General features: G+C 72.1%; 56 protein-coding genes (1 of these 56 only partly in view). 21 read left to right on the forward strand and 35 right to left on the reverse strand.

Annotated features, from left to right (window positions below):
• Positions 1-611 precede the first annotated feature (611 nt).
• The 4 genes from AB0G79_RS28220 to AB0G79_RS28235 form a co-directional block, all read right to left on the reverse strand.
• Entirely contained in the window at positions 612-1,736 is a 1,125-nt protein-coding gene (locus AB0G79_RS28220) for an LLM class flavin-dependent oxidoreductase (protein WP_360811261.1), read from the reverse strand.
• A gap of 123 nt (positions 1,737-1,859) precedes the next feature.
• Positions 1,860-2,621, reverse strand: a complete 762-nt coding sequence (locus AB0G79_RS28225; RefSeq protein ID WP_360811263.1) for a glucose 1-dehydrogenase — start codon at positions 2,619-2,621, stop codon at positions 1,860-1,862.
• A gap of 19 nt (positions 2,622-2,640) precedes the next feature.
• Positions 2,641-3,561, reverse strand: a complete 921-nt coding sequence (locus AB0G79_RS28230) for a TIGR03619 family F420-dependent LLM class oxidoreductase (protein ID WP_360811265.1) — start codon at positions 3,559-3,561, stop codon at positions 2,641-2,643.
• 106 nt (positions 3,562-3,667) lie between these two features.
• A complete protein-coding gene (locus tag AB0G79_RS28235) occupies positions 3,668-4,885 on the reverse strand; it encodes an amidohydrolase family protein (protein WP_360811437.1) in 1,218 nt (405 codons plus the stop codon).
• Positions 4,886-5,073: 188 nt separating this feature from the next.
• Between AB0G79_RS28235 and AB0G79_RS28240 the strand changes: the two genes are divergently transcribed.
• Together AB0G79_RS28240 and AB0G79_RS28245 are read left to right on the forward strand one after the other, a co-directional pair.
• Complete coding sequence (locus AB0G79_RS28240) at positions 5,074-8,106, forward strand: BTAD domain-containing putative transcriptional regulator (protein WP_360811267.1); 3,033 nt, start codon at positions 5,074-5,076, stop codon at positions 8,104-8,106.
• 282 nt (positions 8,107-8,388) lie between these two features.
• Complete coding sequence (locus AB0G79_RS28245) at positions 8,389-8,634, forward strand: hypothetical protein (protein WP_360811269.1); 246 nt, start codon at positions 8,389-8,391, stop codon at positions 8,632-8,634.
• A 234-nt stretch (positions 8,635-8,868) separates the two neighbouring features.
• Here AB0G79_RS28245 and AB0G79_RS28250 read toward each other — a convergent pair whose 3' ends face one another.
• The 4 genes from AB0G79_RS28250 to AB0G79_RS28265 all read right to left on the reverse strand — a co-directional run bounded on the left by AB0G79_RS28250 (position 8,869) and on the right by AB0G79_RS28265 (position 10,991).
• The gene (locus AB0G79_RS28250) at positions 8,869-9,282 is read right to left on the reverse strand and encodes a VOC family protein (protein ID WP_360811271.1); all 414 of its coding nucleotides are present in this window, start codon (positions 9,280-9,282) and stop codon (positions 8,869-8,871) included.
• A gap of 113 nt (positions 9,283-9,395) precedes the next feature.
• Entirely contained in the window at positions 9,396-9,944 is a 549-nt protein-coding gene (locus AB0G79_RS28255; protein ID WP_360811273.1) for a hypothetical protein, read from the reverse strand.
• A 5-nt stretch (positions 9,945-9,949) separates the two neighbouring features.
• Entirely contained in the window at positions 9,950-10,486 is a 537-nt protein-coding gene (locus AB0G79_RS28260) for a matrixin family metalloprotease (RefSeq protein ID WP_360811275.1), read from the reverse strand.
• Positions 10,487-10,568: 82 nt separating this feature from the next.
• On the reverse strand, positions 10,569-10,991 hold the full coding sequence (locus AB0G79_RS28265; RefSeq protein ID WP_360811277.1) for an ATP-binding protein: 423 nt from the start codon (positions 10,989-10,991) through the stop codon (positions 10,569-10,571).
• Here AB0G79_RS28265 and AB0G79_RS28270 point away from each other — a divergent pair.
• Positions 10,980-11,318: a DUF2079 domain-containing protein gene (locus tag AB0G79_RS28270; protein WP_360811279.1), complete on the forward strand. Its 339-nt coding sequence runs from the start codon at positions 10,980-10,982 to the stop codon at positions 11,316-11,318. The genes AB0G79_RS28265 and AB0G79_RS28270 overlap by 12 nt on opposite strands.
• On the opposite strand, the gene AB0G79_RS28275 is transcribed toward AB0G79_RS28270, so the two are convergent.
• The 3 genes from AB0G79_RS28275 to AB0G79_RS28285 are packed head-to-tail and all read right to left on the reverse strand — an operon-like array spanning position 11,306 to position 13,611.
• A complete protein-coding gene (locus AB0G79_RS28275; protein WP_360811281.1) occupies positions 11,306-11,701 on the reverse strand; it encodes a hypothetical protein in 396 nt (131 codons plus the stop codon). The two genes, AB0G79_RS28270 and AB0G79_RS28275, sit on opposite strands and share 13 nt — an antisense overlap.
• Positions 11,698-12,021: a hypothetical protein gene (locus AB0G79_RS28280; protein WP_360811283.1), complete on the reverse strand. Its 324-nt coding sequence runs from the start codon at positions 12,019-12,021 to the stop codon at positions 11,698-11,700. Before AB0G79_RS28280 ends, AB0G79_RS28275 begins: the two co-directional genes overlap by 4 nt.
• 42 nt (positions 12,022-12,063) lie before the next feature.
• The gene (locus AB0G79_RS28285) at positions 12,064-13,611 is read right to left on the reverse strand and encodes a FadD3 family acyl-CoA ligase (RefSeq protein ID WP_360811285.1); all 1,548 of its coding nucleotides are present in this window, start codon (positions 13,609-13,611) and stop codon (positions 12,064-12,066) included.
• An 81-nt stretch (positions 13,612-13,692) separates the two neighbouring features.
• On the opposite strand from AB0G79_RS28285, the gene AB0G79_RS28290 reads away from it, so the two are divergent.
• From AB0G79_RS28290 to AB0G79_RS28300, 3 genes are read left to right on the forward strand one after another with little or no spacing between them, the layout of a single operon-like run.
• The gene (locus tag AB0G79_RS28290) at positions 13,693-14,862 is read left to right on the forward strand and encodes a lipid-transfer protein (protein ID WP_360811287.1); all 1,170 of its coding nucleotides are present in this window, start codon (positions 13,693-13,695) and stop codon (positions 14,860-14,862) included.
• A 6-nt stretch (positions 14,863-14,868) separates the two neighbouring features.
• On the forward strand, positions 14,869-15,300 hold the full coding sequence (locus AB0G79_RS28295; protein ID WP_360811289.1) for an OB-fold domain-containing protein: 432 nt from the start codon (positions 14,869-14,871) through the stop codon (positions 15,298-15,300).
• The gene (locus tag AB0G79_RS28300) at positions 15,297-16,082 is read left to right on the forward strand and encodes an enoyl-CoA hydratase/isomerase family protein (protein ID WP_360811291.1); all 786 of its coding nucleotides are present in this window, start codon (positions 15,297-15,299) and stop codon (positions 16,080-16,082) included. Before AB0G79_RS28295 ends, AB0G79_RS28300 begins: the two co-directional genes overlap by 4 nt.
• Here AB0G79_RS28300 and AB0G79_RS28305 read toward each other — a convergent pair.
• Positions 16,048-16,638: a hypothetical protein gene (locus AB0G79_RS28305; protein WP_360811293.1), complete on the reverse strand. Its 591-nt coding sequence runs from the start codon at positions 16,636-16,638 to the stop codon at positions 16,048-16,050. The genes AB0G79_RS28300 and AB0G79_RS28305 overlap by 35 nt on opposite strands.
• 122 nt (positions 16,639-16,760) lie before the next feature.
• Between AB0G79_RS28305 and AB0G79_RS28310 the strand changes: the two genes are divergently transcribed.
• Entirely contained in the window at positions 16,761-17,315 is a 555-nt protein-coding gene (locus tag AB0G79_RS28310) for a hypothetical protein (protein ID WP_360811294.1), read from the forward strand.
• Here AB0G79_RS28310 and AB0G79_RS28315 read toward each other — a convergent pair.
• Both AB0G79_RS28315 and AB0G79_RS28320 read right to left on the reverse strand, forming a co-directional pair.
• Complete coding sequence (locus AB0G79_RS28315; protein WP_360811296.1) at positions 17,312-19,717, reverse strand: PQQ-binding-like beta-propeller repeat protein; 2,406 nt, start codon at positions 19,715-19,717, stop codon at positions 17,312-17,314. The genes AB0G79_RS28310 and AB0G79_RS28315 overlap by 4 nt on opposite strands.
• 138 nt (positions 19,718-19,855) lie before the next feature.
• Positions 19,856-20,653, reverse strand: coding sequence for a VOC family protein (locus AB0G79_RS28320; protein WP_360811298.1), 798 nt, complete (start codon positions 20,651-20,653; stop codon positions 19,856-19,858).
• Between the two features lie 308 nt (positions 20,654-20,961).
• On the opposite strand from AB0G79_RS28320, the gene AB0G79_RS28325 reads away from it, so the two are divergent.
• Positions 20,962-21,609, forward strand: a complete 648-nt coding sequence (locus tag AB0G79_RS28325) for a TetR family transcriptional regulator (protein WP_360811300.1) — start codon at positions 20,962-20,964, stop codon at positions 21,607-21,609.
• A 106-nt stretch (positions 21,610-21,715) separates the two neighbouring features.
• Here the strand turns inward: AB0G79_RS28325 and AB0G79_RS28330 are convergent, their stop codons facing one another.
• Positions 21,716-22,189 carry a nitroreductase/quinone reductase family protein gene (locus AB0G79_RS28330; protein WP_360811302.1) on the reverse strand — a complete coding sequence of 158 codons (474 nt, stop codon included), beginning with the start codon at positions 22,187-22,189 and terminating at the stop codon, positions 21,716-21,718.
• A complete protein-coding gene (locus AB0G79_RS28335; RefSeq protein ID WP_360811304.1) occupies positions 22,190-23,464 on the reverse strand; it encodes an acyl-CoA dehydrogenase family protein in 1,275 nt (424 codons plus the stop codon).
• A 106-nt stretch (positions 23,465-23,570) separates the two neighbouring features.
• Between AB0G79_RS28335 and AB0G79_RS28340 the strand changes: the two genes are divergently transcribed.
• The 4 genes from AB0G79_RS28340 (at position 23,571) to AB0G79_RS28355 (ending at position 27,060) form a co-directional block, all read left to right on the forward strand.
• Positions 23,571-24,743 (forward strand): acetyl-CoA acetyltransferase, encoded by a 1,173-nt coding sequence (locus AB0G79_RS28340; protein ID WP_360811306.1) that lies wholly within the window; start codon positions 23,571-23,573, stop codon positions 24,741-24,743.
• A 114-nt stretch (positions 24,744-24,857) separates the two neighbouring features.
• Positions 24,858-26,123: an FAD-dependent monooxygenase gene (locus tag AB0G79_RS28345; RefSeq protein WP_360811308.1), complete on the forward strand. Its 1,266-nt coding sequence runs from the start codon at positions 24,858-24,860 to the stop codon at positions 26,121-26,123.
• Positions 26,120-26,776 carry a pyridoxal 5'-phosphate synthase gene (locus AB0G79_RS28350; protein WP_360811311.1) on the forward strand — a complete coding sequence of 219 codons (657 nt, stop codon included), beginning with the start codon at positions 26,120-26,122 and terminating at the stop codon, positions 26,774-26,776. The genes AB0G79_RS28345 and AB0G79_RS28350 overlap by 4 nt, the downstream gene beginning before the upstream one ends.
• Positions 26,777-26,811: 35 nt before the next feature.
• The gene (locus AB0G79_RS28355; protein WP_360811313.1) at positions 26,812-27,060 is read left to right on the forward strand and encodes an SCO4226 family nickel-binding protein; all 249 of its coding nucleotides are present in this window, start codon (positions 26,812-26,814) and stop codon (positions 27,058-27,060) included.
• Positions 27,061-27,135: 75 nt separating this feature from the next.
• Here the strand turns inward: AB0G79_RS28355 and AB0G79_RS28360 are convergent, their stop codons facing one another.
• From AB0G79_RS28360 to AB0G79_RS28375, 4 genes are all read right to left on the reverse strand, one after another.
• On the reverse strand, positions 27,136-29,022 hold the full coding sequence (locus AB0G79_RS28360; RefSeq protein ID WP_360811315.1) for a long-chain fatty acid--CoA ligase: 1,887 nt from the start codon (positions 29,020-29,022) through the stop codon (positions 27,136-27,138).
• A gap of 149 nt (positions 29,023-29,171) precedes the next feature.
• Complete coding sequence (locus AB0G79_RS28365) at positions 29,172-30,521, reverse strand: dicarboxylate/amino acid:cation symporter (RefSeq protein ID WP_360811317.1); 1,350 nt, start codon at positions 30,519-30,521, stop codon at positions 29,172-29,174.
• Between the two features lie 377 nt (positions 30,522-30,898).
• Positions 30,899-31,165, reverse strand: a complete 267-nt coding sequence (locus AB0G79_RS28370; RefSeq protein WP_360811319.1) for a DUF4229 domain-containing protein — start codon at positions 31,163-31,165, stop codon at positions 30,899-30,901.
• 132 nt (positions 31,166-31,297) lie between these two features.
• Entirely contained in the window at positions 31,298-31,600 is a 303-nt protein-coding gene (locus AB0G79_RS28375; RefSeq protein WP_360811321.1) for a hypothetical protein, read from the reverse strand.
• Positions 31,601-32,036: 436 nt separating this feature from the next.
• Between AB0G79_RS28375 and AB0G79_RS28380 the strand changes: the two genes are divergently transcribed.
• Positions 32,037-32,570, forward strand: coding sequence for a GNAT family N-acetyltransferase (locus AB0G79_RS28380; RefSeq protein WP_360811322.1), 534 nt, complete (start codon positions 32,037-32,039; stop codon positions 32,568-32,570).
• 50 nt (positions 32,571-32,620) lie between these two features.
• On the opposite strand, the gene mqnE is transcribed toward AB0G79_RS28380, so the two are convergent.
• Together mqnE and AB0G79_RS28390 are read right to left on the reverse strand one after the other, a co-directional pair.
• The gene (mqnE, locus tag AB0G79_RS28385) at positions 32,621-33,784 is read right to left on the reverse strand and encodes an aminofutalosine synthase MqnE (protein WP_360811324.1); all 1,164 of its coding nucleotides are present in this window, start codon (positions 33,782-33,784) and stop codon (positions 32,621-32,623) included.
• Between the two features lie 63 nt (positions 33,785-33,847).
• Entirely contained in the window at positions 33,848-34,303 is a 456-nt protein-coding gene (locus AB0G79_RS28390) for an Lrp/AsnC family transcriptional regulator (protein WP_128976305.1), read from the reverse strand.
• A gap of 131 nt (positions 34,304-34,434) precedes the next feature.
• On the opposite strand from AB0G79_RS28390, the gene AB0G79_RS28395 reads away from it, so the two are divergent.
• Positions 34,435-34,572 (forward strand): hypothetical protein, encoded by a 138-nt coding sequence (locus AB0G79_RS28395; RefSeq protein WP_360811327.1) that lies wholly within the window; start codon positions 34,435-34,437, stop codon positions 34,570-34,572.
• Here AB0G79_RS28395 and AB0G79_RS28400 read toward each other — a convergent pair.
• The 3 genes from AB0G79_RS28400 to AB0G79_RS28410 are packed head-to-tail and all read right to left on the reverse strand — an operon-like array spanning position 34,569 to position 37,685.
• A complete protein-coding gene (locus AB0G79_RS28400; protein ID WP_360811329.1) occupies positions 34,569-35,282 on the reverse strand; it encodes a UbiX family flavin prenyltransferase in 714 nt (237 codons plus the stop codon). The genes AB0G79_RS28395 and AB0G79_RS28400 overlap by 4 nt on opposite strands.
• Before the next feature lie 34 nt (positions 35,283-35,316).
• Entirely contained in the window at positions 35,317-36,234 is a 918-nt protein-coding gene (gene mqnP, locus AB0G79_RS28405; RefSeq protein WP_360811331.1) for a menaquinone biosynthesis prenyltransferase MqnP, read from the reverse strand.
• Positions 36,234-37,685 (reverse strand): menaquinone biosynthesis decarboxylase, encoded by a 1,452-nt coding sequence (locus tag AB0G79_RS28410; protein WP_360811333.1) that lies wholly within the window; start codon positions 37,683-37,685, stop codon positions 36,234-36,236. The genes mqnP and AB0G79_RS28410 overlap by 1 nt, the downstream gene beginning before the upstream one ends.
• 90 nt (positions 37,686-37,775) lie before the next feature.
• Between AB0G79_RS28410 and AB0G79_RS28415 the strand changes: the two genes are divergently transcribed.
• Positions 37,776-38,162 carry a PLD nuclease N-terminal domain-containing protein gene (locus AB0G79_RS28415; protein WP_360811335.1) on the forward strand — a complete coding sequence of 129 codons (387 nt, stop codon included), beginning with the start codon at positions 37,776-37,778 and terminating at the stop codon, positions 38,160-38,162.
• A complete protein-coding gene (locus AB0G79_RS28420; RefSeq protein ID WP_360811337.1) occupies positions 38,162-39,052 on the forward strand; it encodes a LysR family transcriptional regulator in 891 nt (296 codons plus the stop codon). Before AB0G79_RS28415 ends, AB0G79_RS28420 begins: the two co-directional genes overlap by 1 nt.
• Here the strand turns inward: AB0G79_RS28420 and AB0G79_RS28425 are convergent.
• On the reverse strand, positions 38,949-39,875 hold the full coding sequence (locus AB0G79_RS28425) for a DMT family transporter (protein WP_360811339.1): 927 nt from the start codon (positions 39,873-39,875) through the stop codon (positions 38,949-38,951). The genes AB0G79_RS28420 and AB0G79_RS28425 overlap by 104 nt on opposite strands.
• Before the next feature lie 118 nt (positions 39,876-39,993).
• Here AB0G79_RS28425 and AB0G79_RS28430 point away from each other — a divergent pair, with 118 nt between their 5' ends.
• The 3 genes from AB0G79_RS28430 (at position 39,994) to AB0G79_RS28440 (ending at position 44,192) form a co-directional block, all read left to right on the forward strand.
• Entirely contained in the window at positions 39,994-40,476 is a 483-nt protein-coding gene (locus AB0G79_RS28430; RefSeq protein WP_360811341.1) for a nucleoside deaminase, read from the forward strand.
• A gap of 94 nt (positions 40,477-40,570) precedes the next feature.
• Positions 40,571-42,634, forward strand: coding sequence for a hypothetical protein (locus AB0G79_RS28435; protein ID WP_360811343.1), 2,064 nt, complete (start codon positions 40,571-40,573; stop codon positions 42,632-42,634).
• A 4-nt stretch (positions 42,635-42,638) separates the two neighbouring features.
• On the forward strand, positions 42,639-44,192 hold the full coding sequence (locus AB0G79_RS28440) for a hypothetical protein (RefSeq protein WP_360811345.1): 1,554 nt from the start codon (positions 42,639-42,641) through the stop codon (positions 44,190-44,192).
• Positions 44,193-44,195: 3 nt separating this feature from the next.
• On the opposite strand, the gene AB0G79_RS28445 is transcribed toward AB0G79_RS28440, so the two are convergent.
• From AB0G79_RS28445 to hemL, 8 genes are all read right to left on the reverse strand, one after another.
• Positions 44,196-44,732 carry an SRPBCC domain-containing protein gene (locus AB0G79_RS28445; protein WP_360811347.1) on the reverse strand — a complete coding sequence of 179 codons (537 nt, stop codon included), beginning with the start codon at positions 44,730-44,732 and terminating at the stop codon, positions 44,196-44,198.
• Positions 44,733-44,776: 44 nt separating this feature from the next.
• Positions 44,777-45,862: a c-type cytochrome biogenesis protein CcsB gene (gene ccsB / locus AB0G79_RS28450; RefSeq protein WP_360811349.1), complete on the reverse strand. Its 1,086-nt coding sequence runs from the start codon at positions 45,860-45,862 to the stop codon at positions 44,777-44,779.
• On the reverse strand, positions 45,859-47,580 hold the full coding sequence (locus AB0G79_RS28455) for a cytochrome c biogenesis protein ResB (protein WP_360811352.1): 1,722 nt from the start codon (positions 47,578-47,580) through the stop codon (positions 45,859-45,861). Before AB0G79_RS28455 ends, ccsB begins: the two co-directional genes overlap by 4 nt.
• Positions 47,581-47,585: 5 nt before the next feature.
• On the reverse strand, positions 47,586-48,323 hold the full coding sequence (locus AB0G79_RS28460; RefSeq protein WP_360811354.1) for a cytochrome c biogenesis protein CcdA: 738 nt from the start codon (positions 48,321-48,323) through the stop codon (positions 47,586-47,588).
• 4 nt (positions 48,324-48,327) lie between these two features.
• Positions 48,328-48,951, reverse strand: a complete 624-nt coding sequence (locus AB0G79_RS28465) for a TlpA disulfide reductase family protein (protein ID WP_360811356.1) — start codon at positions 48,949-48,951, stop codon at positions 48,328-48,330.
• A gap of 99 nt (positions 48,952-49,050) precedes the next feature.
• A complete protein-coding gene (locus AB0G79_RS28470) occupies positions 49,051-50,328 on the reverse strand; it encodes a hypothetical protein (protein ID WP_360811439.1) in 1,278 nt (425 codons plus the stop codon).
• A 189-nt stretch (positions 50,329-50,517) separates the two neighbouring features.
• Complete coding sequence (locus AB0G79_RS28475) at positions 50,518-51,213, reverse strand: histidine phosphatase family protein (protein ID WP_360811358.1); 696 nt, start codon at positions 51,211-51,213, stop codon at positions 50,518-50,520.
• A complete protein-coding gene (gene hemL, locus AB0G79_RS28480; RefSeq protein WP_360811360.1) occupies positions 51,210-52,517 on the reverse strand; it encodes a glutamate-1-semialdehyde 2,1-aminomutase in 1,308 nt (435 codons plus the stop codon). The genes AB0G79_RS28475 and hemL overlap by 4 nt, the downstream gene beginning before the upstream one ends.
• A gap of 257 nt (positions 52,518-52,774) precedes the next feature.
• On the opposite strand from hemL, the gene AB0G79_RS28485 reads away from it, so the two are divergent.
• Positions 52,775-53,383, forward strand: coding sequence for a hypothetical protein (locus tag AB0G79_RS28485; RefSeq protein ID WP_360811362.1), 609 nt, complete (start codon positions 52,775-52,777; stop codon positions 53,381-53,383).
• A gap of 168 nt (positions 53,384-53,551) precedes the next feature.
• Positions 53,552-53,947: a MerR family transcriptional regulator gene (locus AB0G79_RS28490; protein WP_360811364.1), complete on the forward strand. Its 396-nt coding sequence runs from the start codon at positions 53,552-53,554 to the stop codon at positions 53,945-53,947.
• Positions 53,948-53,955: 8 nt separating this feature from the next.
• Here AB0G79_RS28490 and AB0G79_RS28495 read toward each other — a convergent pair whose 3' ends face one another.
• Positions 53,956-54,093 carry the 3' end of an ABC transporter substrate-binding protein gene (locus AB0G79_RS28495; protein ID WP_360811366.1) on the reverse strand. 711 nt of this gene lie beyond the right edge of the window, so 138 of the gene's 849 nt are visible here — the last part of the coding sequence; its start codon lies beyond the right edge, outside the window; the stop codon is at positions 53,956-53,958.

Genomic DNA, 54,093 nt, shown 5'->3' on the forward strand with positions numbered 1-54,093 from the left:
GGGGCGGGGGGGGGGGCGGGGCCCCCCCCCGGGGGGGGGGGGCGGGCCGCTGCGCGGGGCCTTCACCCCACCCCGCCCCTTCCCGAAACCGGGGCTCCGCCCCGGGCCCCGGTCCCCGCGCGCCGGGCGCGGCCCCCGACCCCGCGCCTCAAGCGCCGGCCAGGCTGGGGCGCCGGGGCTTCGCCCAGCCCCCCGGTCCGCAGACGCCCGACGGGCTGACGCGTTCGGAGCCGCCGGCGGGGCTGGGGGTCCGTGGCTTCGCCCAGGCCCCCGGTCCGCAGACGCCCGACGGGCTGATGCATTCCGGGGCTCCGCCCCCGACCCCGCGCCCCAAGCGCCGACCCGGCTGGAGTGCCGGGGCTTCGCCCAGCCCCCCGGTCCGCAGACGCCCGACAGGCTGACGCGTTCGGGGCCGCCGGCGGGGCTGGATTTTCCGCCCGCAGGGCGGGAAATCCGAGCCCGCCCGGCGCTTGAGGGCGCGGCCGCAGGCCGTACGGGGGTCCGGGGGTGTGCCCCCGGTTTCGGGAAGGGGCGGGGTGGGGTGAAGGCCCGCCGCAGGCGTCCCCTGCCCGCGCGGCCCGGACCGCCCCGCCCCGGAACCCCCGTCCGGCTCAGGACCCCGCGCCCTGCCGGAACCGCGTCGTCCGGTGGACCGGGTCCGTGTCGATCTTCGGGATCACGTGCTCGCCGATCAGCTTGATCGAGTTCATCGTGTCCTCGTACGAGATCCCGATCGGGATGCCGAAGGAGAGCTGGTCCGCGCCCGCCTGCTCCCAGCGCTTGCACTGCGCGAGGACCTCCGACGGGTCGCCGCAGATCATCAGTTCCTCCTGGATGAGGAGTTCGATGATCTCGGCCGAGTACTCGGGGAGCAGCTCGGGCCACTCCGGGATGCCCTCGGGCCGCGGGAAGGTGTCGTGGTAGCGGAAGAGGAGGGACTGGAGGTAGTTCAGTCCGCCGCCGACCGCGATCTCGACGGCCTTCTCGTGCGTCTCCGCGCAGATCGCCGTCGACGTCACCATGACGTTGTCGTTGACGAAGTCGCCGACCGCCTTGGCCTCCTTGATCGCCGACTTGTAGGACTCCAGGACCCACTCCATGTCGGAGACCTTCTGCACGCTGAAGCCGAGGACGCCGAGTCCCTTCTTGCCGGCCATGGCGTACGAGGACGGGGACCCGGCCGCGTACCACATGGCGGGGTGGGACTTCCCGTACGGCTTGGGGAGGATCTTGCGCGGCGGCAGGGACCAGTGCTTGCCCTGGAAGCCGACGTACTCCTCCTGGAGCCACATCTTGGGGAACTCGGCGATCGTCTCCTCCCAGATCTCCTTCGTGTGGTTCATGTCGGTGATGCCCGGCATGAACCCGAGGATCTCGTGGGAGCCGGCGCCGCGTCCGGAGCCGAACTCGAAGCGTCCGCCGGAGAGGTGGTCGAGCATGGCGACCTTCTCGGCCACCTTCACCGGGTGGTTGACGGGGGCGAGGGGGTTGAAGATGCCGGAGCCGAGGTGGATGCGCTCGGTGGCGTGGGCGAGGTAGCCGAGGTACACGTCGTTGGCCGAGATGTGCGAGTACTCGTCCAGGAAGTGGTGCTCGGAGGCCCAGGCGTACTTGAACCCGGACTTGTCCGCCTGGATGACGTACTCGGTCTCCTCCATGAGGGCCTTGTGCTCGGCTTCGGGATCGGTCTCGGCGCGCTTGCCGACGTATCCCTGTACGAAGATCCCGAATTCCAAGGGGGTTCACCGTCCTCGTCGTATCTGACGTTCCGTCAGATTTCTGGTGGCTCGACTGTTGCACCGCGAAGCGATCGCGGTCAATACCCGGTGGTCCACTACCTGACGCACCGTCAGGGATGCTCAGAGGAGTTTGACGCCCGCCATCCAGCCGCCGTCGATGACGAACGGCTGGCCCGTGATGTACGCCGAGTCCTCCCCCGTCAGGAACAGCGCGAGCGCGGCCACCTCCTCCGGCCGCCCGATCCTCCCCAGCGGCACGAGCCCGCGGTACAGCTCCGCCGTGGCCGCCGGGTCGACGCCCTCCGGGTTGCTCATGGGGGTGTCGATCGCGCCGGGGCAGACCGCGTTCACCCGGATCCCCTTCGCCGCCAGTTCCAGCGCCGCCACCCGGGTCAGCCCGAGCACCGCGTGCTTGCTGGCCGCGTACGCGCCGACCCCGGCCATGCCGGTGACGCCCGTGTACGAGGCGGTGTTGACGATCGTCCCGCCGCCGGCCGCCGCGATCTCGGGCGCCACCGTGCGGATGCCGAGGAAGCAGCCGGTCTGGTTGACCGAGACGATCGCCTGGAACTCCTCCAGGGGCGTGGAGAGCAGCTCGTTGAAGCGGAGGATGCCCGCGTTGTTGACGAGCCCGTCGATCTTCCCGAACCGTTCCTTCGCCGCGGCCACCGCCGCCGCCCACTCCCCCTCGCTGGTCACGTCGAGGTGGACGTAGGCCGCCCGCCCCTCCCCCAGCTCCTTCGCGAGCGCCTCGCCCGCGTCGTCGAGGACGTCCGCGAGGACGACCTTCGCCCCCTCGGCGGCGAAGAGCCGCGCTTCCTGCTCGCCCTGCCCGCGCGCCGCACCGGTGACGAGGACGACCCGTCCGTCGAGCTTGCCCATGTCCGTACCCCTGTTCCCGTCACGAGAGGTGAGGGGCGACCTCCGTGCCGAAGGCCGCCATCTGGTCGATGAGTTCGGCACGGCTCCGGGAGCGGAACCGCACCTGGATCTGGTGGACGCCCATCTCCCCGTACGCGCGCAGCGAGGCGGCGAGCTCCTCGGGGGCGCCGTGCAGCGTGCGGCGGCCGACCTCCCAGCCGGGGGCGCCGACGTACAGGGCCTCGGTGATGGCGCCGACGGTGATCGGCGCGGCGATCCCGGCCTCGGCGCGGAGCCGCAGCAGCTTCTGGATCTGCGCGGCGAGCCTGTCGCGCGGGTCGCCCTGCGGGAGCCAGCCGTCGCCCTTGAGCGCGGCCCGGCGCACGGCGGCCGGCGAGGAGCCGCCGACCCAGAGCGGCACCCGCTCCTGCGCGGGCCGGGGCAGCTGGCCCAGGTCCTTGAAGGCGAACCGCTCGCCCAGGTGCTCGGGGTACTCCTCCGGCCCGAGCGCCGCCCGGAGGGCGTCCATGGTCTCGTCGAGGACGGCGCCCCTGCGGGCGAAGTCCACGCCGAGCGTCTCGAACTCCTCCTGGACGTGCCCGGCGCCGACACCGAGGACCAGGCGGCCCCCGGAGAGGTGGTCGAGGGTCGCGTAGGCCTTGGCGGTGACGAGCGGGTGCCGGAGTCCGACGACGGCGACGTGGGAGAGGAGCCGGACGCGCTCGGTGGCGGCGGCGAGGAAGGAGAGGGTGGCGACCGGGTCGTACCAGACGGTGCTCATGCCGGCGGCGAGCCGGCGCGGGATGGCGACGTGGTCGCAGCCGGCGATGTAGTCGAACCCGTGCTCCTCGGCGGCCCGCGCGACGGCGAGCAGGTCGGCGGGCCCGGCGTCCGCCTCCCAGGGTTCGGCGTAGAGGACGGACTGCGACTGGACCGGCAGCTGCATTCCGTAGACCACCATGAGGAACCCCCTTGAGCTGACGAGTCGTCAGGTATGAGCGGACGGGGCCATGCTCGTACCTGACGGCTCATCAGACAAGGGTCGGGCGCCCACCGGCGCCGGGGAGTTACGGCACCCAGAGGCCCTCCGGGCTCAGCCCCAGAAGGTCGATCGCGTTGCCCCGCACGATCCGGTCGACGACGTCCGGCGCCAGGTGGCCCATCTGCGCCTCGCCGACCTCGCGCGACTTGGGCCAGGTGGAGTCGGAGTGCGGGTAGTCCGTCTCGTAGAGGACGTTCCCGGCGCCGATCGCGTCCAGGTTCCTCAGCCCGAAGGCGTCGTCGAAGAAGCAGCCGAAGACGTGCTCGGCGAAGAGCTCGGACGGCGGGCGGGTGACCTTGTCGGCGACGCCGCCCCAGGCCCTGTTCTCCTCCCAGACGACGTCCGCGCGCTCCAGGATGTACGGGATCCAGCCGATCTGGCCCTCCGCGTACATGATCCGCAGGTTCGGGAAGCGCTCGAACTTGCCGCTCATCAGCCAGTCGACCATCGAGAAGCAGCAGTTCGCGAAGGTGATGGTGGAGCCGACCGCCGGCGGGGCGTCCGCCGAGGTCGACGGCATGCGGCTGGACGAGCCGATGTGCATGGCGATGACCGTGCCGGTCTCGTCGCACGCGCGGAAGAAGGGGTCCCAGTGGTCGGTGTGGACGGAGGGGAGCCCGAGGTGCGGCGGTATCTCCGAGAAGGCCACCGCCCGCACCCCGCGCGCCGCGTTCCTGCGGACCTCGGCGGCGGCGAGCTCCGGGTCCCAGAGCGGGATGAGGGTGAGCGGGATGAGCCGCCCGTGCGCCTCGGGGCCGCACCACTCCTCGACCATCCAGTCGTTGTAGGCGCGGACGCAGAGGAGGCCGAGCTCGCGGTCGCCCGCCTCGGTGAAGGTCTGCCCGCAGAAGCGCGGGAAGGTGGGGAAGCAGAGGGCCGACTGGACGTGGTTGACGTCCATGTCGGCGAGCCGGTCGGGGACGGAGTGCGAGCCGGGGCGCATCTGCTCGTAGGTGATGACCTCGAGCCTGATCTCGTCGCGGTCGTAGCCGACGGCGGTGTCGAGGCGGGTGAGGGGGCGGTGCAGGTCCTCGTAGACCCACCAGTCGCCGATGGGGCCGTCGTCGCCCTTCGCGCCCATGACCGGGGCGAACTTGCCGCCGAGGAAGGTCATCTCCTTGAGGGGGGCGCGGACGATCCGGGGGCCGGTGTCGCGGAAGCGGGACGGGAGCCGGTCCCGCCAGACGTGCGGGGGCTCCACGGTGTGGTCGTCCACCGAGATGATCTTCGGGAAGCTCTCCATGGTCTCCATGGCCTTCACGGTAGCGTTGATCTGACGGCCCGTCAGCTGTCGGACCGCACAAGACCCGTCCCGCACGGGCTCTCCGGACGCGCCCCCCGGGTCGCTCCCGGACGACCCCATGCTGACGGCGCCCCTCCGGACAAGGCAGACTGTGAGGGGCGAAACCAGCGGTACGGGCAGGGGGAGCTATGGACCGTGAGGACGGGCCGCGAGTTCCGGCACAGCGGACTCCGGAGGCGGGGAAGAACGCCGACGCGAGCATGGACACGAGTACCCGCACGCGTACGGACACGGGCACGGGCGCGCCCGCCGACGGCACCGCCCCGGGCGACGGGCTCCGCTTCGGCGTGCTCGGACCCGTCCGCGCCTGGCGCGGCGACGAGGCCCTGCCCACCGGGTCGCCCCAGCAGCGCGCCCTCCTCGCCGCCCTGCTCCTGCGCGGCGGACGCACCGCCACCGCCTCCGAGCTGATCGACGCCCTCTGGGGCGAGGAGCCCCCCTCGCAGGCCCTCGCGGCCGTACGGACGTACGCGTCCCGGCTCCGCAAGGCGCTCGACCCGAAGGTCCTCGTCAGCGAGTCCGGCGGCTACGCCCTGCGCACCAAGGCCCTCGACCTCCTCACCGCCCAGGACCTCGCCGCCGAGGCCGAGCGGCTGCGGGCCGCCGGCGACCGGGCGGGCGCCCGGACCCGGCTCGCCGAGGCCCTCGCCCTGTGGGACGGCGAGGTCCTCGCCTCCGTACCCGGGCCGTACGCCGAGGCGCAGCGGGTCCGCCTGGAGGAGTGGCGGCTCACGCTCCTCGAAACCCGCCTGGACATCGACCTGGAGGTCGGCGCGCACGCGGAGGCCGTCTCCGAGCTGACCGCCTTCACCGCCGCGCACCCGCTGCGCGAGCGGCTCCGCGAGCTGCTCATGCTCGCGCTCTACCGGGCCGGCCGGCAGGCCGAGGCCCTCGCGGTGTACGCCGACACCCGCAGGCTCCTCGCCGACGAGCTCGGCGTCGACCCGAACCCCGAGCTCTCCCGGCTGCAGCAGCGCATCCTCCAGGGCGACGCCGAACTGGCCCGCCCCGTCGAGGAGCCCGAGACCCCGGCCGCCGCACCCGCCGCACGCCCCGCCCAACTCCCGGCGACCGTGCCCGACTTCACCGGCCGCGCCGCCTTCGTACGGGAGCTGGGCGCACGCCTCGCGACCGCCGAGGGGCACGTCATGGCCGTGTCGGCGCTCGCCGGCATCGGCGGCGTCGGCAAGACGACGCTCGCCGTGCACGTGGCGCACGAGGCCCGGCCGCACTTCCCGGACGGCCAGCTTTACGTGGACCTCCAGGGCGCGGGCAACCGCGCCGCCTCGCCCGAGACCGTCCTCGGCTCCTTCCTCCGCGCCCTCGGCACGCCGGACTCGGCGATCCCGGACGCCCTGGAGGACCGGGCCGCGCTGTACCGCTCGACGCTCGACGGCCGCCGGGTCCTCGTCCTCCTCGACAACGCGCGGGACGCGGCCCAGATCCGCCCGCTGCTGCCCGGCACGGCCGGCTGCGCGGCGCTGGTGACGAGCCGGATCCGGATGGTGGACCTGGCGGGCGCGCACCTCGTCGACCTGGACGTGATGTCGCCGGAGGAGGCGCTCCAGCTCTTCACCCGGATCGTCGGCGAGGAACGGGTGCGGTCCGAGCGGGAGGCGGCCCTCGACGTGGTCGCGGCCTGCGGTTTCCTGCCCCTCGCGATCCGCATCGCGGCCTCGCGGCTCGCGGCGCGCCGCACCTGGACGGTGTCCGTTCTCGCCGCGAAGCTCGCCGACGAGCGGCGCCGCCTCGACGAGCTCCAGGCGGGCGACCTCGCGGTCAAGGCGACCTTCGAACTCGGCTACGGGCAGCTGGAGCCGGCGCAGGCCCGCGCCTTCCGCCTCCTCGGCCTCGCGGACGGCCCGGACATCTCGCTCGCGGCGGCCGCCGCGATGCTCGACCTGCCGCTGTGGGACACGGAGGACCTCCTGGAGGCGCTGGTCGACACCTCCCTCGTCGAGTCGGCGGCGCCCGGCCGCTACCGGTACCACGACCTGGTCCGGCTGTACGCGCGCGCGTGCGTGGACCGCGACGAGCAGCCCCCGTCGGAGAAGGAGGCGGCGCTCTCCCGCCTCCTGGACTTCTACCTGTCGACGGCGGCGCGGGTGTACGCGATCGAGCGCCCCGGCGACCGCCTCGTGGACCACCTGGAGCCGACGGCGCACGAGGGCCTGTCCTTCACCGACCGCCACGAGGCCCAGGACTGGCTGTACGCCGAGGCGAACTGCCTCCTGGCGGCCGTCCGCCAGTCGGCGGCCTCCCCCGCGACCCTGCGGCGGGGCGTCGACCTGCTGTGGGCCTCGCTCGACCTCGGCGAGTCGGGGGCGAACTCGCGGGAGTTCGAGGCGACGGGCGCCGTCGTCCGCGACGCCGCGCGCACCCACCGGGACCCCAGGGCCGAGGGGCGGGCGCTGATGGTGCTCGCCGGCGTCCACCACACGGCGGGCCGCTTCAAGGAGGCCGACCGCGACGCCGAGCTCGCCCTGCCGGTCGCGAACCGCGCCGACGACCCGGTGCCCGCCTGCTGGTCGGCCAACGCCCGGGGCATCATCGCGCTCTACCAGAACCGGTACGAGGAGGGCGAGGAGTACCTCACCGAGGCGATCGAGCGGTTCCGCGGGATCGGGGACGAGCCCGGCGAGGCGAGCGCGCTCTGCAACCTCTCCCGCATCCACCTGGCCATGGGCCGCACGTCGAGCGCCATAGCCCTGGCCCGCCAGGGCACGGCGATCTACGACGCGATGGGGCACGCACTGCGGGGCGCCAACGGGCGGTACGCGCTCGGCCTCGCCCTCACCCAGGACAACCAGCTCGCGGCGGCCTCGGAGCAGCTCCGGGAGGCCCTCGCGGTCTTCGCCGACAGCCGGCAGCGGCTGTGGGAGGGGATGACCCTCTTCCGGCTCAGCGAGGTCGACCTCGCGGCCCGCCGGCACGCCCAGGCGGCGGCGAACGCGGAGATGGCCCTGACGGTCCTGCGGGGCATCGGCGGCGAGTGGCGCCGGGGCAACGTCCTCACGGTCCTCGGCCGCGCGCTCTTCGGCATCGGCCAGACCGGCCGCGCGCTGGTCTGCTGGCAGGAGGCGCTGGGCATCTTCGAGGAGCTCGACGCCCCGGAGGCGGCGGAGGTACGGGCCCTGCTCTCACCGGCGACGGCCGCGTAGCGGGAGCCCGGGGGCCGGGGGCCGGGGGGGGCCTGGGGCCGGGGGGCCTGGGGGGCCTGAAACCCCTCTGACCAGCACGTTCATCGTTCGTTTATCGCCGCTCGGCATGCTTCTTCCATGACGACGAGCCGCCGCGTCGGGGGGCAGGCGGATCGCCGGATGCGGGCCAATGCCTCCTGAGTACTAGGGTGATCGGCCCCGGAGATTCGTCCAGCCGTCCACGGGGGAACAGTTGGGCGAATCTCCTCACATCTCGGACATCACACGCAGGAGTTGACGAGCATGACCGACCCGATCAAGCAGGACCCGATCATCACCACCAAGGACATGCACGCCACCTCCGAGCCGGCGCTCGACACCATCACCGGCAAGATCACGGGCGGCGCGGACGAGTCCATCACCACGAAGGACATGCACGCCACGTCGGAGCCGGCGGTCGACGCGATCACCGAGAAGATCACCGGTGGCCACGAGGACGAGTCCCTCACCACGATGGACATGCACGCCACCACCGAGCCGGCCAAGTAGCCGGCACCCACGGACCAGTACCGACGGGGAGAGGCCGCGGCGGCGCCATCGGGGGAGCCGCCGGGGCCGAACGGGGGGAGGCGGTCCGGTCGACGGGGGAGCACACGGGGTCGGGGGACGCCGACGGGGACCGGGGGGAATCCGTCAGGTACGACCCGTGCGCGACGCGACACGGACCACCGCGAAGGGGGCCGGGCAGCTGCCCGGCCCCCTTCGGCACACCCGCCCGGCCGATCAGCTCTCCGGGCTGAGGAACTCCAGCCGGTTGCCGTGGCAGTCGGCCACGTAGAAGCGCCGGTACCCCGGGAAGTTGCCGTCCCAGGTGACCTCGACCCCGCGCCCGGTCAGCCGCTCGGCGAGCGCGTCGAGTTCGGCGACGAGTATGCCGGGGTGGCCCTTGAGGACCGGGCGGAAGTCCTCCTCCACACCGAGGTGGATCTCCAGCGCGTCGGACCGCACCCACAGTCCGCCGCGGGCGGCGAGCACCGGGGGCTTCCGGATCTCCGTCATGCCGAGCACGTCCACGTAGAACCGCCGGCACACCTCCTCCTCGCCCACGGGCAGGCTCAGCTGCACGTGGTGCAGGCCGAGCCCGAAGGGCGAGGTCGCCTCCGTGGTGTCGTAGGCCAAGACGTTCGTCGCGTTCATACGGACCGATCCCTTCCCTGCTCCATGCGGAGAGGCGAGGATAAGCGGAGAGGCGCGGACAGCCGACCCCTCACCTGCCGCCCCTACCTGCCGCCCCGCGCCCACCGCCCCGCTCAGGCGCCCTCCGCGCACTCCGCGCCGACGGGGGCGACCTGCCCCGCCGTGACGTGGGCGGTCCAGCCGGGGACGGCCGACGCGGGTTCGCGCTTCGCGTAGCGGGTGTAGCCGTCCCCGTACGCGGGATCGGGGCTGTAGCCGACGACGTACGCCTCGCCGGGGACGAGGACGGGGTAGAGCGGATCGTGGCTCGTGTACCGCCCCCGGGCGTCGACCCCCACGCCCTGACCGAGGGTGAGGGAGGCCGGGACCTCGCCCTTGAGGGGGGTGAGGACGCGGAGCCGGACGCGCTGGATCCCGCCGGAACCCCCGTCGGCGTCCGCCTCGAAACCGGTGGCCTCCTCCACGGTGACGTACGCGAGGTGGCTCATCGCGGCCGGTACGTACGCGTCCCGCGAGAGGTCCGGCAGGCAGAGGGCGTGCACGGGGCCGCGCGCGGTCGCGGGGTCGTCGGTGAAGGCCCGCGCCGCCGCCCACGTGGTGGCGCCGAGGACGAGCGCCCCGGCGAGGACGAGACCGGCGGTCCGCCGCGGACTCGTGGTCATGGCCGTCATCTCCACAGCTTGCGGTAGTTCGCCTCGTCGCGCCGCGTCGGCTCCGTAGGCGGGTTGTCGACGACCTCCGTCCACATCACGGAGGCCCAGGTGTCAGGCTTGTGGCACATCCCGAGGGCGTGGCCGAGCTCGTGGACGGCGACGTGACGGCGGGACTGCTTGTCCTTGTAACGCCCGTCGAGGTAGTAGGAGTTCAGGTAGATGTAGTCCACCCCCGGCTTGCCCTGCCAGTACCCGCCGTGCCCGTCGGCCTTCGAGTAGTCCCGCCACTCCAGGTCGTTGACGTTCCCGGCCCCGTCGGCGGCGATCGTCACCAGCCCCAGGGACCACGCTTTGTTGGCCCAGGTCAGGGCGTCGTTGTACTTGCTGTCGTCCTCCCAGCGCAGCTCCCCGCCGTCCACGCTGGAGTCCCCGCGCGTCTCGGACTCCCCCGCGACGCACGGCGCGGGATCCACGGCCGCCCGGGCGTGGGGGCTCAGCAGCAGTCCCCACGCCAGCACGACAGCCGCCGCGAGCGACCCACCTGCCCGCATGGACGACTCCTCGCACGATCCGGTACCGGGCCTCGGAGCCTAGCCACGGGTCCGGGTCGCGGAGCGGCCGATACGCCGGGCCTCATCCGGACGGGCGAGCGCCCGCCGGGAAACGGGCCACCAAGCGCGCCCCGCGCGCCGCGTCCTCGATCGTGAGCGTGCCGCCGTGGTGCGTGGCGATGTCCCGGGCGATCGGCAGGCCCAGGCCCGCGCCGCCCGAGGCGCGGGTGCGGGAGGCGTCGAGCCGGGTGAAGCGGTCGAAGACGCGGGCGCGGTCGGCCGGCGGGATGCCGGGGCCGTCGTCCGTGACCGTCAGCTCCACGGCGGAGCCCCGGGTCGTGACGGTCACCCCGACCCCCGTCTCCGCGTGACGGCACGCGTTCGCCAGGAGGTTGCGGAGCAGTCGCTCCAGGCGGGTCGCGTTGCCGTGGACGAGGGCCGGGGCGGGAGCCTCGCAGGTGAGGAGGAGACCGGTCGCGTCCGGCAGGTGCTGGTGCTCGCGCACCAGGTCCTCGGCGAGCGCCGCCAGGTCGACGGGTTCCCCGGCCGTCGCGGTCGACCGGTGGCGCTGGTGCCGGACGGGGCGCGGGTCGCGGCGAGCAACAGCCTCGCCCCGCACCTGACGGACCGGGCGACGGTGCACCTGGTCGCGGACGGGGTCCTCGACCGGCGCCCGGCGGTGGAGTGGCTGGTGGCGGACCGGGCGGAGGCGTGGCCGGCGGGTGCGGTCGGGCGGGTGCTGCGGCAGGCGTCCGACCGGGCCGGGTGGCGGGTGGTGCGGGAGGAGGCGGGGGTCGTGGTGCTGGCGCGACGGGCGGGTCAGACGGGCTGAATCCGCACGTGGGGCGGGCAGAGCTTGGTCATGTCGTCCACGTCGGAGGTGAACACGGTCACGTGTCCCCTCTCGCGCCCCGCGATCACCGCGAGCGCCGCGTCGATGGCGTACTTGTGGCCGTGGAGGCCGGTGCTGCGCAGCAGTTCGATGGCGTCATTCGCGACATCCTCCGTGACGGGAACGACCACGACACGGGAGAGCATCCATTTCCATGAAGCCATGGGGATCTTGTCGTGGTGCGCCTCGATCAGCGTCATGGAGCTCGTCATGACGCGGGCGCCACCTTGGTGTGCCCTGTCGAGGCGGGCGTGGGTCAGGCGGTCGCGCGCCGCCGCCCTGGACAGGCCCTCGCTGTCCAGGACGTAACAGATGTTGGTCACGCGGCTTCGGCCTGTCGCTCCGCAGGGGTGGGGGCCTCCGGGAGGGCGGCCTCGGCGCGCTCCCGGATCTCGCGGGCTTCCCGCTCACGGTGCCACCGCTCGTTCTCACGGAACTCCGCGTCTGCGGCGGCCCGCTCCTCGTCCGTGAGTGGCCCGTTCTCCTCCACCATCCAGGCCACCAGCTCCCCCAGCCGGTCCTGCTCCCGCTGCCGCTGTATGGCCTGCGTGACGTACGCGCTGAATTCGCCGGGTCCGACCTTCGCGCGGATCTCCTCGGCCAGTTCCTCGGGAAGCGTCACGGTGTACTTCTTCGTTGCCATACCGCTTACCATACCATCGGTGGAGTGATCCACATCACAAGGCTAGCGGCCCCGCAACTCCCCCTTCACCACCTTCCCGCTCGCGTTCCGAGGCAGCTCGTCCACGAACTCGACCTGCCTCGGCACCTTGTAGTTGGCCATCTCCCGCCGCGACCAGGCGATCAGGTCGTCCGCCGTGACCCGCGCCCCGGGACGCCGTACCGCGAACGCCTTGCCGACCTCGCCGAGTCTCGGGTCGGGGATGCCGATGACGGCGACGTCGGCGATGTCCGGGTGGAGGCCGAGGAGCTGTTCGATCTCGGCGGGGTACGCGTTGAAGCCGCCGACGATGAACATGTCCTTCAGGCGGTCGGTGATCCGGAGGTTGCCCGAGGCGTCGAGGACGCCGATGTCGCCGGTGCGGAGCCAGCCGTCGGCGTCGATCGCCTCGGCCGTCGCCGCCTCGTCCTCGAAGTAGCCGCGCATGACGTTGTGGCCCCGGACCAGGACCTCGCCCGTCTCCGAGAGGCGGACCTCCGTGCCGGGGATCGGGCGGCCGGAGGTGAGGGAGATCGTCTCGTCGCCGTCGTCGCGGCGGCACATGGTGACGATGCCGCTCGCCTCGGAGAGGCCGTACGCGGTGAGGACCGTGCCGACGCCGAGTTCCGTGCGGAGGCGTTCGACGAGCTTGAGGGGGACGACGGCCGCGCCGGTGACGACGAGGCGGAGGGTGGAGAGGTCGTGGGCCGCGCGGGAGGGGTGGTCGAGGAGCGACTGGTGGAGGGTGGGCGGGCCGGGGAGGACGGAGATGCGCTCGGCGGCGATGTTGGCGAGGACGGTGTCCACGGTGAAGACGGGCTGCGGGACGATCACCGCGCCGCGCATGAGGCTCGCGAGGATGCCGGCCTTGTAGCCGAAGGTGTGGAAGAAGGGGTTCACGACGAGGTAGCGGTCGCCCTCGCGCAGCCCCGCGAGGTCCGACCAGATCTCGTAGCAGCGCAGGCTCTGCGCGTGGCCGATGACGGCGCCCTTGGGGTGTCCGGTGGTGCCCGAGGTGTAGATGACGTCGGAGGGGTCGCCGGGGTCGATGGCGTCGGCGCGGGCGCGGACGCGGACGGCCGGGACCCGGTCGCCGGTGGCGAGGAAGGCCTTCCAGGTCGTCCAGCCCGCCTCGTCGGGCGCGGTGTCCCCGAGGACCACCACCCTTTCCAGGTCGGGGAGTTCGACGCCGGAGCGGCGCAGGGACGCCACGTACGAGGTACCGAGGAAGGTGCCGGTGACGAAGAGCAGGCGGGCGCGGGAGCGCTGGAGCACGTACGCGGCCTCGGTGCCCTTGAAGCGGGTGTTGAGGGGGACGAGGACGGCCCCGGCGGTGACCGCGCCGAGCGCCGAGACGATCCAGTCGAGGGTGTTGGGGGCCCAGATCGCGACCCGGTCCCCCGCCCGTATCCCGGTGGCGACGCAGGCTGCGGCCGCCCGCTCGACCCGTTCGCCGAGCTCCGCGTACGAGACGCGGGTGCGGCCGTCGACGACGGCCTCCCGCTCCCCGAACCGCTCGGCCGCCGCCCGTACGAGTCCGGGGATCGTGCCCCACTCCAGGTCGCCGCGCATGACCGCACCCACCACCCTCCCTGTAGCGCCGTAGCTGACTATCCGTCAGATTAGTTGTAACCTGACGCGCTGTCAGCAGTGATGACCAGTGCTCCAGAAGGAGGCTCGGTGCTCAAGGACGCCACGGCCATCGTCGGCATAGGACAGACCGCCTTCGCGAAACAGCTCCCCGAGACCGAGAAGACGCTCGCCTGCCGGGCCATCCTCGCCGCGCTCGACGACGCCGGGATCGACCCCTCCGAGGTCGACGGCTTCGCCTCCTACACGATGGAGGAGACCGACGAGGTCGAGGTCGCCAAGTCCATCGGCGCCGGCGACGTCACCTTCTTCTCCAAGGTCGGCTACGGCGGCGGCGGCTCCTGCGCGACCGTCGGCCACCTCGCCGCCGCCGTCGCCACCGGACAGGCCGGCGTCGGCGTCGCCTGGCGCTCGCGGAAACGGGGCAGCGGCCCCCGGCCCTGGACCAACACCACCACCCAGCTCGCCACCCCCGGCCAGTGGACCCGCCCCTTCGGTCTGCTCCGCCCCTCCGACGAGATCGGCATGCTCGCCCGCCGCTACATGCACGAGTACGGCGCCACCCGCGACCACCTCTTCAACGTGGCCCTGGCCTGCCGCAACCGCGCCAACCAGAACCCCGCCGCGATGATGTACGAACGCCCGCTGACCCGCGAGATGTACATGACCGCCCGGTGGATCAGCGACCCCCTGTGCCTCTTCGACAACTGCCTGGAGACCGACGGCGCCCTCGCCTGCGTCATCGTCGGCGCCGAACGCGCCCGCGACTGCCGCCAGAAGCCGGTGTACGTCCACTCCGCCGCCCAGGGCCTGCCCTCGCAGCACCACGGCATGGTCAACTACTGGAACGACGACCCGCTCTCCGGCCCCGCCTGGACCGCCGCCCGGCACCTGTGGAAGCAGGCCGACTTCGGACCCGACGACGTCGACGTCGCCCAGATCTACGACGCCTTCACCCCGCTCATCCCGCTCTCCCTGGAGGGCTACGGCTTCTGCAAGCGCGGCGAGGGCGCCTCCTTCACCGAGGGCGGCGCCCTGGAGATCGGCGGCCGACTGCCGATCAACACCGGCGGCGGCGGGCTCTCCGAGGCGTACGTCCACGGCTTCAACCTCATCAACGAAGGCGTGAAGCAGCTGCGCGGCACCTCCACCGCCCAGGTCCCCGACGCCTCCACCTGCCTCGTCACGGCCGGCGAGGGCGTCCCCACCTCGGCCATCCTCCTCAGGAGCTGATCGACCATGCTGACACCCGTCGCCGACACCGACGGCGCCCCCTTCTGGGAGTACGCCGCCCGGGGCGAGCTCCGCGTCCAGGCCTGCGCGGCCCCCGACTGCGGCGAGCTCCGCTTCCCGCCCCGCCCCTGCTGCCCGCACTGCCGCTCCTTCGACAGTGAGTGGCGGCTCATGTCCGGGCGCGGCCGGATCTGGTCGTACGTCCTGCCCCACCCGCCCCTCCTGCCCGACTACGCCGCCCAGCCCGGCTACAACGCGGTCCTCGTCGAACTCGCCGAGTCCCCCCTCATCCGGCTCGTCGGCAACGTCGTCGCCACTCCCGACGCCCCCCTGAACTCGGTCGACGCGAGCCGGCTGCGCATCGGGGCACCCGTGCGGGTCGCCTTCACCGAGGTCGACGGCGTGACCGTCCCCCGCTGGCTCCTGGAGCGCGGATGAGCGCCCCGCTGATCCGCACCGAGCGGGACAAGGAGACCGGCGTCGCCGTCGTCACCCTCGACCGGGCCGAGAAGCACAACGCGATCACACTCGACATGGCCCGCGAACTCGCCGCCGTGTGGCGGGGGTTCCGGTACGAGGACGAGATCCGCGCGATCGTCGTCACCGGCGCGGGCGGCCGGGCCTTCTGCACGGGCATCGACCGGGACGCCGTCGCGGACATCCCGCAGCCCTCGTCCCCGTACACGATCGACGACCCGCTCCTCGCGATCGGCCCCAAGGCGAACGACCTGTGGAAACCCGTCATCGCCGCCGTCGAGGGCATGGCCTGCGGCGGGGCCTTCTACCTGATCGGCGAGGCCGAGTTCGTCGTCGCGGGCGAGGACGCGACCTTCTTCGACCCGCACACCACCTACGGGATGGTCAGCGCCTTCGAGACGATCCACATGGCGCAGCGCATGCCGTACGGGGAGATCGCCCGGATGGCCCTGATGGGCAGCGCGGAACGGATCTCGGCCCGGCGGGCGTACGAGACGGGGCTCGTCAGCGAGGTCACGGAGACCGGCGGCGCCCTGGAGGCCGCCGTCCGGGCCGCGACCGTCGTCGCGGGCCACCCGACCGAGGCCGTCCAGGGCACGGTCCGCGCTCTCTGGTCCGTCACCGAGGCGTCCCGCGCCCCGGCCCTGTCCCACGCACCGCACCTGGTGACGCTGGGGAACCTGCCGCCGGAACGTCAGGCGGGCCTGTTCACGGGGCGGGGGAAGGGGTACCGGACGCGGTAGCCGACGGGGTGGGGGTCGGGGTGCCCTGCTTGCGCACGTCGTAGATCCAGCAGTTCCTCACCCGGTCGACGGCCTTCGGGGTCTTCATCGCGACCTCGAAGGTCTTCGTCTCGTAGCTCCCGACGGTGACGACGGTCTCGACGGAGTCCACCGCCGCGCCCGAGGCGCCCTTGAACTCCAGCGTGATCGCGTACGTGCCGGCGAGCGCGTCGTGCGAGCTGATGCGCAGGGTCGCCGTGGTGTCCGCCTTGCGGGCCGGCTTGCCCTTCCGCTTCTTCTGCGCGGGCTTCACGCAGTCGACCACGACGACGTCGACCTGCGAGGTCGCCGAGCTCGGAGCGGGCGAGGCCGTGGCCGTGGACGAGCCGTTGGACCCGTCGTAGCTCCCCGAGCCGTCGTGGTCGTCGTAGTCGTCGTTGCTCTTCTTCGAGCTGGAGCAGCCGCCGCCCTTGCTCTTGCTCTTGCCGCTCTTGCCGCTCGTGCCCGTCTGGAAGCCGGTCAGCGCGAGCACCACCACCGTGAGCGTCGCCGCCAGCTTGAGGCGCGTACGCACCATGTCCCCTCCCCTGTCGTGTGCGCGCCACCCTAGACCCGGCGGGCCCGGAGGCCGCATGGCGGGGCCCCCGCACCCGGCGTAGCGTCGAGAGCGAAGGTCGGACACGAGGAGGAGGCCGGCGGATGGTCCGCAATCTCGTCGGCTCGGTCCTGGCCCTCGCCGGAGCGACGGCCGCCGTATGGAGCCCCTTCCGTGCCTGGTACGACGGCCGTCTCGGCCGCGTCTTCGCCATCGACGAGCTGTTCGCCGGCGGCACCGGCATCACGGACGTGAAGGCCGAGGTCATCGCCTCGATCCTGCTGCCGTTCGCCTTCGCCGCCCTCGTCACCGTCCTCGGCGTCGCCCTGCGCTCGCGGCTCCTCGTCGCCCTCGCCGGGCTCGTCACCCTCGGCTTCACGGTCTTCTGGATGGTCCGGGTCGGGCAGGCCGAGGGCAGCCTCGTCGTCTCCGGCGACGGCCGGGGGCTCGGCGACGGGGTCGCCCTCGCGTTCGGCGGCGGGGTCCTGATGCTGCTCGGCGCGCTCGTCATGTCGGGCAGGCCCCGCCGGGCGCACCGGGTGGATCCGCCGGAGCCCCGGCCGACCCACCCGACGCTCGACGACCCGCCGTACGCCGACGACGGGGAGACGCGGACCCTCCCCGTACCGCCCTGGAACGGCCCCGGCAGCAGGCCTTAGCGCGCCGCCGCGCCCCGTCCCGTCGCCGTGCCCTTCACCGCGTCGAGCGCGTACACGCAGCGGTCCTTGCTGCAGGCGTACACGACCCCGCCCCTGGCCACCGGCGAGCCGGTGATCTCGCCGCCGGTCGCGAGCTTCCAGCGGAGCTGGCCGCCGGTCGCGTCGAGGGTGTAGAGGACGTGGTCGGCGGAGCCGAAGTGGATCCGGCCGTCGGCGACGACCGGGGAGCCGACGAGCTCGCCGCCCGCCGCGAACCTCCACCGCGGGGTGCCGGTGACGGCGTCGAGCGTGTAGAGCGCGCTGCCGCTGCCGACGTGGATGTTCCCGTCGGCGACGAGCACCGGCTCGGACGACTGGCGCGGCTCGGTGGCGATCCGCCAGCGGTCCTGGCCGGTGGTGGCGTCGAGCGCGTACACCGTGCCGAGGTGGTCGGAGAGGTACACGCCGCCGCCCGTGACGGCCGGGCCGGGCGCGAACGCGGGCGGGGAGAGGAAGACGGCGGGCGCCTCGAAGTGCCAGCGCACGTGCCCGGCGGCGATGTCGATCGACAGGACGCGGGTGCCGGCGGAGACGTACACGCAGCCGTCCTCGGCGGGGGCGACCCGGACGGGGACGTTGGCGCAGGAGGCGGCGTCGCCGATCGGGTACGACCAGCGCTCCACGCCGGTGCGGGCGTCGAGGGCCTGGAGCCGGGCGTCGCGCCAGACGTAGACGGTGTCGCCGTGGACGGCGGGGCCCGCCTCCGGGGTCTCGAAGTCGGTCTGGGCGCCGGTGATCTCCCACAGCTTGGCGCCGTTGGAGGCCTCCCAGCCCTGGACGCCGCCGCCGCGCGTACCGGTGACGACGGTGCCGCGGTCGACCTGGAGGGAGTACACCCAGGCGTCGGTGTGCAGCCGCCAGCGCTCGGCGCCGTCGGCCGCGTCGAGGGCGTAGAGGGTGGGGCCGTCGGAGGCGTGGATGCGGCCGGAGGCGACCGCCATCGACCAGGCGACGTCCCGGGTCTTGAACTGGCGGCGGCCGCTTCCGGTGTCGAGGGCGTGGACCTCGAAGGAGGTCACGTAGAGCAGGTCGCCGTCGACGACCGGGGTGCCCCACACGTCGTTGGACATGCGGAAGCGCCACGGGCGCCAGTGGCCGGGCTCCGGCGCGGGCTGGGGCAGCGGCTGCGCGTCCCCCTGCGGCGGTACGGAGACGGGTCGGGCGCCCGGCATCGGGCCGGGCTCGGCGCCGTGCGGGCCGCCGCCGGGCGGGCGGACCCAGCCGGTCGCGTGGCCCGCGTCGGCGCCGCGGCCGACGGCGACGGCGGCGCGGGTGTCGGAGACGCGGGGACCGGGGCCGATCGGCACGGTGCCGCCGCCGAGGCGGACGGGGCCGCCGCCGGCGTGCTCGGCGGGTCCGGCGTGCCGGCCGCCGAGGTGGGCGGGCTCCGGGGAGCGCGGGTCGCCGCCCCACTCGGGTTCGCGGGGCGGGCGCGGCGGCATCGGCGGCGCGGTCGGGGCGGGGGTGGGGCGGCCGCCGCGGCGGGCCTCGATCATGGCGGTGGCGCGGGGCGGCAGCCAGGCGGATGCCGTGCCGCTGTCGTCGCTGCCGGGGCCGAAGAGGTGCGGGGCCAGCTGCGCCTGGAGGTCGGCGGGGGTGGGGCGGCGGCTGACGTCCGTCTGCATGCAGGACTCGATGAGGGGCCGCAGCTCCTCGGGCAGGCCCTCCAGGTCGGGGCCTTCGCGGAGCAGCATGAAGACGGTCTCGACGGGGTTGGCGCCGTGGAAGGGCGCGTGGCCGGTGGCGGCGAAGACCAGCATCGAGCCCAGCGAGAAGACGTCGCTCGCGCCGGTGACGCTGCGCGAGTCGCGGGCCTGCTCGGGGGACATGTAGGCCGGGGTGCCGACGGCGACGTTGGTCATGGTCAGGCGCGTGTTGGAGACGCCCGACGCGATGCCGAAGTCGATCACCCGGGGGCCGTCCTCGACGACGAGGACGTTGGAGGGCTTGAGGTCGCGGTGGACGAGGCCGGCTCCGTGGATGGACTGGAGGGCCTCGGCGACGCCGGCGGCGAGCCAGCGGACGGCCTGGGCCGGGAGCGGCCCGCACTCGTTCACTATCTCCTCGAGGGAGGGCGCCGGAACGTAGGCGGTGGCGAGCCACGGCACGGCGGCGCGCGGGTCGGCATCGACGACGGCCGCCGTGTAGAAGCCCGAGACGGCCCGTGCGGCCTCCACCTCGCGGGTGAAGCGGACCCGGAACAGCTGGTCCTCGGCGAGCTCCGTGCGCACGGTCTTGATCGCCACGCGCCGGCCCGAGGCCGAGCGCGCGAGATAGACCAGGCCCATTCCGCCCGCGCCGAGCCGGCCCAGCACCTCGAAGGGCCCGATACGTCTCGGGTCGTGCTGCGTCAGCTGTTCCACTTGCCTGCCACCTCCCCGTACGGGCCATGAGGGTACGGCCCCGTGGCCCTGATTCTTCCTGTCCGAGGGCCTGGTTGCGAACCCGGGGGCGGATCGGGGTGTCATACCTCATATCGGCAGCGGATCAGTGGCGCGGGATCAGCTCTCGCGGGTGGCTTCCTTCGCCGGTTCCGCGCGGACCGCGAAGCGGGCGCCCTGGTTGTCGTGGAGGACGGCGATGCGGCCGTGGGGGGTGTCGAAGGGCGGGGTGGCGACCCGGCCGCCGAGGCGGACGGTGGTGGCGCAGGCCTCGTCGCAGTCGCCGACGGCGAAGTGGACGAGGACGTGGCCGGGCATCGCGGCGGGGAAGTCGTCGCTGATGACGGCCCGGCCGCCGAAGGCGCTGCCGTCGCCGGGGCGGGAGCCCGGGGGCGACCAGACGCGGTAGTCGAAGCCGGGTTTCCGGCCCTCCGCGGCGGGGTCGATCTGGCGGCCGAGGTAGCCGAAGACGGTGGCGTAGAAGGTGTCGACGGCCTCGGGGCGGCGCGTGTAGACCTCCATCCAGCAGAAGGCTCCGGGTGTGCCGGTCGTCTCGAAGCCGTCGTCGTCGCCGGACTGGCGGAGGCCGAAGACGGCGCCTCCGGGGTCGGCGGCGAGGGCGAGGACGCCGAAGGGGCCGACGGGGTAAGGCTCCATGACCATCTGTCCGCCCGCGAGCTTCACCCGCTCGGCGAGGGTGCCGGCGTCCCGGGTGGCGAGGTAGAGGGTCCAGGTGGTGGGCATGCGGCCGTCGCGCTTGGGGAGGAGGCCCGCGACGCGGCGGCCGTCGAGGAGGGCGTCGTCCCGGTCGGGGTCGAAGGTCCAGCCGAAGAGCTCGCCGTAGAAGCGCTTGCCCGCTTCGAGGTCGGGAAGCTGCGCGTCCACCCAGCAGGGGGTGCCCTCTGTACGTACGGCCATGGGCTCACGGTAGGGCGGAAGGGGGCGGTCCACGCGTCCGCCGAACGCCCGGAAATGCGAACTGGTGAGCGATTTACGAGGGTGGAACCCTTGCCCCGCCTGCATTGTCCACCGCGCTTGTCCACAGGCTGTTCATAAGTCTGTTCGGGTGAGGGCGGTCACCCGACGGTCGCCACTGGCCGGAAGCCGCCCCTCACCGCCGCGCCGCCGCACCCGCCCCGACCTCGGCGAAAGCCCGCCGAACAGGGTCGCACCCCATTTGCACTCGGCCGAATCGCGCGCAGATCGCCCCTCGGTAAGCTGACGGCATGACAGGACAAGTACGCACCGTCGACGGCCGCGTGGCCGGACGACGCGGCCAGGCGACGCGGCAGAAGCTGCTCGACTGCCTCGGTGAGATGCTCAGCTCCTCGCCCTACCGGGACGTCAAGGTCATCGATGTGGCCCGGAAGGCGGGTACTTCACCCGCGACGTTCTATCAGTACTTCCCGGACGTCGAGGGCGCGGTCCTCGAGATCGCGGAGGAAATGGCCAAGGAGGGAGCCGGGTTGACCGAGCTCGTCTCCGGCCGTTCCTGGGTCGGCAAGGCGGGCTGGCAGACCTCCGAGGAACTCGTCGAGGGTTTCCTGGACTTCTGGCGCAAGCACGACGCGATCCTGCGGGTCGTGGACCTCGGCGCGGCCGAGGGGGACAAGCGGTTCTACAAGATCCGCATGAAGATCCTGAACTCGGTCACCAACTCCCTGACGGACGCGGTGAAGGAGCTCCAGGCCAAGAACAAGGTCGACAAGGAGGTCAACCCGGCCGCCATGGCGGGCTCCCTGGTGGCGATGCTGGCCTCGGTCGCCGGCCACCAGAAGGGCTTCCAGACCTGGGGCGTCAAGCAGGCCGAACTCAAGCCGAACCTGGCCCTCTTGGTCCACCTGGGCATCACCGGCAAGAAGCCGACCAGATAGCCCACCCCTCCCCTGCTCCTTCACCCGTCCTGTCGTCGACGCCGACGTCGGTGCGCACCCGCCCCCACGGGAAGCGCGACCGCCGTCGGCGTCGCCGTATCCGGACCTACGGTCTGCGGGTCAGCCGGAAGAGCCGGATCTCCCGGTCGATCCGCGCCTGGTACGTGGCGTACGGGGGCCAGAACTCCAGCGCCGCCTCCCAGGCCGCCGCCCGCGCCTCCCCCGTCAGCAGCTCCGCCCGCACCGGGACGTCCTCGCCCTTCCAGTTGACCTCGACGTCCGGATGGGCGAGCAGGTTCGCGGTCCACGCCGGGTGTCCGGGGCGGCCGAAGTTCGAGCCGACGAGCAGCCACCGCCCGTCCCCCTCCGGCATGCAGGCGAGTGGCGTGACGCGCGGCTGCCCGCTCCTGGCACCCCGGGCGGTGAGGACGACGCCCGGCAGCATCCGGGCGCTCATCAGCACCTTTCCCCCGGTCAGACGGTGGACGGCCTTGTCCATCGCGGGGATCACGTGCGGGGCGACCCGGGCGAACGTCCGGGTCGACGAGACCTTCTGTATCAGTTTCAACCCGACGGGCATCTACGCCGCCACCTCTCCGAGGAGTCCGGTCCGTTCCGCCGCCCGGGCGCGCAGTCGTGGGGCGGGGCCGAAGAGCAGTTCGTCCGACGCGGCCCTCCGGACGTAGCGGTGTGCTTCGTGTTCCCGGCCGGAGCCGGGGCCGCCGCCGTGGAGGTGGACGGACTCGGCCGCGGTGGCGCGCAGCGCCTCCAGGGCGTGGGCGAGCGCGAGCGGCCCGCCGTCGGGCCCGGCCGGGGATCCCGGTCCCGCTCCCGGTACCGCCCCCGGTCCCGCCCCCGGCTCCGGCTCCGGCTCCCGCGCGGCGCCGTACGTGAGCGAGCGGGCGGCCTGGACCTGGGCGTAGAGCTCGGCGAGGCGGTGCGCGGCGGCGGGGCCCGGTGGGGAGCCGGCCCGCTCGACGGCCCGGTCGAGGGCGGCCCCGGCGGCGCCGACGGCCTCGGCGGCGAGCATGACGGCCGCGGTGCGGCCGGTGGCGGCGAGGGCGCCGAGGACGTCGGCGGGTTCCTCGCCGAGGAGCTCGGCCCCGGCGTCGCGCAGTTCGACGGTGGCCTGGGCGCGGGTGGGGTCCAGGGTGGTGAGCCTGGTCCGTACGAGCCCCTCGGTCCCGACGGCCCCTTCCCCGTCCCCGTCCCCCTCCCCCGAGGCGCGTACGAGGAAGAGGAGCGTGCGGCTCCGGGCGAAGCCGCCGGCGTGGGCGGCGACGAGCAGGAGCCCGGCGCTGTGTCCGTCGATGACCTGCGGGGCCTCCCCGTAGAGCCGCCAGCCGCCGTCGGCCGGGCGGGCCTGGACTCCGCCGGCCCGGCCGCCGCCGGACCAGGCGCCTGCCGTGTTGTCGCCGGTGAGGCCGAGGGCGAGCGCGAGGGCGCCGCCGGGGACGGCGAGGGCGCAGGTCAGGCTGCCGTCGGCGATGCGCGGCAGGAGTTCGGCGCGCTGCCGGGGGGTGCCGAGGGCGGCGATGAGCGGTGCGGCGAGCACGGCCGTGGCGAGGAGCGGGGTGGGCGCGAGCGCGCGGCCGGTCTCCTCGCAGGCGAGGGCGAGTGCGGCGGGCCCGCGGCCGACGCCTCCGTACTCCTCGGGGAGTGCGAGCCCGGCGAGGCCGAGGGTGCCGGACAGCCGGGCCCAGAGCCCGGTGTCGTACCCCTCGGGGGTCTCGCTGGCGGCGCGGTTCTCCTGCGGCCCGGCCCGTTCGGCGAGCAGGTCCCGCAGGGTGCGGCGGATCTCCTGCTGCTCCTCGGTGGGCGCGGGGGCGAGCGAGGTGCTGTCGGGCGCGTCCATGGGACTCCCTCCGTATCTGACGGTGCGTCATGCTAGGGCTGAGCACGGCCGGTTGCCCAGAGAAGCGCCGGTCCCGATTGAATCAATCTGATGTACCGTCAGATTCATGGATGCCTCTGCCCGCACCGCCCGCAGCCCCCGCCGCGTCGCCGTCGTCGGCGTCTCCCTCGCCGACTGCGGCCGCGTCGACGAGGCCACCCCGTACGCGCTCCACGCCCAGGCCGCCCGGCGCGCCCTCGCGGACAGCGGCCTCGACCGCTCGCTGATCGACGGCGTCGCCTCGGCGGGCCTCGGCACGCTCGCGCCGGTCGAGGTCGCCGAGTACCTCGGACTGCGGCCCCGCTGGGTCGACTCGACCGCCGTCGGCGGGGCGACCTGGGAGGTCATGGCCGCACACGCCGCCGACGCCATCGCGGCGGGCCACGCCAACGCGGTCCTGCTCGTGTACGGCTCCACGGCGCGCGCCGACATCCGGGCCCGGCGCCGCACCGCGAACCTCTCCTTCGGCTCCCGCGGCCCGCTCCAGTTCGAGGTCCCGCACGGGCACACCCTCGTCGCCAAGTACGCGATGGCCGCCCGCCGCCACATGCACGAGTACGGCACGACCCTGGAGCAGCTCGCCGAGGTCGCCGTCCAGGCGCGCGCGAACGCGTCCCTCAACCCCGAGGCGATGTTCCGCGAGCCGATCACCGTCGACGAGGTCCTCGACGGCCCGATGATCGCGGACCCCTTCACCAAGCTGCACTGCTGCATCCGCAGCGACGGCGGCTGCGCGGTGCTGCTCGTCGCGGAGGAGTACGTCAAGGACTGCCGGAAGGCGCCGGTCTGGGTCCTCGGCACGGGCGAGCACGTCTCGCACACCACGATGTCGGAGTGGGAGGACTTCACCGTCTCCCCGGCGGCGGTCAGCGGCCGGCTCGCCTTCGAGCGGGCCGGGGTCACCCCCGCCGACATCGACCTCGCCGAGGTCTACGACGCCTTCACCTACATGACCCTGGTGACCCTGGAGGACCTGGGCTTCTGTGCGAAGGGCGAGGGCGGGGCGTACTTCGCGGAGAAGGACCGGCTGCCGGTGAACACCGACGGCGGCGGCCTCTCCGCCTGCCACCCGGGGATGCGGGGCCTGTTCCTGCTGGTCGAGGCGGTGCGGCAGCTGCGCGGGGAGGCGCCGGGACTCCAGGTCAGGCGCGCGGACGGCTCACTGCCGGAGCTGGCGGTGGCGTCGGGGACGGGCGGGTGGTTCTGCTCGTCGGGGACGGTGGTCCTGGGCCGGTCCTGACCCCCGGCCAGAATCTATACAAACGTCATAGACAAGCGTGTAGGACATCCGTATAGTCATGTCTGCGGGCAGGGGAGCACCCCGGCCCGCAGACACCCGACAAGGAGTCCCGCCATGACGCGCACCACGACCACCCCCGCGAAGTCCGCCGCCAGGACCGTCCTCGTCTCCGGCGCCTCCGTGGCCGGCCCCGCCCTCGCCCTCTGGCTCCACCGGTACGGCTTCGCCCCGACCGTCGTCGAGAAGGCCCCCGAACTGCGCACCGGCGGCTACAAGGTGGACATCCGCGGCACCGCCATCGAGGTCTGCCGCCGGATGGGGATCCTCGACGAGATCCGCGCCCACTCCACGGACATGCGCGGCGGCTCGTACGTCGACGACGCAGGCCGCACGATCGGCGAGCTGCCCGCCGACATCTTCGGCGGGCGCGTCGAGGGCGACGACGAGATCATGCGCGGCGAGCTCGCCCGGATCCTGTACGACCGCACCCGCGAGGACGTCGAGTACGTCTTCGGGGACTCGATCGCCGCCCTCGCCGAGGACGCCGACGGCGTCACCGTCACCTTCGAGAGCGGGACCGTCCGCCGCTTCGACCTCGTCGTCGGCGCCGACGGCCTCCACTCGAACACCCGGAAGCTCGCCTTCGGCCCCGAGGAGCGGTACAAGCGCCACCTCGGCGCGTACATCTCCATCTTCACGGCCCCCAACCACCTGGGGCTCGACCGCTGGGAGACGTACCACGCGCTCCCGCAGAAGCTCCTCTGCGTCTACAGCTCCGCCGGGGAGACCGAGGCGAAGAACCTCTTCATCTTCTCGGCGCCGCAGGACGTCCCGTACGACCTCCGGAACGTCGCCGACCAGAAGCGGCTGCTGGCCGACCGCTTCGCGGGCGACGGCTGGGAGGTCCCGCGCCTGCTCGGGCACGCGGCCGAAGCCGACGACTTCTACCTCGACTCCATGTCCCTGGTGGAGATGGACAGCTGGTCGAAGGGGAGGGTCGTCCTCCTCGGCGACGCCGCCCACTGCGCCTCCCCCGCCTCCGGGCAGGGCACCGGCCTCGCCCTCACCGGCGCGTACGTCCTCGCCGGCGAACTGGCCCGGGCCGCCGGGGACCACACCGTCGCCTTCGCCCGCTACGAGGAGCACATGCGGCCGGGAGTGACGCAGAACCAGAAGATGGCGGAGGGCTTCCTGAAGGAGATGACCGTCGACAAGAAGTGGAAGATCGCCCTGCGCATGCTCATGGTCAGGACGCTGCCGAAGACCCCGTGGAAGAACCTCGTCGCGAAGAAGATCCGCGACGACATCCAGTCCGCGGCGAACGCCGTCCCGCTCGCCGAGTACGGCACCGGGGCCGCCCGTCCTACCGTGGCCGCATGAGCGACTTCCACCACGCCCTGCACTCCCTCCGGGTCTGGGACACCGAACTCCCCTCCTTCGACCCGGCGACCGCCCCGCCCGAACCCCTCGCCCTCTTCCACGGCTGGTTCACGGAGGCGGTCGCAGCCGGCCAGACCGAGCCGCACACCCCCTCCCTGGCCACCGTGGACGAGACCGGCCGCCCCGACGTCCGCACGGTGATGCTCCACGACGCCGACGAGCGCGGCTGGCACTTCGCCTCGCACGCCACCAGCGCCAAGGGCCGCCAGCTCGCCGCCCGCCCCGAGGCCGCGCTCGGCTTCTACTGGCCGGTCCAGGGCCGTCAGGTCCGCGTCCGCGGCCACGTCGTCACCGGCACCCCCGAGGAGGCGTACGAGGACCTCCACGCCCGCACCACCGGCGCCCTCGCCTCGGCGCTCGTCGGCCGGCAGAGCGAGGTCCTCGACTCCCCCGAGACCCTCGCCGAGGCGAGCGCGGCGGCCTGGCGCCGGGCCGAGGCCGAACCGGACGCCCCCTCCCCCACCTGGACGCTGTACGTGGTGGAACCGGCCGAGGTCGAGTTCTTCCAGGGCGACGCCCGGCGCCGCCACCTCCGCCTCCGCTACCGCCGCGCGGCGGACGGCGGCTGGACCCACGAGCTGCTCTGGCCCTGAAGGCGGCGCACCATGGAAGTGGAGGTGTGAGCACCATGGCCACTTACATGGACGTCCACCACGGCATGGTGGGCATCACGGCGGACCAGCTGCGCGAGGCGCACCAGGCCGACCTCGCCATCGAGAAGGACGAAGGGGTCCACTTCGAGCGGGCCTGGGCGGACCCCGTGTCGGGGACGGTCTACTGCCTGTCGACGGGCCCCTCGCCCGACGCGGTGCAGCGCATCCACGACCGGACCGGCCACCGCGCCGACGAGATCCACGAGGTCCCCCTCATGGTGTGAGGAGCGCCCGCCGGGCACCTCTCAGGGGGTGCCCGGGGCTCACGGGGCGCCCGGGGCTCACGGGGCGCCCGGGGCTCAGGGGGTGCCCCCCGCCCCGTACATCTCGTCGATCTCCCGCTCGAAGTCCCGCAGCACCGCCCGCCTCTTGAGCTTCAGGGACGGGGTGAGGTGCCCGGAGCGCTCGGAGAACTCGGTCGTCAGGAGCCGGAAGCCGCGGATCGACTCCGCGCGCGAGACGAGCCGGTTGGCCTCGTCGACCGCCCGCTGGACCGCCTCGATCAGCTCCGGGTCGCGGGTCAGCTCCCAGAGCGCGAGGTGCTCCTTGTGCCGCATCCGCCGCCAGTGCGTCAGGCCGTCGTGGTCGAGGGAGACGAGGGCCGTGACGTACGGGCGGTCGTCGCCGATCACCATGCACTGGCCGATCAGCGGGTGGGCGCGCAGCCAGTCCTCCAGCGGTGCCGGGGCCACGTTCTTCCCGGCGGAGGTGATGAGGATGTCCTTCTTGCGGCCGGTGATCCGCAGGTAGCCGTCCTCGTCGAGGGTGCCGATGTCGCCGGTGGGGAACCAGCCCTCGTCGTCGGTGTACGGGACGGCCTGGCCGCGCTGGGCGTCCCAGTACCCGGCGAAGACGTGGGCCCCCTTGAGCCAGACCTCGCCGTCGTCGGCGATCCGGACCGAGCTGCCGGGCAGCGGCCAGCCGACGGTGCCGGTGCGGGGCCGCCGGGGCGGGGTGACCGTGGAGGCGGCGGTGGTCTCCGTCAGGCCGTACCCCTCGAAGACGTCGACCCCGGCCCCGGCGAAGAACTCGGCGAGCCGGGCGCCGAGCGGGGAGCCGCCGCAGATCACGTACTTCACGCGGCCGCCGAGCGCGGCCCTGATCCGCCGGTAGACCAGCGGGTCGTACAGCGCGCGGGCGGCGCGCAGGGAGAGCGGGGGCGCGGGCGTCCGCCCGTACCGGCGGGCGATCCGGGCGGCCCGGTCGAAGACGGCGGCCTTCCCTCCGCGTTCGGCGGTGGCGCGGGCCGTGTTGAAGACCTTCTCCATGACGTACGGGATGGCGAGGAGGAAGGTCGGCCTGAAGGCCGCGAGGTCGGCGAGGAGTTCGTCGCCCTCGACGGAGGGCGCGTGGCCGACCCTGACCTTGGCGCGCACGCAGCCGACGGCGACCATCCGCCCGAAGACGTGCGAGAGCGGCAGGAAGAGCAGGGTCGCGGGCGGCTCCTTGGTCTCGGAGACGAAGACCGGGTGGAGGAGCCGGACGGCGTTGTCGACCTCGGCGAAGAAGTTGGCGTGGGTGAGGGCGCAGCCCTTGGGGCGGCCGGTGGTGCCCGAGGTGTAGACGAGGGTGGCGAGGGTCTCGGGGGTGAGGAGGCCGCGCCGGGCGGTGACGGCCTCGTCGGCGATCCGCGATCCGGCCGTACGGAGCTGTTCGACGGCGCCGCTGCCGATGACCCACAGGTGGGAGAGGCCGGGCAGCTGGCGGCGCTCGGCGGAGACGAGCCGGCCCTGCTCGGCGTCCTCGACGACGCAGCCCGCGGCGCCGGAGTCCTGGAGGATCCAGCGGGTCTGGAAGGCGGAGGACGTCGGGTAGATGGGGACGGTGACGAGGCCGGCGGCCCAGGCGGCGAAGTCGAGGAGGGTCCACTCGTAGGTGGTGCGGGCCATGAGCGCGAGCCGGTCGCCGGGGCGCAGGCCGTGGGCGATGAGGCCCTTGGCGACGGCGTGGACGTCGGCGGCGAAGCGGGCGGCGGTGACGTCGTACCAGTCGCCCTCCGCGTCCTTCCGGGAGAAGAGCGGGGTGTCGGGGTCGGTGCGGGCGTTGTCGTACGGCAGGTCGGCGAGGGAGCCGCGGCGGACCCGCGGCACGAGCGCGGGCAGCGAGACCTCCCGTACCCGCCCGTCGACGATCGTCTTGTGCGGCTCGACGGGCTCGGCCCCGGGCGCGGCGGTGAGGACGGACACGTGCGGCTCCTCGGTTATCGCGGCGAACTGAGGTCGTGCAGGTCCTACTGCCGGTAACCCTACTGTGCGGTAGGGGTGTTGCGGCAGCCCCCGGAAACACCAAGTGCCCCCCTGCCCGGACGGGGGCAGGGGGGCACATGAGGTGGGTATCAGGCGGCGGCGGTGACCGCGCCCTTCTTCACGTCCTCGCCGTCACCGATCTCGACGAGCTCGTCGATCGGGGACGCCGACGCGTGCTCGTACTTCGTGAGGTCGAGGATCTTCTCGCGGGCCGAGACGATCACCGGGACGAGGGCCTGACCGGCGACGTTGGTCGCGGTGCGGACCATGTCGAGGATCGGGTCGATCGCCATGAGGAGACCGACGCCCTCCAGCGGGAGACCGAGGGTGGAGAGGGTCAGCGTCAGCATGACCGTCGCGCCGGTCAGACCGGCGGTGGCCGCCGAGCCGATGACCGAGACGAAGGCGATGAGCAGGTAGTCGCCGATGCCGAGCTGCACGTCGAAGATCTGCGCGATGAAGATCGCGGCGAGCGCCGGGTAGATCGCGGCGCAGCCGTCCATCTTGGTGGTGGCGCCGAACGGGACGGCGAAGGAGGCGTACTCCTTCGGGACGCCGAGGCGCTCGGTGACCCGCTGCGTGACCGGCATGGTGCCGACGGAGCTGCGGGAGATGAAGGCCAGCTGGATCGCGGGCCAGGCGCCCTTGAAGAAGTACAGCGGGTTGACCTTGGCGACGGTCGCGAGGAGCAGCGGGTAGACGCCGAAGAGGACCAGGGCGCAGCCGATGTAGATGTCGGCGGTGAAGGTCGCGTACTTGCCGATCAGGTCCCAGCCGTAGTCGGCGATGGAGAAGCCGATGAGGCCGACGGTGCCGAGCGGGGCGAGGCGGATGACCCACCACAGCGCCTTCTGGAGGAGCTCCAGGATCGACTCGGAGAGGGTGAGGATCGGCTTGGCGCGGTCGCCGAGCTGGAGGGCGGCGATGCCGGCGACGGCGGCCATGAAGACGATCTGGAGGACGTTCAGCTCGGTGAACGGCGTGATGACGTCCGTCGGGATGATCCCGGTCAGGAAGTCGATCCAGGAGCCCTCGCGCTTCGGCAGCTTGCCGTCCTGCGGGGTGAGGCCGGTGCCGGCGCCCGGGTTGGTGATCAGGCCGATCGCGAGGCCGATGGCGACCGCGATGAGCGAGGTGATCATGAACCAGAGGAGCGTGCGGGTGGCCAGCCGCGCGGCGTTGTTCACCTTCCGCAGGTTGGTGATCGACACCAGGATCGCGAAGAAGACGAGCGGGGCGACGGCCAGCTTGAGCAGCTGGACGAAGATGTCGCCGATGTAGCCGAGGGTGTCCTTCAGCCAGACGACGTCCTGGCTGCGGGCGATCCAGCCGAGCAGACCGCCGATGACGAGACCGGCGATGATCTGGGCCCAGAAGGGGACCTTGGGTATCCGGAAACCGGAAGAGGGCGCGGTTGAAGACTGCGCGGACACAGACACACTCCACGGGTGCGTATCGGAAAGGAATACGGAACGGGTGTGCGGCACCACACGCTCGAAGCGCGGGCCGCTGCATGATGCCGGGTCAGAGCTCGCGGCAACAGACCGCGGACATACAGCGGCACAGATCGACATGCAGGCGCGCCACGAGCGGGGTGCTCGCGGCATGAGAGAGGCGCACTGATGTCTTCATGTCGAACAAGCTAGCACTCATGCTTTGAGAACCTCAAAGCCATTCTTTGGGATGCACGAAGCGGCCGTTTGCCTCCGAAACGACGAAAACCCCAGGCAGAAAGCCTGGGAAGGCTTCGCCTGGGGTGAGGACGTACGTCCGCGTCGTCCCTCTATGTGAGGAACCTTACGTACCGCTTACGCGCTCAGAGCGCGTCTTCCTGGGACCGGTTGGCCGCGAGGCGGGCCTTGCTGCGGTCGACCTTGGCGACGACCTCGGCGCTCGCCTCGTCCCGGGCCTTGCGCAGCAGGACGAAGCTGAGCGGGGCGGAGACGACGATGGCGAGGATGAGGACCCAGAGGAGGTTCGAGTCGCCCAGGCCGCGCGGGAGCACGCCCACGTAGACGAGGCCCCACAGGGCGAGGAAGCATCCGGCGAAGATGCCGAGCCGCATCAGCGAGTAGCGGAGCATGCCAGTCAGTCCACTCTTCCGTTTCGAAGTTTTCCCGCGCAAAGATCCCGTACGGGACGAACGCCCCTCCCCAGTGAAGCACGGGGAGGGGCGCTCGACGGGAGCGGGGTGAGGGCCCGGCTCCCGGGGGTCTCAGATCAGCCAGCGGTTGTTGCGGACGATCGGCAGCCGGGCCCACGGGGCGCCGAGGCCGTAGTAGCTGCCGGCACCGGTCGCGGCCGTGATCAGGAGGACCAGGGCGATCATCCAGTGGCTGTCCATGAAGGGGTTGGCGGCCGGCCACAGGGTGGTGAGCCACATGAAGGCCATCATGAGCGTTCCGCTGACGGCGGCGACGCGCATCCCGATCCCGAGGACCATCGCGAGGCCGACGCCGAGGAGGCCGACCATGAAGAGGGTGTCCAGCCACCAGGCTCCGGCGACCGAGTCGAACATGTGGGCGAAGGGGCCCTGCGTGCCGTGGAGGAGGAAGCCCTCGGTGGGGCTGCCGCCGTTGATCCACGCCCCGCCGACGGGGTCGACCTGCCGAGGCCGAAGAGCTTGTCGGCGAACGGCCAGAGGAAGAAGAAGCCGACGAGCACGCGGCTGGCGCCGAGGAGGCGGCGGGTCCCGGCGGAGCGGACGAGGACGTCGCCCCGGCTTCCGGGGTGGCCGCCGAGGGTGGCACGGCGAGCGGTGCGTTCCGGGGTGTGGACGGCCATGACGGGAACCTTCTTCCGTGCTCCCCGGAACCTCTCCGAGGGGACCTTGTGAATACATTCACAAGCTACGCCCCCTCTTTATCCCGCAACTATCACCAAAGGTCCCGAACCGGACGGCCCAAGGCCCCCACCTCTTGAGTCCACCGTGAAGTAATACCTAAACTGCGCCTATGGCTCTTACTTTCGAGGTGGATCCGGCGGTCGACCCCGCCCTGCGCGACGGCCTGCTCTCCCTCTGGGCCGACGTCTCCAACGCGGGCGGCGCCGTCGGCTTCGTACCCCCCGTCACCCCCGAGGAGATCCGCCCGGCACTGCGCAAGCACCTCGTCGGCATGGCCGAGGGCGGCACGCGCCTGCTCGTCGGCCGCGACGAGGACGGCGAGGTCGCCGCCACCGCGTTCTTCACCTTCAACACCCACCCGCTGATGGGCCACTGGGTCTGGCTCTACACGGTGATGGTCCACCCCCGCCACCAGGGCAGGGGGTACGGCCTCGACCTCATGGCGGCGGTCGAGCGGACCGCCCGGACCGCAGAGGGCTTCGAGGCGATCGAGGCGATCCGCCTCACCTGCCGGGGCGGCACCGGCGTCGACGGCTTCTACGCCCGCGCCGGCTACAAGGAGGTCGGCCGGATCCCCGACGCGATCCGGGTGGCGCCGGGCGACGACCGCGACGACATCGTCATGCTCCTCCCCCTGAACTGAAAGAGGGGCCGGCGGGAGAACCCACCGGCCCCTCTCACGCCACGCGGACGTCAGAACCGCATCGGCTGCGGCGCCTCGCGGCGCTCCGCGTCCGGCCCCGGGTACTCGCGGATGATCTCGTACCGCGTGTTCCGCTCGACCGGCCGGAAGCCGGCGTCACGGATCAGTTCGAGCAGGTCCTCGCGGCCCAGCTTGTTCGGGGTGCCGTAGTTGTCGGCGTCGTGCGTGATCTTGTACTCGACGACCGAGCCGTCCATGTCGTCCGCGCCGTGCTGCAGCGCGAGCTGCGCGGTCTGGACGCCGTGCATGACCCAGAAGACCTTGACGTGCGGCACGTTGTCGAAGAGCAGCCGGGAGACCGCGAAGGTCTTCAGCGCCTCGGCACCGGTCGCCATCGTCGTGCGCGCCTGGAGCTTGTTGCGGACCTTGCCGTCCTGCATGTCGACGAAGTCGTGCTGGTAGCGCAGCGGGATGAAGACCTGGAAGCCGCCGGTCTCGTCCTGGAGCTCACGCAGCCGGAGCACGTGGTCCACGCGGTGGCGCGGCTCCTCGATGTGCCCGTACAGCATGGTCGCCGGGGTCTTGAGCCCCTTCTCGTGGGCGAGCCGGTGGATCCGGGACCAGTCCTCCCAGTGGGTCCGGTGGTCCACGATGTGCTGGCGGACCTCCCAGTCGAAGATCTCGGCGCCGCCGCCGGTCAGGGACTCCAGACCGGCCTCGATCAGCTCGTCGAGGATGTCGCTCGCGCTCATCCCCGAGATCGTCTCGAAGTGGTGGATCTCCGTGGCGGTGAAGGCCTTGAGGGAGACGTTCGGCAGGGCCTTCTTGAGCTCGGAGAGCGAGCGCGGGTAGTACCGCCAGGGCAGGTTGGGGTGCAGCCCGTTGACGATGTGGAGCTCGGTGAGGTTCTCGTTCTCCATCGCCTTCGCGAGGCGCACGGCCTCCTCGATGCGCATCGTGTACGCGTCCTTCTCGCCCGGCTTGCGCTGGAAGGAGCAGTAGGCGCAGGAGGCGGTGCAGACGTTGGTCATGTTCAGATGCCGGTTGACATTGAAGTGGACCACGTCGCCGTTCTTGCGGGTCCTGACCTCGTGGGCCAGCCCGCCGAGCCAGGCGAGGTCGTCGGACTCGTACAGGGCGATGCCGTCCTCACGGCTCAGCCGCTCACCGTCCCGGACCTTCTGCTCAAGTTCGCGCTTGAGTCCAGCGTCCACTACGGCCGCCTCCCTCTGTTCTCTCCGTACGTCCCCGTGTTTTCAGGCTTCCCCACCGTACTCTCAGGCCTCTTCGGGGAGGTCTCCGACCCGGTTCTCCCACTTGGTCGAGAGCACGATCGTCGTACGGGTCCGCGACACGCCCTTCGTGCCGGAGAGGCGGCGGATCGTCTTCTCCAGGCCGTCGACGTCGTTGGCGCGCACCTTGAGCATGAACGAGTCGTCGCCGGCGATGAACCAGCAGTCCTCGATCTCGGCCAGGTCCTTCAGCCGGCGGGCCACGTCCTCGTGGTCGGCGGCGTCGGAGAGGGAGATGCCGATGAGGGCGGTGACGCCCAGGCCGAGCGAGGCGGCGTCGACGGTGGCCCGGTAGCCGGTGATGACCCCGGCCGCCTCCAGGCGGTTGATCCGGTCGGTGACGGACGGGCCGGAGAGCCCGACGAGCCGTCCGAGCTCGGCGTACGAGGCGCGCCCGTTCTCCCGAAGGGCCTGGATGAGCTGCCTGTCCACGGCGTCCATAGGTATAGGCCTTCCATTATCCAGCGATACCGCGAGTTTAGGTGTAGAATCTAAGGCATACAGAGCAGACGCCCTGCGAATCAGTCCAACATGTGCATCAGGTGTCTGCAGATCAAAGACGATCTATTGGAGTGGTGATCACCGTGTACACGATCGAGATGGCCTACGCCCGCATGCGCGAGCTGCAGGAGATGGCCAACCGCTCGCGTGCCCACCAGTCGACCTCCGCCTCGAAGCGCGCCGCCAAGAAGCGCGCCAAGAAGCGCTAATCCCCGGGGAGGGCGCCACCGAGCTCTCCTTCCCACCGGCGGTACAGCTGGTGCGGCACACCTGCCGCGTCCAGCACCCGCCCGGCGACGAAGTCCACCAGATCCTGGATGTGCGTCGCCCCCGCGTAGAACGCCGGAGAGGCGGGCAGCACCACGGCGCCCGCCTCGTCCAGCGTCACCATGTGCTTCAGCGTCTGACCGTTGAGCGGGGTCTCCCGCACGGCGACCACCAGCGGCCTCCGCTCCTTGAGCGTCACGCTCGCGACCCGCTGCAGAAGATCCTTCGAGAGCCCGAGCGCCACTCCCGCGACCGCCGCGGTCGAGGCCGGGACCACCAGCATCCCCTTCGAGGGGTACGACCCCGACGACGGCCCGGCGGCCAGGTCCCCGGCCGCCCAGTACCGCACGTCCCCCAGCGCGTCCGCCACGTCGAAGGTGTCCGGCTTCCCGTCGGCCCCCCGGGCCAGCCACGCCGCGAGGTCCTCGCGCCAGTGGGCGTCCCGGAAGGAGAGGCCGGTCTCGTCGAGCAGCGTGAGCCGCGAGGCCCGCGACACGACGAGGTCGACGCTCTCCCCCGCGGCGAGGAGACCACGCAGGACGGAAGCGGCGTACGGGGTCCCCGAAGCGCCGGAGACCCCCACGATCCATGGTGCGCGGGTGCTGCCGCCGTCGTTCCTGTGCCCGCCTTCGGTGCTGAGGCCGTCGTTCATGCGGTCGAGCCTATCGGTCATCCGATGCCACGGCTCAGGGCGTCAGCCCGCGCACGAGCAGGTCCAGCAGGGCGCACACGAAGAGCGTGATGCCGATGAAGCCGTTCACCGTGAAGAAGGCCCTGTTGAGCCGGGAGAGGTCGTGCGGCTTCACGATCGTGTGCTCGTAGCAGAAGGCGGCGACGACGACCACGAGACCGAGCCAGAAGAAGAACCCGGCGTCCGTGGCGAGCGCGTACCAGACGAGGAGTCCGGTGGTGACGACGGCGGAGGCGCGGGCGCCCCACAGCGCCGCCGGGATGCCGAAGCGCGCGGGCACCGACATGACGCCGCCGGCCCGGTCCGCCTGCACGTCCTGGCAGGCGAAGATCAGGTCGAAGCCGCCGATCCACACGCCGACCGCGAGGCCGAGGATGACCGCGTCCCAGGACCACTCGCCGGTCACGGCGAGCCAGGCGCCGATCGGGCCCATGGCCTGGGCGAGGCCGAGGATCGCGTGCGGGAAGTTCGTGAACCGCTTCCCGTACGGGTAGACGACCATCGGGACGACGGCCAGCGGCGCGAGGGCGAGGCACAGCGGGTTGAGCAGGGCGGCGGCGCCGAGGAAGACGACGACCGCGATCCCGGCCCCGGTCCACGCCGACCGCACGGAGACCGCCCCCGTCACGAGCTCGCGGCCCGCCGTGCGCGGATTGCGCGCGTCGATCTCGCGGTCGATGATCCGGTTGCAGGCCATGGCGAAGGTACGCAGACCGACCATGCAGACGGTGACGAGGAACAGCGTCCACCAGTGGATGTTCCTGTCGAGCTGGAACATCGCGGTGAGCGCGGCGATGTAGGCGAAGGGCAGCGCGAAGACCGAGTGCTCGATCATCACGAGCCGCAGGAAGGCCTTCGTGCGGCCCGGCCGAGGCTGCTGCGGCTGGGCGCCGGGCACGGCGGCCGTGGCCATCACAGCCCGTACTCCTTCCAGCGGCGGTCGACGAGCGCGGCCGTCGCCGGGTCCGACTCGACCATGTCCGGCCAGCCGCCGTCCCGGGTGTAGCCCTCCTCGGGCAGCTTCTTCGTCGCGTCGATACCGGCCTTGCCGCCCCAGAACTGCTGGTAGGAGGCGTGGTCGAGGTGGTCGACGGGCCCCTCGACGACGGTGAGGTCGCGGGAGTAGTCGGTGTTCCCCAGCGCCCGCCAGGACACCTCGTGCAGGTCGTGGACGTCGCAGTCCTTGTCCACCACGATGATCAGCTTGGTCAGCGACATCATGTGGGCGCCCCAGATCGCGTGCATGACCTTCTGGGCGTGCTTCGGGTACTTCTTGTCGATCGAGACGATCGCGCAGTTGTGGAAGCCGCCCGACTCCGGCAGGTGGTAGTCCACGATGTCCGGCACGATGATCTTGAGCAGCGGCAGGAAGAACCGCTCCGTGGCGCGGCCGAGCGGCCCGTCCTCGGTCGGCGGCCGGCCCACGACGATCGACTGGAGCAGCGGGCGCTTCCGCATGGTGATGCAGTCGATCTTCAGCGCGGGGAACGGTTCCTGCGGCGTGTAGAAGCCCGTGTGGTCGCCGAAGGGACCCTCCGGCAGCATCTCGCCGGGCTCCAGCCAGCCCTCGACGACGACCTCGGCGTGCGCCGGGACCTGGAGCGGGACGGTCTTGCAGTCGACCATCTCGATCCGCTTGCCCTGCACGAAGCCCGCGAAGAGGTACTCGTCGATGTCGCCGGGCAGCGGGGCCGTGGAGGCGTACGTGACGGCCGGCGGGCAGCCGAAGGCGATGGCGACCGGCAGGCGCTCGCCCTTCGCGGCGGCGACGGCGTAGTGGTTCCGGCTGTCCTTGTGGATCTGCCAGTGCATGCCGATGGTGCGCTTGTCGTGGCGCTGGAGCCGGTAGAGGCCGAGGTTGCGGACACCGGTCTCGGGGTGCTTGGTGTGGGTCAGCCCGAGGTTGAAGAAGGAGCCGCCGTCCTTGGGCCAGGTGAAGAGCGCGGGCAGGAGGTCGAGGTCGACGTCGTCCCCGGTGAGGACGACCTCCTGGACGGGAGCGTCCTTGATCTTCTTCGGGGGCACGTGGACCATCGAGCCGAGCTTGCCGAAGGCCTCGCGGACGCCCACGAAACCGTGCGGCAGCTCCGGCTTGAGGAGCCCGCCGATCTTCTCGCTGATCTCCCCGTACGACTTCAGGCCGAGGGCCTTGAGGAGGCGGCGGTCGGTCCCGAAGACGTTCATCGCGAGGGGCATGGCGGAGCCCTTGACGTTCTCGAAGAGAAGCGCCGGACCCCCCGCCTTGTTCACCCGGTCGACGATCTCCCCTACCTCCAGGTACGGGTCGACTTCGGCCTTGATGCGCTTGAGGTCGCCTTCGCGCTCAAGCGCCCTGAGCAGCGAGCGCAGATCGTCGTAAGCCATAAGGGCCAGTATCGGTCACCGGCTACCCTGGAACTGTCACCGGGGCCGCCGAAACGCGCGCCCGCCACCGCTTCCAGGGGGCCGCACCACATGCTCAGGGCGCTGATGTACATCCTGCCGCTGGCGCTGACGATCTACGCGTTCATCGACTGCCTGAACACCCCGGAGGAAGACACCAAGCACCTGCCCAAGGTGGTCTGGGTCATCATCATCCTGCTCTTCTGGTTCGTCGGCCCGATCGTCTGGCTCTTCGCGGGCAAGAAGCGGCGCGCGGCCTCGGCCGGCGGCGGCCGGGGCGGCACGAGGGGCGGCGGCTGGGTGGCGCCCGACGACAACCCCGAGTTCCTGAGGTCGCTCAAGGACGAGGCGAAGCTCAACGACCGCGAGGCGGAGCTGAACCGCCGCGAGGAGGAGCTCCGCAAGCGCGAGCGCGACCTCGACGAGGGCACCGACCGCCCCGACCGCACCGACGGCTGATGGAACTGCGCCTCCTCGCGACCTTCGAGAAGGTGGCGGAGGTCCTCTCCTTCACGCGCGCGGCGGCGGAGCTCGGCTACGCCCAGTCCAGCGTGACGGCCCAGATCCGCTCCCTGGAGTCCTCGCTCGACGTGGAGCTCTTCGAGCGCCTCGGCTCCCGCATCCGCCTGACGGAGGCGGGCGAGCGGCTGCTGCCGTACGCGCTCCGCATGACGGAGCTGGCCGCGGAGGCCCGGGAGGCCGTCGCGAGCGCCGCCGACCCGGCGGGGACGGTCTCGGTCGGCACCATGGAGTCCCTCACCTCCTACCGGCTGCCCCCGCTCCTCGAGTACTTCCACCACCGCTACCCGGGGATCCGCCTGGCCCTGCGCCCGACGCTCGGCGACGAGACGCGGCAGGCGCTGCGGCAGGGCGCGTACGACGTGGGCTTCCTCATGGAGGCGGAGACGGAGCACGAGGGCCTGGAGTCGGAGGTCCTGGCCCCGGAGCCGCTGGTCCTGGTGGCGTCCCCGGCCCACGCCCTGGCGGGCCGTACGGCTCTCACCACCGCCGAGGTGGCCTCGGCCGCCCTGCTCGGCCCCGAGCCCGGCTGCCCGTACCGCGACCTGTTCGAGGCGGAGCTGCGGGAGTGGGGGCCGTCGTTCATGGAGTTCGGCACGATCGAGGCGACGAAGCGGGGCGTGGCCGGGGGCCTGGGGACCGCACTGCTCCCCCGCGTGACGGTCGCGGAGGAGCTGGCCTCCGGAGACCTGGTGGAGCTCCCCTGGCGGCCGGGCTTCGCCCTCTTCACCCAACTCGCGTGGCGACGGGGGAAGCGGCTTCCGGCGCACGTCCGGCTGTTCGTGGAGCAGACGCGGCGACTCGTGTCGGAGCAGTCCCGCCGAGCGTGACCTTCAGGCTGGCGAGGACGATCAGCGGGACGCCCAGCGCCTGGACGAGCCCGATGTGGTGCCCGTACACCGCCCAGTCGACGCCCATGGCGACGGCCGGATAGGTGAAGGCCAGGACGGCGATCTTCGCGGTGGGCAGCTTGGCGTAGGCGGCGTACATGAGCACGTACATCAGCCCGGTGTGGATGACGCCGAGCCCGGCGAGCCAGCCCCATCCCCCGTTCACCGCGCCGAGGTCGGCGAAGGGCAGGAGCAGCGGCAGGCCCGCGGTGACCTGCACGAGGGCGATGAGGTGCGGCCTGACGCCGGTGATCCGCTTGGTGACGAAGGTGGCCAGGGCGTAGAGGACGGCGGCGGCGAGCGCGTACCCGAGGCCGGCGAGGGAGCCGGTGTCGCCAGGCCGGACGCCGGAGACGAGCACGAGCCCGAGGAAGGCGGTCCCGAGCCAGGCGAGCCTGCCCCGCCCGATCCGCTCCCCCATGAAGAGCGCGCCGAGCAGCACGAGGAAGAACGGCTGCGTGTGGTAGACGACGGTGGCGAGGGAGATCGAGGTGGCGGCGTAGGCCTCGAAGAGGAAGACCCAGTTGAAGACGATGAAGACGCCGCCCAGCAGCGCGAGACCGAAGGTCCTCGCCGTGAACCCGTGCCCGGTGAAGAACCCCCGGGCGAGGCTGTACGCCCCGAGCGCCAGCGCCCCGAACAGGCACCGGTAGAACACCACCTCGAACGGCGACGCGCCCGACTCGACGACGAAGACCCCGAGGGTCCCGGACAGCACCATGGCCAGGCTGAGTTCGACGGCTCCCCGCGTTTCGCTTCTCATGCCGACGACGCTACGAGCGGACCCGCGAGCGGGTCCACGGGCCAGTGGGGCGTCCTGCCGATGGGGGCGATCGGCGGCGCCGATGCCGGGGAAGGCTTCCCGCATGGACGCTCCCCGCATGGACACGGAACTCGCCCGCCTCTGGCTCGGCACGGCCCTCCACGAGGCCCGGGACGGGCTCGCCGAAGGGGGCATCCCGATCGGGGCCGCGCTGTACGGCGCCGACGGGCGGCTCCTCGGGCGCGGGCACAACCGGCGGGTGCAGGACGGGGACCCGTCGCTGCACGCCGAGACGGCCGCCTTCCGGGACGCGGGGCGGCAGCGGTCGTACCGGGGGACGACGATGGTGACGACGCTGTCGCCGTGCTGGTACTGCTCCGGGCTCGTCCGGCAGTTCGGGATCTCGCGGGTCGTCGTCGGGGAGGCGCGGACCTTCTTCGGCGGGCACGAGTGGCTGGCCGGGCACGGCGTCGAGGTGGTCGTCCTCGACGACGAGGAGTGCGCCGCGCTCATGCGGGACTTCGTGCTCGACCGTCCGGAGCTCTGGTACGAGGACATCGGCGAGGACGTTCCTCCCGGCCGGACTACCGCCGGCTCGTGAGAAAACCTTGACCGAGCCACAACATCCTCTCTATACCCTGGATCTGACGATGTGACGGGGCGCATCTCATGGGGACACAGGGGGGCTGTGGCGCGTGGAGAGACAGCTGTACGGCCGCGGCGCGGCGCTCGACGACGACGGGCTCGTCGCACGGCTCGTCGGGCTCACCGGGCAGGGGGCCGCGCGGGTCGCGTACGAGCACGGCGACGACCCGCCCGTGACCGTCTTCACCGGCGGGCGCGGCATGGGGAAGACCGTCCTCCTGAAGGAGGTCCGCAACCGGTACAAGGGGTTCACCCCGCTCGCGCTGCTCGACTGCGCGCACCTCGACGAGCCCGCCGACCACGGTCCCGGCTGGACGCCGGTGACCGGCGCCCTCGCCGACCTCGCCGTGCAGCTGTCTCCGAGGGGACCGCTGGTGCGGCCCGTGCGGTTCCCCAGGCTCTCGCTCGGGCTCGTCGCCGTCGCCTCGCTGGGCTGGCGGCCCGGGGACGAGGAGCAGACCGCCGGTGACCTCCGACGGCTCCGGCCGCTGCTCACCACGGTCGACGCGACCAGGGGCGCCACCGCCGAATGGGTCGGCCGGGTGCTGGCCAACCTCGCCACCACCTTCGCCGAGGCCACCGCGCCGCTGGCGGGGCCGATCGCCGGCGCGACCGTGGAGACCGTCCTCGAAGAGGTCTTCAACCGCCGCCAGCGCACCTATGCGAACTGGTACGGCACCTACCGGAACGCCGGCGGCGTCGGCAGGACCGGGCTCCAGCTGCTCGCCGCCGACTTCGAGCACGGCGGCGAACGACGGCGCGAGGCCGAGGCCTTCCTCGTCCAGACGCTCACCGAGGACCTGTTACGGGCCTACACCGGCCTCACCCAGCTGGGCGCCCGCGTCGGCCGCCCGGTCCTCCTCCTCGACAACGCCCACGAACCCCTCGGCCGCCAGCTGGTCGAACCGATTCTGCGGGCCCGCGCCACCGGCCGTCGCGACCGGATCGTGGTCCTCGCCACCTCCCGCGTCCGCGAGCACGAGGCCATGCGGCACGCGACCAGGGCCCAGCTGCCCGAGACCGCGCACCGGGCGCCCTGCCCACGTGGCACGAGCGTCAGCTCCGGCATCCTCGCCGTCGCGCTGACCCCGCTCTCCCCCACCCAGACCCGGAACGCCTTCGACGACTACGACCCCCAGGGCACGATCCCCGCCGAACTCGCCCGCGCCGTCCACCGGCTGACCGCGGGGCGGCCCGGCGGAGTCGACCGCCTCGCCCGGGCCGCCGGCCAGGCCCCGCCCGGGCAGCGCGCCGGCCTCACCCCCGGCGGTCTCCTCGACCTGACGGTCGAGCTCCGCGAGGACGCCCCGCCGGTCCGGGTCGCCCCCACGCTCCTCTCCGAACTGCTGCCCGTCCCGAGACCGGAGCCGTACGCCGTCCTCGCCGCGACCCACGACGAGGAGTCCGCCCGGCTGCTCGCCCACGCCCGGCTCCAGAACGAGTCCCTCGACGGGGACGTGGCCCTGCGCGTCCGCGACCACCTGCGCTCCGAGGACTGGCGGGAGGGCCCCGGCCACTTCGTCGCCGACCCGCTGCTGCGCGCCCTGCTCCTGCACCGGCTCCGCTTCGAGGACGCGGACCACCCCCGGTACGCGCAGTGGCGCGCGGTCCACGAGACCCTGCGCCGCCACTACGGGCCCGCGCCCGGCCCGTACCGCCTCCACCACGACCTCGCGCTCGGCGACACCGAGGAGGCCGTCACCCACTTCCGGGTCACCTTCCCGGAGCAGGACGTCCTCGGCTGGCTCGGGCGGCTCCGGTTCGTCGCCGCGGCCCCGTACCCCCGCGACCGCGACCGGCCCCGCACCGACCCGCGCCGGGCCGTCGCCCTCGGTCAGGCGCCGGCCGGGAACCTGCCGCCGGGGCTCGACGTCGACACGATCGAACTCCACCTGTCCCTACGGCGGCTGCTGCACGCCGTGTGGCTGCTCACCGATCCGCTCGCGCTCCCCGACGAGGAGGTCGCCCGCCGGCTCGCGCACGAGCTGCGCGGGCTCTCCGGCCGCCATCTGACGGGCAGCGGTTCACTCTGGGACGCGGCCACGCACTGGCCGCGCGACATCCGCGCCTGGCGGGGGCTGTCCCTGCCGCCAGGACGCGAGGACGGAGTCTGACGCCATGCCCGACCGCATACCGCGCCCGTTCGGCGGACCGCGTCGCCGCGTCCGCACCCCACGCCAGAAGCTGGTCATCACGCTGGTCGGCGCCATCGTCCTCTTCGGCGCCGGCGGTTACGGCCTCCGCGAGCTCGTCGAGCCGGACGACCGCTCCTGCGCCGCCGGCGTCGAGCGCACCGTCGACACCGGCGAGTGCGTCGGCGTCAACGGCTCCGGCCACGCCTTCGAGGTCCCCGAGCTCGCCGAGATCGCCGACGCCATCGGCCGCGAGAACGCCACCCTCAAGCCCGATGAGTACGCGACCGTCGCCGTCCTCCTCCCCTTCACCTCCCCCGACCCCGGCATGCGCACGAAGGTCCTCCACGAGGTGCAGGGCGCGTACGCCTACCAGTTCCGCGCCAACCACGAGTCCAACAGCCAGACCCCGAAGATCCGGCTGGTCCTCGCCAACACCGGCAAGGGCAACGCCCAGTGGGAGCGGATCACCACCCAGCTCGCGACGATGACCGGCGGACCGGACCGGCTGCGGGCCGTCACCGGCGTCGCCACCTCCTCCACCGAGATGCGGAAGTCGGTCACCGCGCTCACCGGCGCCGGGATCGCCGTCGTCGGCACCACCATCACCGCCGACGACATCGCCAACGGCCCCGGCTCGGCCAACCGCTACCCCGGCCTCGCCCGCGTCTCCCCCACCAACACCGACGAGGCCAAGGCCCTCGCCCACTTCGGCCGGGTCGACGCCGCCAAGGCGATCCTCGTCCAGGACACCCGCAGCGGCGACCACTACACGGACACGCTCAAGTCGGCCTTCTCCACCACCCTCAAGGGCGCCCCGTACGAGCCCCAGCTCTTCACCTCGCCCGCCGACCAGACCGAGGAGGGGACCACCGCGAACACCTTCCGGCAGATCACCCACCTCATCTGCGACACCCGCGCCGAGACGGTCTTCTTCGCCGGCCGCCACACGCAGCTCCGCCAGTTCATCAACGCGCTGGGCGCCCGCGGCTGCCTCGACCGCTCCTTCACGATCCTGACCGGCGACGAGGGCTCGTACCTCGGCGCCGACGAGAAGCTCGACCGCAGCGCCCTCAAGGCGAAGCTGACCGTGCGGTACGCGTCCCTCGCCCACCCCGACGCCTGGAAGCCCGGCAAGGGGCGGCAGGTCCCGGCGACGGGCGGCTCCGTGGTCGCGTACAAGACCTTCGAGACGGACATCGCGCGCGCCTCGAAGAAGCCGGTGGCGCTCGCGGACGGGCAGGCGATCGTCGCGTACGACGCGATGGCGACGGCCGTCCACGCGATCCGCCAGGCCACCCCGCAGGACGCGCAGTACCCGGAGCTCGCCGACGTCGTCACGCAGTGGCCGCAGGTGAAGGGCTCGCTGCGGGTGCAGGGCGCGAGCGGCTGGATCTGCCTGGACAACTACGGCAACCCGTACAACAAGGCGGTCCCGATCGTGGAACTCGCCCAGGACGGCTCCCAGCGCTTCGTCCAGATCGCCTGGCCGGAGGGCCGCCCGCCGGCTTCCTCGTGCCTGCCGCCGAAGAAGGGGTGAGTCCTACGGCTCCCACGTGGGCCAGCGGGCCTCGTCGCGCTCGTACAAGCCGCGCAGGTGACGCCACCGCTCGGGCGTCCAGGCCGCCCACTCCGTACGGTGACCGTCCAGCGCCGCCGCCAGCCGTTCGAAGTGGTCGTGCCAGCCCGCCAGGCAGTCGAGGCGGTACGCGCGGTCTCCCCGGATCTCGTTGGTGAAACGCAGCACGGTCGACCCGCCGGCCCCGCCGGGACCGTGTTCCACGTGAAACCGGATCCTGCCGTGGGTCGTCGGATCGACCGTGTACTCGGCGACGTAGCCGGGGTCCCAGGCGGTCACCCGCCCCTCGGCCTCGGTGCCGCCGTTCCGCCAGCGGAGGGTGACCCGCCCGTCGAGCCGGGGCTCGAAGGGGTCCGCCGCGCAGAGCCACCCGACGAGCCCGTCGGGCGTGGCGACGGCCTGCCAGACGTCGGCGGCCGGGTGCGGAAGCTCCATGACGTACCGCAGCAGGTGCGTGTCACCGTCGCGGGTCTCGCACCTGCCCCGGGGTATCTCGCTCATACCTCCAGCGTGGCCCCGGGGCCGGTCGGCCGCTAGCCGTGGGCTCAGACGCCCGCGTACGAGTGCTTGCTGCTCACGAAGATGTTCACGCCGTAGTAGTTGAACAGGAAGCAGGCGAAGGCGATGAGCGCGATGTACGCGGCCTTCCGCCCCTTCCAGCCCGCCGTGGCCCGCGCGTGCAGGTACGCCGCGTACCCGACCCACGTGATGAAGGACCAGACCTCCTTGGCGTCCCAGCCCCAGTAGCGGCCCCACGCGTCACCGGCCCAGATCGCACCCGCGATGATCGTGAAGGTCCAGAGCGGGAAGACCGCCGCGTTGACCCGGTACGAGAACTTGTCGAGCGAGGCCGCCGAGGGCAGGCGCTCCATGACCGAGCGGGCGAAGGCGCCCGGGTTGCCGCCGGTGGCGAGCTTGTTCTCGTACGAGTCGCGGAAGAGGTACAGCAGGGTGCCGACCGCGCCGATGTAGAAGACCGCTCCGCAGAAGATCGCCGTGGAGACGTGGATCCACAACCAGTACGAGTCGAGCGCCGGGACCAGCTGGTCGCTGGGGGTCTTCAGCCAGGTCGTGGCCATGCCCAGGTCGAGCAGGACGGTCGTCACGAGGGGCAGACCGATCCAGCGGACGTTCTTCTTCGCGAGGAGGAAGCCGAGGTACGCACCGACCGCCACCGTGGAGAAGGTGGTGGAGAACTCGTACATGTTGCCCCAGGGGGCCCGCTGCACGGACAGCGCGCGCGTGACCACGCCCGAGGCCTCGACCAGGAAGGCGAGGACGGTGAGCGAGACGGCGATCCGGCCGTACAGGTCGCCCTTGACCGTGCCGCCGGCCGCGCCGGGGCCGTCCGGAACGTCCCGCGCGCCGGCCGCGGCCCGCGTGACGACCTGCGGCTTGTCGAGGACGGCGGTGGAGCCGCCGGCCTTGACCCGGACGGTCACGGCGGGCGCGTCGGCCGCCGCCTTCTGCTGCGTGAGCGCGGCGGCGGTACGGCCGACCTTGCTGCGGCTGCCGAAGACCCACTCGGCGATGTGGGCGAAGAAGGCCAGGGTGTAGACGGCCATCGAGGAGTAGATGAGCAGGTCGCTCAGCTGCGCCAGGCTCTCGTTGGTCGTGGCGGCGAGGGTCACTTGTCGGCCTCTCCAGAAGGGGCAGGGTCTTCGGCGGGTTCTTCGGCGGGGTCGTCCGCTGCTGTGGGTGCGGGAGGTGCGGGCGGCGCCTGCGCCGCGAGCGCGGCGGCGAGGTCGCCCAGCTCCTCCGGCAGCTTGGCGGACTCGCTCCGGCCGAGGCCGGCCATCTCGACGACGGTCACGCCGTCCTCACCGCGGACGGCCCGGACCCAGACCCGGCGCCGCTGGATGAAGAGCGAACCCGTCAGACCGGCGATCGCGGCGATCGCGCCCGCGAGGGCGAGGCCGTTGCCCGGCTGCTGCGAGATCTGGAAGCTCGCCCACTCCTTGATGTCCTTCTCGAAGGTGATCGAGCCGGCGCCGCCGGGCAGCGTCATCGCCTCGCCGGGGAGCAGGCGCTCGGCCTTCCCGGTGCCCTTGTCGAGCTCGAACTGCTTCATCTTCTTCGTGTCCAGCTGGTACACGTTCTGCGGCAGACCGGAGTCGACGCCGAGGCTTCCGTGGTAGCCGGTGAGCGCGACGACGGGGAAGTCCAGGGCAGGGAACTGGGAGAACATCGTCCCCTTGCCCTCGCCCGCGAAGGTCGGCACGAACAGCGCGGTGAAGCCGAGCTGCTCCCTCTCGCCGTTCTTGTCGCGGTAGCCGTCCATGACCTTGATCGCGCCGGTCGACGTGATGTTGTTGTCGACGGGCAGCATGGGCACGGCGCCGTGGAAGACGACCTTGCCCTTGCCGTCCCTGACGGTGAAGACGGGCGCGTAGCCGTGGGCGATCAGGTAGACCTTGGAGCCGCCGACCTCCAGGGGCTCGTTGACCCGGATGACGGCCTTCTTCTCCTTGCCGCCGTCCTCGGAGTACGTGACGTCGGCCTCGAAGGTGCGCGGGGTGCCGCGCTGCGGGCCGGTCTTCTCGTACGTACCGGTGAAGGAGTTCAGGGTGAAGCTGAACGGCTCCAGCTCGTCCGTGCCGAACTGGGAGCCGGACTTGAAGTCGTCGTACTGCGTGAGCGTGTTGGAGAAGCCGTCGCCCTCGACGATCAGCTTGCCGCCCTCGGACTTGAAGAGCTGGCCCCACGCGAAGGCGACGAGCATGACGATCAGGGCCACGTGGAAGGCCAGGTTCCCGGCCTCGCGCAGATAGCCCTTCTCGGCCGCGACGGCGTCACCGGCGGTGTGGGCGCGGAAGCGGCGGCCCTTGAGGACGGTGAGCGCGGCGGCGCGGACCTCCTCGGGCTCGGCCTCGGTGCGCCAGGTCGCGTACGCGGGGAGCCGGGTGAGGCGCTTGGGCGCGCCCGGCGGGCGGCTGCGGAGCTGGCCGACGAACTGCCAGGTGCGGGGCAGGATGCAGCCGATGAGGGAGACGAACAGCAGGATGTAGATCGCGGAGAACCACACCGAGCTGTAGACGTCGAAGAACTGGAGCTTCTCGTAGAGCGGCGTCAGCGTGGGGTGGGCGTCCTTGAAGGCCTGCACCTTGAACTCGTCCGCGCTGCTCTGCGGGACCAGGGAGCCGGGGACGGCGCCGAGGGAGAGCATGAAGAGGAGGATCAGCGCGACCCGCATGGAGGTGAGCTGCCGCCAGAACCAGCGGATCCAGCCGATGGGCCCGAGGGTGGGGCCGCCGAGCGCCGGGGCCTCCTCCTGGGGGGCGGTGGAGAGCTGGGCGCCGGCCGCCTCGTCCGCGGCGCGCTCGGTCTCCGTCGTGTCGGTTGTGCTCATGGAACTCAGATCCCCACCGTGAAACCGCTGGACCAGCCCTGCATCGTGGCGACCATGCTGTCCCACGCGCCTGTGAGGAGCAGGACGCCGGTGACGATCATCATCCCGCCGCCGATCCGCATGACCCATACGTAGTGCTTCTTGACCCAGCTGAACGCGCCGAGCGCCTTGCGGAAGGCGACGGCCGCGAGGACGAACGGTACGCCGAGGCCGAGGCAGTACGCGAAGGCGAGGACCGCGCCGCGGCCGGCGCTCGCCTGGTCGATGGCGAGGGCGTTGACGGAGGCGAGGGTCGGGCCGATGCACGGGGTCCAGCCGATGCCGAAGAGCGCGCCGAGGAGCGGGGCTCCGGCGAGTCCGGCGGCGGGCTTCTTGTGGAAGCGGAACTCGCGCTGGGTGAACCAGGGCATGAGGCCCATGAAGAAGACGCCCATGGCGATCATGAGCACGCCGAGGACCGTGGAGAGCGTGTCGCGGTACTCCTGGAGGTTCGTCCCGAAGTAGCCGAAGAGGGCGCCGCCGGAGACGAAGACGGCGGTGAAGCCGAACACGAAGAGGACGGCCCCGGTGGTCATCCGGCCGCGGCGGCTCTCGGCGAGGTCGGTGCCGGTGACCCCGGTCACGTACGAGAGGTAGCCCGGGACGAGCGGGAGGACGCACGGCGAGAAGAAGGAGACCAGGCCGCCGAGGACCGCGATGGGCAGGGCGAGCAGCAGGGCTCCGCTGGTGACCGTCTCGTTCACCGGCTCACTTCTCCTTGAGGAGCGGCTCGATCATCGAACGGAGCTTCTCGTCGTCGAGGGCCATGAGCGAACGGGCCGCGATCTTGCCCTCCTTGTCGAGGACGACGGTGGAGGGGATCGCCTGCGGGTTGAGGGTGCCCTTGGGGAAGCCGAAGAGGATGAGCTTGCCCTGCGGGTCGTACAGGCTGGGGTACGGGACCCCGTAGTCCTTCTCGAAGGCGATCGCGGGCTGCTTGTTGGGGTCCCGGGTGTTGAGTCCGACGAACTCGACGTCCTGGCCCTTGAGCTCCTTGGCGACCTTCGCGAAGTGCGGGGCCTCGGCGCGGCAGGGGCCGCACCAGGAGCCCCAGACGTTGAGGACGACGACCTTGCCCTTGAGGTCGGCGACGTCGAGCTGCTCGCCTTCGAGGGTCTCGCCGGCGATCTTCTCGGGCGCCGTGCGCTCGCCCTTGGCGACGGTGGCGATCCCCCCCGTGTTGGTCACGAAGTTGGTGCCGCCACCGCCGCCGGACTTGCCGTTGTTGTCGCCGGAGCACGCGGAGAGCGTGACGGCGGCGGTCAGGACTCCGACGACTCCGACCGCGAGCTGGGTGCGTCGTGAGGCACGACGGGCGAGGCTAAGGCTCATGTGAAAAGTTTCGCATGGGCGTTTGGGGGATCTTGGGCACCCCCCTACGTGCCCGTAAAGCCCCTTGTCAAGATGGCTTAAGGCGCGGCGGTGACGGAGTCAGGGCGCCGTCGTGGCCGTGGCGGTCGCGGAGGGCCTGAGGTAGGTGTTCCAGCCGCCGGCCGGCTTCTGCCCGACCTCGAGTCCGCGCAGCTTGGCGAGGATCTTCGGGTCCTGGACGTCGAGCCAGTCCACGAACTGACGGAACGAGACGAGCCGGACGTCCTTCTTGCCGGCCATGCCCTTGAGCGCGTCCTCGACGGCGTCCATGTAGATGCCGCCGTTCCACTGCTCGAAGTGGTTGCCGACGAAGAAGGGCGCGCGGTTCGACTCGTATGCGCGGTTGAAGCCGCCGAGGAGCGCCTCGGTGGCCTGCTTGCGCCAGCCCGGGTAGCGCGAGGGCATGCCCTTGGTGGTGTTCTTCGACTGGTTGGCGAGCATGTTGTAGTCCATCGAGAGGACCTCGAAGGAGTGCCCGGGGAAGGGCACGGCCTGGAGCGGCAGGTCCCAGATGCCCTGGCGCTTGACCGGCCAGGTCTGCCGGCCGCCGGGCGAGCTGGCGTCGTAGCGCCAGTTCAGGCGCTTGGCGGTGGGCAGCAGGTTGTCCTGGCCGAGGAGGCAGGGCGTACGGCCGCCGACGAGCTCCTTGGAGTAGTCGAAGGGCAGCGGGTCGAGGTCGGTCCAGCCGCTGTTCGTCTTCCACTCGGTGACGAACTTCATCGCCTGGTCGATCTCGCTCTGCCACTGCGCCGGGGTCCAGTTGCCGACGGAGCCGGAGCCGCCGCAGAAGTGGCCGTTGAAGTGGGTGCCGATCTCGTGGCCTTCCAGCCAGGCCCGCCGGACGTTCTTGAGGGTGTCCTTGATGTGCTCGTCGGTGAGGTAGCCGATGTCGGAGGCGCCGACGCGGTTGTTCGGCGGGCGGTAGAGGTTCTTCTTCGACTCGGGGAGGAGGTAGATCCCGGAGAGGAAGAAGGTCATCGCCGCGTCGTGGTTCTTGGCGAGGTCGAGGAAGCGCGGGAAGAGGCCGTTGCCGACCTCGCCGGCGCCGTCCCAGGAGAAGACGACGAACTGCGGCGGCGTCTGGCCGGGTTCGAGCGGGACGGGGGCGTCGGGCTGGTGCGGCTGCTTGCCGGTGTCGGCGGTGGAACCGTCACCGATGAGCCGGGCGTCGTCCTTGGTCGGGGCGGGGGTCGTCGGATCACCCGTGGCGTCACCGCCCTTGCCGGGGCCGGAACGCCCCGGCTTCCGCTCGTCACCGGTGCCGCAGCCGGCGATCCCGATGGCCGCCGCGGCCCCGACGCCCGCCCCGAGAAGTCCCCTTCGACTGATTCCGCTGATCCCGCGCATGCCATCCCCATTCGCGCTGACGTACTACCGAAACGTCATCCAAACCGACAATGAGTGAGATGCAGGGCGGAACACGGAGGTTCCGGGAATTAGTACAAATATTTCAGGGCGGCCCGGACGGTGCCCCTTGGCATGGACACCTCTTGACCGCCCCGACAATAGCGCTTCGCCGCACAGGGGCTACGCGCCGAACGCCTTCGACTTCCCCTTCACCGGCTTCGCGCCGGCGAGCAGGTGCGCGGGGACGAGGTCCCTGGCCGGCTCGCTGTAGCCGACGGAGACGATCTTGTCGCCGCGGTACGTGAACGAGGTCAGCGAGGCCAGCGTGCACTGCCGCCGCCGCGGGTCGTGCCACAGCCGCCGCTTCTCCACGAAACTGCGGACGATCCAGATCGGCAGCTGGTGGCTGACGCAGACGGCCTCGTGACCACGGGCCGCGTCCTTCGCCGCGTCGAGCGCGCCCATCATCCGGACGACCTGCTCGACGTACGGCTCGCCCCACGAGGGCTGGAACGGGTTGGTGAGGTGCTTCCAGTTGCCCGGCTTGCGCAGGGCTCCGTCGCCGACGCCGAAGGTCTTGCCCTCGAAGACGTTCGCCGCCTCGATCAGCCGCTCGTCGCTCGCCAGGTCGAGGCCGTGCGACTTCGCGATGGGCGTGGCCGTCTCCTGCGCCCGCTCCAGCGGGGAGGCGACGACGTACGTGACGTCGCGGCCGGCCAGGTGCTCGGCGACGCGGTCCGCCATCTGACGGCCCAGGTCGGAGAGGTGGTAGCCGGCGCGGCGCCCGTACAGGACACCGTCGGGGTTGTGGACCTCGCCGTGCCGCATCAGGTGGACGACGGTGATGTCCTGGTCCCGCGTGGCCTGGTCGCTCATGCGGTCGCCTCCGCGGCGGCGCGCGCGGCGGCCGGCAGGGCGGCGGCGATCCGCTCGATCGCCCGCTCGTCGTGCGAGGCCGAGACGAACCAGGACTCGAAGGCGGACGGCGGCAGGTAGACGCCGTCGGCGAGCATCGAGTGGAAGAAGGCGTTGAAGCGGAAGGCCTCCTGCTTCTTCGCCTCCTCGTAGTTCCGCACCTCGTCGGCGGTGAAGAAGACCGAGAACATGTTGGAGGCGGTCTGCAGCCGGTGCGCGACGCCCTCCTTCGCGAGGGCGCCGGTGACGAGGCCCTGGATCTCCGTCGAGACCGCGTTGACCTTCTCGTACGCGGCGTCGTCGAGCAGCCGCAGCTGCGCGAGGCCGGCGGCGGTGGCGATCGGGTTACCGGAGAGGGTGCCGGCCTGGTAGACCGGGCCGGCCGGGGCGAGGTGGCCCATGACGTCGGCGCGGCCACCGAACGCGGCGGCCGGGAAGCCGCCGCCCATGACCTTGCCGAAGGTCAGCAGGTCGGCCTTGACGCCGTCGACGCCGTACCAGCCCGCCTTCGACGTGCGGAAACCGGTCATGACCTCGTCGGAGATGTACAGCGCGCCGTTCTCCCGGCACAGGTCCGCGAGGCCCTGGTTGAAGCCCGGCAGCGGCGGGACGACGCCCATGTTGCCCGGGGAGGCCTCGGTGATGACGCAGGCGATCTCGCCCGGGTGCGCGGCGAACGCGGCCCGCACGGCCTCCAGGTCGTTGTAGGGGAGCACGATCGTGTCGCCCGCCTGGGCGCCGGTCACACCGGGGGTGTCCGGCAGACCGAGGGTCGCGACGCCGGAACCGGCCGCGGCGAGCAGCGCGTCCACGTGACCGTGGTAGCAGCCGGCGAACTTCACGACCTTGGCGCGACCGGTGAAGCCGCGGGCCAGCCGGATCGCGGACATCGTGGCCTCGGTGCCCGAGGAGACGAGCCGGACCTGCTCGACCGGCTCGACGCGCGCGACGATCTCCTCCGCGAGCGCGACCTCGCCCTCGCCCGGCGTGCCGAAGGACGTACCGCGGGCCACGGCCTCCTGCACGGCGGCGGTGACCTCGGGGTGTGCGTGGCCGAGAATCATCGGTCCCCACGAGCAGACCAGGTCGACGTACTCGCGACCGTCGGCGTCGGTGAGGTACGGACCGGCACCGGAGACCATGAACCGGGGCGTACCACCCACGGCTCGGAAAGCACGCACCGGCGAGTTCACGCCGCCGGGCGTCACGAGGGACGCGCGGTCGAAAAGCGTCTGTGAGACTGGGGCTTCGTATGAATACGGCACTGTGATCCTGACCTGCGAATACGGCTGCGAGTACGGACGAGTCGGTGAGGACACCCTGTGATTACGCCGGGGCGGTTGTCCGTCGCGTCTGCGAAACTGGGGCGTCATAGGGATGGCTCACGGAATCCATGGTGTCAGAGGCCACGACGTTCTTGCGGACAGGTGTTTCACCGTACGAGTGCGGGGGAGGTCACTGACACGATGATCGGGTTGCGCGGCGGGGTCGTGTTGCCGAGAAAAAGCAGTCGGGTGGAGATATGCATCGCGGTGGCGGACCGGGCGAGGGGACGGACGACCTGGGTCCGGAGTCTGCCCGGCGGGGCAGGCACCGGCGCCGGCGGTCCGAAGAACCGGCGTCCGGCAGCCCGACCGTTCCGGGAGCGTCGGGCCCTCCGGACGACCGGGCCGGCACGAGCGGGAGCGGCCGCTTGGGGGTGACGTACAAGTACTTCGGCGCGCCCGACGGCGCCACGGCCGCGCGCGTCCCGATCTCGATGCGCCCGGAGGAGCTCGGCGGGGACGAGCTCGGCATGGGCGGCATGTTCACCAAGATCAAGCCCGAGACCATAGCGGCGATGGTCCTGACGGGCATCCAGGGCATGCCCCTGCACCGGGTGCCCCCGCTGGAACTGGTCGTGCTCCACCCCGACTACGCCGTCGTGAAGCTCCCGATGACCGTCGTCGACCCGCTGCGCGGGATCGGCGAGGAGTCGGTGGGCGCCGCCGCCTTCATCTGGTCCACGGTCCCCGACCGCGGCGGCCCGCGCGACGCCTTCGACGTCTACCAGCTGCTCCACGAGTGGCAGGACTTCTCCGTCCGCCTGCACGAGGCGGGGCACCAGCCGTACTGCCTGGTGTGGCCGTAGGGGTGTTGTAGGCACGTCTGCGGGCGTTTCGTGACACTCCCGGCATTCATAAGTGCTGAAGTTAGGACGAATCGGATGTAATGCGCAGGGTGGGACGTCCGGCATGGCACCGGACGCCCGGGAGAGGACGTGACGCGTGTGAGCGGAGTACGGACGACCGTGGGACCCATGCAGCTCCGGGAGGTCGCCGCACGGACCGAACTGTCCCTGCGCACGATCCGCCAGTACGAGGACATGGGCCTGGTGGTGCCCTCGGCGGCCTCGCCCGGCGGCTTCCCCCTCTACACGGACTCCGACGTGTCCCGCCTGATGGTGATCCGCCGCATGCAGCCGCTGGGCTTCACGCTCGACGAGACCCGCGAACTGCTCACGGCCGTGGACCTGCTGAGCGCCGACCGCCCCGGCACGGAGACGGAACTGACCCCGGAGGACCGCGCGGCACTCGTCGACCGCGTCCGCCGCTACGAACAGGCGGCGGCGGAGCGCGTCGACGAACTGCGCACCCAGCTGGCCCGCGCGGAGGAGTTCGCGACCTCGCTCCGCACCCGGCTGACGCCCGCGTAGCGGACCCTTCAGGAGGCCAGGTACTCCGCCACGCCCCGGAAGAAGCGAGCGTAGGCGTCCGGGCTCGGCGGGGTCTCGGGGTTCCAGGGCACGAGCCGGGCGGCGTCCGGTATCCCGTACGAACCCGGAGGCGCCGCGTGCGCCCG

Source organism: Streptomyces sp. NPDC020807 (genome assembly GCF_040641575.1).
In the GTDB taxonomy this organism is placed as follows: domain Bacteria; phylum Actinomycetota; class Actinomycetes; order Streptomycetales; family Streptomycetaceae; genus Streptomyces.

Coding starts and splice junctions, on each gene's coding strand:
- AB0G79_RS28440 (WP_360811345.1), top strand. CDS start 42,639: ATGCCCGACCGCATACCGCGCCCGTTCGGCGGACCGCGTCGCCGCGTC.
- AB0G79_RS28400 (WP_360811329.1), bottom strand. CDS start 35,282: ATGAACGACGGCCTCAGCACCGAAGGCGGGCACAGGAACGACGGCGGC.
- AB0G79_RS28465 (WP_360811356.1), bottom strand. CDS start 48,951: ATGAGCCTTAGCCTCGCCCGTCGTGCCTCACGACGCACCCAGCTCGCG.
- AB0G79_RS28390 (WP_128976305.1), bottom strand. CDS start 34,303: ATGGACGCCGTGGACAGGCAGCTCATCCAGGCCCTTCGGGAGAACGGG.
- AB0G79_RS28380 (WP_360811322.1), top strand. CDS start 32,037: ATGGCTCTTACTTTCGAGGTGGATCCGGCGGTCGACCCCGCCCTGCGC.
- AB0G79_RS28475 (WP_360811358.1), bottom strand. CDS start 51,213: ATGAGCGACCAGGCCACGCGGGACCAGGACATCACCGTCGTCCACCTG.
- AB0G79_RS28430 (WP_360811341.1), top strand. CDS start 39,994: ATGGACACGGAACTCGCCCGCCTCTGGCTCGGCACGGCCCTCCACGAG.
- AB0G79_RS28370 (WP_360811319.1), bottom strand. CDS start 31,165: ATGCTCCGCTACTCGCTGATGCGGCTCGGCATCTTCGCCGGATGCTTC.
- AB0G79_RS28225 (WP_360811263.1), bottom strand. CDS start 2,621: ATGGGCAAGCTCGACGGACGGGTCGTCCTCGTCACCGGTGCGGCGCGC.
- AB0G79_RS28410 (WP_360811333.1), bottom strand. CDS start 37,685: ATGGCTTACGACGATCTGCGCTCGCTGCTCAGGGCGCTTGAGCGCGAA.
- AB0G79_RS28485 (WP_360811362.1), top strand. CDS start 52,775: ATGCATCGCGGTGGCGGACCGGGCGAGGGGACGGACGACCTGGGTCCG.
- AB0G79_RS28230 (WP_360811265.1), bottom strand. CDS start 3,561: ATGGTGGTCTACGGAATGCAGCTGCCGGTCCAGTCGCAGTCCGTCCTC.
- AB0G79_RS28325 (WP_360811300.1), top strand. CDS start 20,962: ATGACAGGACAAGTACGCACCGTCGACGGCCGCGTGGCCGGACGACGC.
- AB0G79_RS28260 (WP_360811275.1), bottom strand. CDS start 10,486: ATGCGGGCAGGTGGGTCGCTCGCGGCGGCTGTCGTGCTGGCGTGGGGA.
- AB0G79_RS28245 (WP_360811269.1), top strand. CDS start 8,389: ATGACCGACCCGATCAAGCAGGACCCGATCATCACCACCAAGGACATG.
- AB0G79_RS28445 (WP_360811347.1), bottom strand. CDS start 44,732: ATGAGCGAGATACCCCGGGGCAGGTGCGAGACCCGCGACGGTGACACG.
- mqnP (WP_360811331.1), bottom strand. CDS start 36,234: ATGGCCACGGCCGCCGTGCCCGGCGCCCAGCCGCAGCAGCCTCGGCCG.
- AB0G79_RS28250 (WP_360811271.1), bottom strand. CDS start 9,282: ATGAACGCGACGAACGTCTTGGCCTACGACACCACGGAGGCGACCTCG.
- AB0G79_RS28285 (WP_360811285.1), bottom strand. CDS start 13,611: ATGCGCGGCGACCTGGAGTGGGGCACGATCCCCGGACTCGTACGGGCG.
- AB0G79_RS28425 (WP_360811339.1), bottom strand. CDS start 39,875: ATGAGAAGCGAAACGCGGGGAGCCGTCGAACTCAGCCTGGCCATGGTG.
- AB0G79_RS28320 (WP_360811298.1), bottom strand. CDS start 20,653: ATGGCCGTACGTACAGAGGGCACCCCCTGCTGGGTGGACGCGCAGCTT.
- AB0G79_RS28295 (WP_360811289.1), top strand. CDS start 14,869: ATGCTGACACCCGTCGCCGACACCGACGGCGCCCCCTTCTGGGAGTAC.
- AB0G79_RS28375 (WP_360811321.1), bottom strand. CDS start 31,600: ATGTTCGACTCGGTCGCCGGAGCCTGGTGGCTGGACACCCTCTTCATG.
- AB0G79_RS28420 (WP_360811337.1), top strand. CDS start 38,162: ATGGAACTGCGCCTCCTCGCGACCTTCGAGAAGGTGGCGGAGGTCCTC.
- AB0G79_RS28330 (WP_360811302.1), bottom strand. CDS start 22,189: ATGCCCGTCGGGTTGAAACTGATACAGAAGGTCTCGTCGACCCGGACG.
- AB0G79_RS28490 (WP_360811364.1), top strand. CDS start 53,552: ATGCAGCTCCGGGAGGTCGCCGCACGGACCGAACTGTCCCTGCGCACG.
- AB0G79_RS28340 (WP_360811306.1), top strand. CDS start 23,571: ATGGATGCCTCTGCCCGCACCGCCCGCAGCCCCCGCCGCGTCGCCGTC.
- AB0G79_RS28280 (WP_360811283.1), bottom strand. CDS start 12,021: ATGGCAACGAAGAAGTACACCGTGACGCTTCCCGAGGAACTGGCCGAG.
- AB0G79_RS28355 (WP_360811313.1), top strand. CDS start 26,812: ATGGCCACTTACATGGACGTCCACCACGGCATGGTGGGCATCACGGCG.
- AB0G79_RS28235 (WP_360811437.1), bottom strand. CDS start 4,885: ATGGAGAGCTTCCCGAAGATCATCTCGGTGGACGACCACACCGTGGAG.
- AB0G79_RS28345 (WP_360811308.1), top strand. CDS start 24,858: ATGACGCGCACCACGACCACCCCCGCGAAGTCCGCCGCCAGGACCGTC.
- AB0G79_RS28350 (WP_360811311.1), top strand. CDS start 26,120: ATGAGCGACTTCCACCACGCCCTGCACTCCCTCCGGGTCTGGGACACC.
- AB0G79_RS28335 (WP_360811304.1), bottom strand. CDS start 23,464: ATGGACGCGCCCGACAGCACCTCGCTCGCCCCCGCGCCCACCGAGGAG.
- AB0G79_RS28255 (WP_360811273.1), bottom strand. CDS start 9,944: ATGACCACGAGTCCGCGGCGGACCGCCGGTCTCGTCCTCGCCGGGGCG.
- AB0G79_RS28310 (WP_360811294.1), top strand. CDS start 16,761: ATGGTCCGCAATCTCGTCGGCTCGGTCCTGGCCCTCGCCGGAGCGACG.
- AB0G79_RS28240 (WP_360811267.1), top strand. CDS start 5,074: ATGGACCGTGAGGACGGGCCGCGAGTTCCGGCACAGCGGACTCCGGAG.
- AB0G79_RS28415 (WP_360811335.1), top strand. CDS start 37,776: ATGCTCAGGGCGCTGATGTACATCCTGCCGCTGGCGCTGACGATCTAC.
- AB0G79_RS28290 (WP_360811287.1), top strand. CDS start 13,693: ATGACCAGTGCTCCAGAAGGAGGCTCGGTGCTCAAGGACGCCACGGCC.
- AB0G79_RS28300 (WP_360811291.1), top strand. CDS start 15,297: ATGAGCGCCCCGCTGATCCGCACCGAGCGGGACAAGGAGACCGGCGTC.
- AB0G79_RS28305 (WP_360811293.1), bottom strand. CDS start 16,638: ATGGTGCGTACGCGCCTCAAGCTGGCGGCGACGCTCACGGTGGTGGTG.
- AB0G79_RS28455 (WP_360811352.1), bottom strand. CDS start 47,580: ATGAGCACAACCGACACGACGGAGACCGAGCGCGCCGCGGACGAGGCG.